General features: G+C 66.0%; 43 protein-coding genes. 24 read left to right on the top strand and 19 right to left on the bottom strand.

Annotated features, from left to right (window positions below):
* Positions 1 to 76 precede the first annotated feature (76 nt).
* Entirely contained in the window at positions 77 to 967 is an 891-nt protein-coding gene (locus ACO6D5_RS17410) for a methylglyoxal synthase (protein ID WP_006225291.1), read from the top strand.
* 6 nt (positions 968 to 973) lie between these two features.
* On the opposite strand, the gene ACO6D5_RS17405 is transcribed toward ACO6D5_RS17410, so the two are convergent.
* Positions 974 to 1,909: a LysR family transcriptional regulator gene (locus ACO6D5_RS17405; protein ID WP_485826051.1), complete on the bottom strand. Its 936-nt coding sequence runs from the start codon at positions 1,907 to 1,909 to the stop codon at positions 974 to 976.
* Positions 1,910 to 2,033: 124 nt separating this feature from the next.
* Between ACO6D5_RS17405 and ACO6D5_RS17400 the strand changes: the two genes are divergently transcribed.
* Genes ACO6D5_RS17400 through ACO6D5_RS17390 form a run of 3 tightly spaced genes read left to right on the top strand, consistent with a single transcriptional unit; the run spans position 2,034 to position 5,025 of the window.
* Positions 2,034 to 3,005 carry a Bug family tripartite tricarboxylate transporter substrate binding protein gene (locus tag ACO6D5_RS17400; RefSeq protein WP_485826050.1) on the top strand — a complete coding sequence of 324 codons (972 nt, stop codon included), beginning with the start codon at positions 2,034 to 2,036 and terminating at the stop codon, positions 3,003 to 3,005.
* On the top strand, positions 3,002 to 4,249 hold the full coding sequence (locus ACO6D5_RS17395) for a CaiB/BaiF CoA transferase family protein (protein ID WP_485826049.1): 1,248 nt from the start codon (positions 3,002 to 3,004) through the stop codon (positions 4,247 to 4,249). The genes ACO6D5_RS17400 and ACO6D5_RS17395 overlap by 4 nt, the downstream gene beginning before the upstream one ends.
* Positions 4,246 to 5,025, top strand: coding sequence for an enoyl-CoA hydratase/isomerase family protein (locus tag ACO6D5_RS17390; RefSeq protein ID WP_485826048.1), 780 nt, complete (start codon positions 4,246 to 4,248; stop codon positions 5,023 to 5,025). Before ACO6D5_RS17395 ends, ACO6D5_RS17390 begins: the two co-directional genes overlap by 4 nt.
* Before the next feature lie 4 nt (positions 5,026 to 5,029).
* On the opposite strand, the gene ACO6D5_RS17385 is transcribed toward ACO6D5_RS17390, so the two are convergent.
* Positions 5,030 to 5,833, bottom strand: a complete 804-nt coding sequence (locus ACO6D5_RS17385) for an enoyl-CoA hydratase/isomerase family protein (protein WP_485826047.1) — start codon at positions 5,831 to 5,833, stop codon at positions 5,030 to 5,032.
* A gap of 292 nt (positions 5,834 to 6,125) precedes the next feature.
* On the opposite strand from ACO6D5_RS17385, the gene ACO6D5_RS17380 reads away from it, so the two are divergent.
* The 8 genes from ACO6D5_RS17380 to ACO6D5_RS17345 are packed head-to-tail and all read left to right on the top strand — an operon-like array spanning position 6,126 to position 14,613.
* A complete protein-coding gene (locus ACO6D5_RS17380) occupies positions 6,126 to 6,950 on the top strand; it encodes an ABC transporter ATP-binding protein (RefSeq protein ID WP_006225285.1) in 825 nt (274 codons plus the stop codon).
* Positions 6,950 to 7,828: an ABC transporter permease subunit gene (locus ACO6D5_RS17375; protein WP_315847273.1), complete on the top strand. Its 879-nt coding sequence runs from the start codon at positions 6,950 to 6,952 to the stop codon at positions 7,826 to 7,828. Before ACO6D5_RS17380 ends, ACO6D5_RS17375 begins: the two co-directional genes overlap by 1 nt.
* Positions 7,829 to 7,831: 3 nt before the next feature.
* Positions 7,832 to 8,869 carry an ABC transporter permease subunit gene (locus tag ACO6D5_RS17370; protein ID WP_315847274.1) on the top strand — a complete coding sequence of 346 codons (1,038 nt, stop codon included), beginning with the start codon at positions 7,832 to 7,834 and terminating at the stop codon, positions 8,867 to 8,869.
* 48 nt (positions 8,870 to 8,917) lie between these two features.
* Entirely contained in the window at positions 8,918 to 10,096 is a 1,179-nt protein-coding gene (locus ACO6D5_RS17365) for an ABC transporter substrate-binding protein (RefSeq protein WP_485826046.1), read from the top strand.
* A gap of 58 nt (positions 10,097 to 10,154) precedes the next feature.
* Complete coding sequence (locus ACO6D5_RS17360; protein ID WP_315847277.1) at positions 10,155 to 10,949, top strand: ATP-binding cassette domain-containing protein; 795 nt, start codon at positions 10,155 to 10,157, stop codon at positions 10,947 to 10,949.
* Complete coding sequence (locus tag ACO6D5_RS17355) at positions 10,946 to 12,802, top strand: AMP-dependent synthetase/ligase (RefSeq protein ID WP_485826045.1); 1,857 nt, start codon at positions 10,946 to 10,948, stop codon at positions 12,800 to 12,802. The genes ACO6D5_RS17360 and ACO6D5_RS17355 overlap by 4 nt, the downstream gene beginning before the upstream one ends.
* Entirely contained in the window at positions 12,799 to 13,953 is a 1,155-nt protein-coding gene (locus tag ACO6D5_RS17350; protein ID WP_485826044.1) for a thiolase family protein, read from the top strand. The genes ACO6D5_RS17355 and ACO6D5_RS17350 overlap by 4 nt, the downstream gene beginning before the upstream one ends.
* A gap of 6 nt (positions 13,954 to 13,959) precedes the next feature.
* Positions 13,960 to 14,613, top strand: coding sequence for a TetR/AcrR family transcriptional regulator (locus tag ACO6D5_RS17345; protein WP_485826043.1), 654 nt, complete (start codon positions 13,960 to 13,962; stop codon positions 14,611 to 14,613).
* On the opposite strand, the gene ACO6D5_RS17340 is transcribed toward ACO6D5_RS17345, so the two are convergent.
* The 4 genes from ACO6D5_RS17340 to prfB form a co-directional block, all read right to left on the bottom strand.
* The gene (locus ACO6D5_RS17340) at positions 14,597 to 14,917 is read right to left on the bottom strand and encodes a preprotein translocase subunit TatB (RefSeq protein ID WP_485826042.1); all 321 of its coding nucleotides are present in this window, start codon (positions 14,915 to 14,917) and stop codon (positions 14,597 to 14,599) included. The genes ACO6D5_RS17345 and ACO6D5_RS17340 overlap by 17 nt on opposite strands.
* 15 nt (positions 14,918 to 14,932) lie before the next feature.
* Positions 14,933 to 16,456, bottom strand: coding sequence for a lysine--tRNA ligase (gene lysS / locus ACO6D5_RS17335; RefSeq protein ID WP_315847474.1), 1,524 nt, complete (start codon positions 16,454 to 16,456; stop codon positions 14,933 to 14,935).
* A gap of 10 nt (positions 16,457 to 16,466) precedes the next feature.
* A complete protein-coding gene (locus ACO6D5_RS17330; protein ID WP_485826041.1) occupies positions 16,467 to 17,222 on the bottom strand; it encodes an SDR family oxidoreductase in 756 nt (251 codons plus the stop codon).
* 40 nt (positions 17,223 to 17,262) lie between these two features.
* Positions 17,263 to 18,367, bottom strand: a protein-coding gene (gene prfB, locus ACO6D5_RS17325; protein WP_315846733.1) for a peptide chain release factor 2 whose coding sequence is annotated in 2 segments (ribosomal slippage) — positions 17,263 to 18,285 and positions 18,287 to 18,367 — 1,104 coding nt in all. Because the reading frame shifts where the segments join, the coding sequence is not laid out codon by codon here.
* A 254-nt stretch (positions 18,368 to 18,621) separates the two neighbouring features.
* Here prfB and ACO6D5_RS17320 point away from each other — a divergent pair.
* Complete coding sequence (locus tag ACO6D5_RS17320) at positions 18,622 to 19,932, top strand: MFS transporter (protein WP_485826040.1); 1,311 nt, start codon at positions 18,622 to 18,624, stop codon at positions 19,930 to 19,932.
* A 63-nt stretch (positions 19,933 to 19,995) separates the two neighbouring features.
* Here the strand turns inward: ACO6D5_RS17320 and recJ are convergent, their stop codons facing one another.
* Entirely contained in the window at positions 19,996 to 21,696 is a 1,701-nt protein-coding gene (gene recJ, locus ACO6D5_RS17315; RefSeq protein WP_315846731.1) for a single-stranded-DNA-specific exonuclease RecJ, read from the bottom strand.
* On the bottom strand, positions 21,678 to 22,622 hold the full coding sequence (locus ACO6D5_RS17310; RefSeq protein ID WP_315846730.1) for a hypothetical protein: 945 nt from the start codon (positions 22,620 to 22,622) through the stop codon (positions 21,678 to 21,680). The genes recJ and ACO6D5_RS17310 overlap by 19 nt, the downstream gene beginning before the upstream one ends.
* 178 nt (positions 22,623 to 22,800) lie before the next feature.
* Between ACO6D5_RS17310 and ACO6D5_RS17305 the strand changes: the two genes are divergently transcribed.
* The 4 genes from ACO6D5_RS17305 (at position 22,801) to ACO6D5_RS17290 (ending at position 28,053) form a co-directional block, all read left to right on the top strand.
* Entirely contained in the window at positions 22,801 to 24,033 is a 1,233-nt protein-coding gene (locus tag ACO6D5_RS17305; protein WP_006225270.1) for a lipoprotein-releasing ABC transporter permease subunit, read from the top strand.
* Entirely contained in the window at positions 24,026 to 24,730 is a 705-nt protein-coding gene (locus tag ACO6D5_RS17300) for an ATP-binding cassette domain-containing protein (RefSeq protein ID WP_315846729.1), read from the top strand. Before ACO6D5_RS17305 ends, ACO6D5_RS17300 begins: the two co-directional genes overlap by 8 nt.
* 40 nt (positions 24,731 to 24,770) lie before the next feature.
* On the top strand, positions 24,771 to 25,589 hold the full coding sequence (locus ACO6D5_RS17295) for a TatD family hydrolase (RefSeq protein WP_485826039.1): 819 nt from the start codon (positions 24,771 to 24,773) through the stop codon (positions 25,587 to 25,589).
* A 211-nt stretch (positions 25,590 to 25,800) separates the two neighbouring features.
* Entirely contained in the window at positions 25,801 to 28,053 is a 2,253-nt protein-coding gene (locus tag ACO6D5_RS17290) for a TonB-dependent receptor domain-containing protein (RefSeq protein ID WP_485826038.1), read from the top strand.
* A gap of 79 nt (positions 28,054 to 28,132) precedes the next feature.
* Here ACO6D5_RS17290 and ACO6D5_RS17285 read toward each other — a convergent pair whose 3' ends face one another.
* Together ACO6D5_RS17285 and ACO6D5_RS17280 are read right to left on the bottom strand one after the other, a co-directional pair.
* Entirely contained in the window at positions 28,133 to 29,524 is a 1,392-nt protein-coding gene (locus ACO6D5_RS17285; RefSeq protein ID WP_315846726.1) for an ATP-binding protein, read from the bottom strand.
* A complete protein-coding gene (locus ACO6D5_RS17280; RefSeq protein WP_315846725.1) occupies positions 29,524 to 30,237 on the bottom strand; it encodes a response regulator transcription factor in 714 nt (237 codons plus the stop codon). Before ACO6D5_RS17280 ends, ACO6D5_RS17285 begins: the two co-directional genes overlap by 1 nt.
* 212 nt (positions 30,238 to 30,449) lie before the next feature.
* On the opposite strand from ACO6D5_RS17280, the gene ACO6D5_RS17275 reads away from it, so the two are divergent.
* From ACO6D5_RS17275 to ACO6D5_RS17255, 5 genes are read left to right on the top strand one after another with little or no spacing between them, the layout of a single operon-like run.
* Positions 30,450 to 32,471: a ligand-gated channel protein gene (locus ACO6D5_RS17275; RefSeq protein WP_315846724.1), complete on the top strand. Its 2,022-nt coding sequence runs from the start codon at positions 30,450 to 30,452 to the stop codon at positions 32,469 to 32,471.
* Positions 32,472 to 32,521: 50 nt separating this feature from the next.
* On the top strand, positions 32,522 to 33,472 hold the full coding sequence (locus ACO6D5_RS17270; protein ID WP_315846723.1) for an ABC transporter substrate-binding protein: 951 nt from the start codon (positions 32,522 to 32,524) through the stop codon (positions 33,470 to 33,472).
* Positions 33,473 to 33,503: 31 nt separating this feature from the next.
* The gene (locus ACO6D5_RS17265; protein ID WP_485826037.1) at positions 33,504 to 34,496 is read left to right on the top strand and encodes an ABC transporter permease; all 993 of its coding nucleotides are present in this window, start codon (positions 33,504 to 33,506) and stop codon (positions 34,494 to 34,496) included.
* Positions 34,489 to 35,481, top strand: a complete 993-nt coding sequence (locus tag ACO6D5_RS17260; protein ID WP_485826036.1) for an iron chelate uptake ABC transporter family permease subunit — start codon at positions 34,489 to 34,491, stop codon at positions 35,479 to 35,481. The genes ACO6D5_RS17265 and ACO6D5_RS17260 overlap by 8 nt, the downstream gene beginning before the upstream one ends.
* Positions 35,478 to 36,236: an iron ABC transporter ATP-binding protein gene (locus tag ACO6D5_RS17255; protein WP_485826035.1), complete on the top strand. Its 759-nt coding sequence runs from the start codon at positions 35,478 to 35,480 to the stop codon at positions 36,234 to 36,236. The genes ACO6D5_RS17260 and ACO6D5_RS17255 overlap by 4 nt, the downstream gene beginning before the upstream one ends.
* A gap of 41 nt (positions 36,237 to 36,277) precedes the next feature.
* Here ACO6D5_RS17255 and ACO6D5_RS17250 read toward each other — a convergent pair whose 3' ends face one another.
* Positions 36,278 to 37,498 carry an MFS transporter gene (locus ACO6D5_RS17250; protein WP_485826034.1) on the bottom strand — a complete coding sequence of 407 codons (1,221 nt, stop codon included), beginning with the start codon at positions 37,496 to 37,498 and terminating at the stop codon, positions 36,278 to 36,280.
* 154 nt (positions 37,499 to 37,652) lie between these two features.
* Positions 37,653 to 39,773, bottom strand: coding sequence for a 5'-nucleotidase C-terminal domain-containing protein (locus ACO6D5_RS17245; protein WP_485826033.1), 2,121 nt, complete (start codon positions 39,771 to 39,773; stop codon positions 37,653 to 37,655).
* Positions 39,774 to 40,030: 257 nt separating this feature from the next.
* On the opposite strand from ACO6D5_RS17245, the gene ACO6D5_RS17240 reads away from it, so the two are divergent.
* Complete coding sequence (locus ACO6D5_RS17240; RefSeq protein ID WP_315846717.1) at positions 40,031 to 42,133, top strand: TonB-dependent siderophore receptor; 2,103 nt, start codon at positions 40,031 to 40,033, stop codon at positions 42,131 to 42,133.
* Positions 42,134 to 42,136: 3 nt separating this feature from the next.
* Here the strand turns inward: ACO6D5_RS17240 and thiM are convergent, their stop codons facing one another.
* The 7 genes from thiM to ACO6D5_RS17205 form a co-directional block, all read right to left on the bottom strand.
* Positions 42,137 to 42,958, bottom strand: coding sequence for a hydroxyethylthiazole kinase (thiM, locus tag ACO6D5_RS17235; protein ID WP_315846716.1), 822 nt, complete (start codon positions 42,956 to 42,958; stop codon positions 42,137 to 42,139).
* 111 nt (positions 42,959 to 43,069) lie between these two features.
* Entirely contained in the window at positions 43,070 to 44,428 is a 1,359-nt protein-coding gene (locus ACO6D5_RS17230; RefSeq protein ID WP_485826032.1) for an LLM class flavin-dependent oxidoreductase, read from the bottom strand.
* 34 nt (positions 44,429 to 44,462) lie between these two features.
* Positions 44,463 to 45,332, bottom strand: coding sequence for an ABC transporter ATP-binding protein (locus tag ACO6D5_RS17225; RefSeq protein ID WP_485826031.1), 870 nt, complete (start codon positions 45,330 to 45,332; stop codon positions 44,463 to 44,465).
* Between the two features lie 16 nt (positions 45,333 to 45,348).
* Positions 45,349 to 46,167 carry an ABC transporter permease gene (locus ACO6D5_RS17220; RefSeq protein ID WP_485826030.1) on the bottom strand — a complete coding sequence of 273 codons (819 nt, stop codon included), beginning with the start codon at positions 46,165 to 46,167 and terminating at the stop codon, positions 45,349 to 45,351.
* Complete coding sequence (locus ACO6D5_RS17215) at positions 46,164 to 47,048, bottom strand: ABC transporter permease (protein WP_485826029.1); 885 nt, start codon at positions 47,046 to 47,048, stop codon at positions 46,164 to 46,166. Before ACO6D5_RS17215 ends, ACO6D5_RS17220 begins: the two co-directional genes overlap by 4 nt.
* A gap of 9 nt (positions 47,049 to 47,057) precedes the next feature.
* A complete protein-coding gene (locus tag ACO6D5_RS17210; protein ID WP_485826028.1) occupies positions 47,058 to 48,164 on the bottom strand; it encodes an ABC transporter substrate-binding protein in 1,107 nt (368 codons plus the stop codon).
* A 113-nt stretch (positions 48,165 to 48,277) separates the two neighbouring features.
* Complete coding sequence (locus tag ACO6D5_RS17205; RefSeq protein WP_485826027.1) at positions 48,278 to 49,795, bottom strand: amidohydrolase family protein; 1,518 nt, start codon at positions 49,793 to 49,795, stop codon at positions 48,278 to 48,280.
* A gap of 271 nt (positions 49,796 to 50,066) precedes the next feature.
* On the opposite strand from ACO6D5_RS17205, the gene ACO6D5_RS17200 reads away from it, so the two are divergent.
* Positions 50,067 to 51,265, top strand: a 1,199-nt coding sequence (locus ACO6D5_RS17200) for an alpha/beta fold hydrolase (RefSeq protein WP_485826026.1), incomplete at its 3' end; no start/stop codon positions are given.

Raw genomic sequence — 51,265 nt, 5'->3', positions numbered from 1 at the left:
CCTGCCGTGCCGCGGTCATGACGGCCACGGTATCATCAAGGCTCTGCTCGTTGATCCTATTAGCCTGAGTCTACCGATGCCTGCTGCCCAATTGCGTTTTGGCTTGGCCGCCAATCGACTGCACCACGAAAGCCCCGATGCCGCCTTGTTCACCTGGCTGCGCGCGTGCTCATCCACGATCCGCGAACTGGGCGTGCAACTGCACACCGTCGGCCGCACGCATGATGCGATCGTGCGCGAAGGCATGCTGCAGGGCTACAGCGGCTTGATCCGCTACCCGTATGGACGCGAGGGCGGCTTGATGAAGCTGGTGGCCCGCGTGACCGAGGGCCGTGACGGGCAGGCGCCGTTCGATGGCGCGATCTATCTGATCGACCCGGTGGACCCGTCTTCGATCTTCCCCGAGGCGCTGGCGTTGAAGCGCCAGTGCATCACGCACGGCCGGCCGTTCATTTCGACGCTGGCCGGCGCGATCGAATGGATGGAAGTCGAACGCGTGCACGCCGGCCTGGCGCCCGACGTGTCGGCTTCGCGCCTGTTCAACTTCACGGGCCAGACCTTGGCGATGATCGCCCACGATGCGTTGAAGGACGAGATGGTGGCATTCGCCAGCGAACATTTCGACGTGCTGTCGCAGTTTGCGCGGCGGGTGGCGACGGGCACGACCGGCGGCCGCTTGAACGAACTGGCATGGTCGCGCGGCTGGCCCAAAGACACGCCGTGGGTGCACCGCTACCTGAGCGGGCCGCTGGGCGGCGACGCGCAGATCGCGGAACTGGTGCTGGAGCATCAATGCCAGCGCGTGATCTTTTTCGAAGATCCGCACGTGGCGCGCCAGCACGAGGCGGACATCCAGCTGCTGGAACGCGCCGTGCGCGTGGTGACGGAATCGGCTACCTGCGCGACGTCGCCGACCGTGGCGCGGCGTTGGGCGCAGGCGGTGGAAAAGCGCGCCGGCCTCATCTGACCGCGGTCATGCCGGCGGCCGGCCGTCGATGATGATCCGGCTGACCTGATCGGCTACGGCCGAGGCCGCCATCGACAGCGGCAAGACGTCCGAGCGGCAAAGAAAGACCGGGCGGGTCATGCGGGGCTGCTTGATGCGGTGGAGCACCACGTCCCCGCGCATGGCCTCGGCCCGCACGGCCTCATACGACAGGATCGTGTGCGCCAGGCCCGCCTGAACCAGTTCTATCAATTGCGGGATCGCGTTGGCTTCGGCGATGACGCGGAAGGCCGCGTGCTCCTGTTGCTGATATTGGTCCAGCAGCCTGCGCAGGCTGTGCGGGTTGCCGGGCAGCACGAGCGGCAGCCCGGCAAGCGCCTGCAGGCCCATCGCGGGCAGCGCGTCGAGTTCGACGGCACGCGGCTTCGCCCGGTTCCGCGGCGGAGGCGGAGACACCACCACCAGTTCCTCATCGATCAGATGCTGAAAGCGCAGGTCGACGGCGGCTTCGTCGCTGAACGTCAGGCCCAGGTCGGCATGCCCCGAACTGACGAAGCCGGGAATGTAGCCGGTGCTGGACTCGATGATCTTGAGATACACGCCAGGCCAGTGCGCAAGGCTGAAGCGCAGCAATGGCACGGCCACCAGCTTCGCCATGGACATCGACATCGCCAGCGATACCGTGCCGCGCGGGGCGGTCAAGTCTTCGCGCACATCGGCGCGGGCCGCATCGATACGGCCCAGGATCTCGCGTGCGTGCGCAACGAGGCGCGTGCCGGCGGTGGTGGGCGCGACGCCGCGCGCACTGCGGTGCAGCAGCACCACGCCCAGGTCTTCCTCCAGGTTGCGGATCAACAGGCTCAGCGCGGGCTGGGCGACATGGAGCGCGGCCGCGGCGCGGCTGATCGAGCCTGCGGAAACCACGGCGACAAAGCACTGCATAGCGCGAATCGACATCGACATGAAGGCACTCGACGAGGGTAGATATCAAGATTTTATTATGGGCCGCATATAAAAACGGTATTTCTCATATATCTGCCCGCTTCGCATAATGCAGCGCCACCATCGAAAAACACACGGAGACATCATGGCGCTCATGAAAGCACTGGCTGCCGCGCTTGCGGCAACCGTTCTGGCCTCGCCGGCCGTTGCGGATTCCTGGCCCTCGAAACCCATTACGCTGCTGGTGCCGTTCTCGGCCGGCGGCCCGACCGATTTCATCGCCCGACTGGTGGCGGAGCCGCTCTCGCGGGAACTGGGGCAGCAGGTCATCGTGCAGAACAAGCCCGGGGCAAGCGGCAACGTCGGCTATCAAAGCGTGCTGAATGGGCCGGCAGACGGCTACACGCTGATGCACAACACGGTGGGGATGCAGGCGATCAATCCGTTGATGTATCCCAGCGCGAAGATGCATCCGCTGCAGGACTACGTGCCGGTCGGCATCACCGGCGCCATGCCGAACCTGTTGGTCGTCAACCCCGAACGGACGCCGGTGAAAACGCTGGACGAACTGGTCGAGCGCGGCCGGGCGACGTCCAACGGGCTGAGCTACGCCACCTTCGGGCCGGGAAGTTCGCCGCATGTGTACGGCGCGCTGCTGCAGAAGGCCGCCAAGTTCCAGGCGGTGGGCGTCGCCTACAAGGGCAGCGCGAACGCCGTGACGGACGTCATCGGCGGGCAGATCGATTTCCTGTTCGACAGCATGTCGACCAGCATCGGGCAGGTCCAGGCCGGCAGGCTCAAGGCGCTGGCGATCACCTCGGCAGCGCGTTCGCCGATGTTGCCTGACGTGCCGACCCTCAAGGAAGCCGGCTATGGCAGCCTGGACCTGAAGTTCTGGTTTTCGCTGCAGGTGCCGGCCGGTACGCCGCCTGAGGTGGTGACGAAGTTGCGCGTCGCCGTGGCGAACGTCGTGGCGAGCGACGCCTACCGCAAGGCCATGCAAGAGCGGGGCGCGGAAGCCTTGCCGGTGGCGCCGGTTGACCTGGACGCCTTTTTCAAGCGCGAAACGGCCCAATGGACCGACGCCGCCAACGCCGTGGGGCTGAAGGCCGAATGATGAACCTGCCGACTTCTGCACGCATGGCGCCGCTCAAGGACATCACCGTCCTGGATTTGAGCAAGGTGTTGGCTGGACCGCTTTGCGGCCAGTATCTGGGCGAGCTGGGCGCCCGGGTGATCAAGGTCGAGCCCGTCGGCACGGGTGACGACACGCGCGCCTGGCTGCCGCAGGACGCCGGGCAATCGGCGACCTTTCTGGCGGTGAACCACAACAAGCGCAGCCTGGCCGTGGACTTGAAGACGGAAGCGGGCAGGGCGGTGGTGCACCGGTTGGCCGAGCAGGCGGACGTGGTGCTGCAGGGGTTCGGCGGCAAGACCGCGGCGCGCCTGGGCGTGGACTACGACACGCTCAGCCGCCTGAATCCGAAGCTGATCTATTGCGAGATCTCGGGATATGGCCGTGAAGGTCCGATGGGCGAGGAGCCGGGGTATGACGTGATGCTGCAAGCGTTCAGCGGCATGATCAGCACCATGGGCGAACCGGGCGGCAGCTACGCGCGCGCCAGCTTCTCGCCGGTTGACCTGGGCACGGGTTCTTTCGCGCTGAGCGGAATCCTGGCGGCACTGCTGGCCCGCAGCCAGACTGGCGTGGGCCAGTACCTGGACGTGTCGCTGCTGGATACGTCCCTGGGACTGATGTCGTACATGGCGCAGAACTACTGGCGTACCGGGAAGATTCCGCAACGGATGGGTACGGGGCACCCGGCGATGTGCCCGTATCAGGCGTTCCGCGCGGCGGATGGCGATCTGATGCTGGGCGTCGGCAATGATGCGCAATGGCAGCGCTTTTGTGCTGTGGCGGGTTTGCTGGATGTCGTTGACGCGCCGGAATTCGCAAGCAATGCGGCGCGGGTGCGGAACTTCGACGCGACCGTGGCGCTGGTGCAGGCGCGTATCCAGACGCGCACCGTGGCGCAATGGCTGGCGGCATTGAAGCCCGCCGGAATCGCGTGCTCGGCCATTCATACCCTGGATCAGGCGCTGGCGCACCGTCAAGTCGCGGCGCGCGAACTGATCGTGACGACCCGGCACCCTGTGCTGGGAGAGGTGCGCAACATTGGCTTGCCCGTGCGCTTTAACGGGCAGCCCAGGCAAGCCGCGCGGCCGGCGCCGCTGCTTGGCGAACACAGCCGGGAGATCCTGGCGGACCTGGGCTATACGTCTGGAGAGATCGAGGCGATGCTCGCCGCAGGCAGCGTGCAGGCGGCGACGCCGTTTACGGAATCGGGAGAACCGGCATGACCTATCTGCGTTACGAGGTCCGCGACCGGGTCGCGGAGATCCATCTATGCCACGCGCCGGTCAATGCGCTGGATGTGGACATGCTGGACGCGCTGATCGCCGCGCTCGAACGCGCCAACGCCGACGCCCATGTGCGGGCCGTGCTGCTGGCCAGCGAGCTGCCCGGCAGGTTCTGCGCGGGGCTCGACATGAAGAAGCTGCTGGCGAGTTCGCCCGTGCAGGTCCACGCGCTCTTGACCCGGTTGTACATCAAGCTCTACGACGCGCAGTTCAACATGACCAAGCCGTCGATCTCGGTGGTGTCGGGCGCGGTGCGCGGTGGCGGCATGACGGTGGCGATATCCAGCGACATGATCGTTGCGGCGGACACCGCCACCTTCGGCTACCCCGAGATCGATGTGGGGGTGCTGCCGGCGATCCACTATGCGCATCTGCCCGCCATCGTGGGCAAGCACCGGGCGTTCGACCTGCTGTTCACGGGCAGGACGTTCAGCGCGCAGGAGGCGCACGCATCGGGCCTGGTGACGCACGTGGAGCCGGAAGCGCAACTGCTGGACGCGGCGCGCACGCTGGCGCAATCCCTGGCGCGCAAACCGCCGCAGGTGCTGGCGATGGGGCGGCGCGCTTTCGTATTTGCCAACGACAACGACTACCGCCGCAAGCTGGCGACGGCGGTCGAGGTGTTCTGCAATGCGGCGGCGACGCCCGACGCCGCAGAAGGTCTGGCCGCATTCGTGGAAAAGCGCAAGCCGGTCTGGCGCGACCCGCAGGCGTGATCCGTCATTCGCCCTTGAAATCGGGCGTGCGTTTTTCGAGGAACGCCTGCACGCCTTCGGCGAAATCGGCGCGGGATGCTGAATCCAGAAAGCGCGCCGTCTCTTCCGCCAGTTGCGTCTCCAGCGACGCATGCTCGGCCGAACGCAGCAGGTCCTTCGCGCCCGCGATGCCATGTGGCGCGTGGCGGGCAAGCTCGTCGGCGTAGCCCTTCGCCGCCGTGTCCAGTTCGCCGGCGGGCGCGACGCGGGTGAGGATGCCCCAGGTCAGCGCATCGCTGGCGGTGAAGGCGTCGTGGCGCAGCAGCAGGTCCAGCGCGCGCCGGGAACCGAGTACGCGCGTCAGGCCGTGCGTCATGCCCGCGTCGGGAGTGGCCCCCAGCTTCAGGTAGGCGGTCATGTAACGGGTGCCCGCGTCGGCGATGGCGAGGTCGCAGGCCAGCACCAGCGATAGCCCGGCGCCGGCCGCCACGCCATGCGTCTGCGCCAGCCAGACCTTGTCCATGCGCCCGATGCGGGAGATGAAATCATTGAGCGGCGTGAAGAGGTCTTGCAGCGTGCTGCGTACCTGGGCAGGGTCGCCCGTGAACATGCTGATGTCGCCGCCGGCGCAAAACGCCTTGCCGGCGGCGCGCAGGCGCACCACACGGATCGCTTTGCGCGTCTCGAGCCATTGGGCGGCCTGTTGCAGGTCGCGTGCCATCGCGACGTCGATGGCGTTCAGGGCATCGGGACGGTTCAGCGTGAGGGTCGCGACGGTGCCCTCGACTTCAAGCAGCACCGTCTTGAACGTGGGAAGTCCTTGGGTCATGGCGTGTCTCCGTTATCGGGTAAGTACCAGCTGTCGATCCAAAAACCGCGATGCTATGGTCTGAACCGAGCGCTTGCTTGGTTTTTTTGGGCACGCTTAGCGTAACGCATCACAGCACGGCGCAGAAGCACTGTGTGGAGTATTACCGCATTGAACGATTTTCCGGCGCTGGTCTGGCGTAGGTAAAGACAGGTTCGTTGCATCTCCTGGCTCGCGGGTCGCCTGATTCATCGCCATAAAAAATGTCCGCCCAAGGCGGCAAGAACTTCGCGACCAAAAAGCGAGGAGACAAATGGTGGATCAGTCCGAGCAGCCTCCCTTGCTGGAGGTGGATGGGGTTACCTTGGCGTTCGGCGGCGTCAAGGCATTGACCGGCGTGGGCTTTCGCGTGGCGCCGGGCTCCATCACCACAGTCATCGGCCCGAACGGCGCGGGCAAGACCTCGCTGTTCAATACCATTTCCGGGTTCTACAAACCGGCGGCCGGACAGGTCCGCTTCGAAGGCCGCGACATCACGCGCGTGGCTGCGCCCGAGCGCGCCAAGCTGGGGCTGGCGCGCAGCTTCCAGAACATCGCGCTGTTCCGCGGCATGACGGTGCTGGACAACATCAAGCTGGGCCGCCATGCGCACCTGCGCACCAACGTGCTGGACGCCTTGTTCTACCTGGGCCGGGCGCGCCGCGAAGAGATGGCGCTGCGGGCCGACATTGAAGAACGCATCATCGACTTCCTGGAGATCGACCACATCCGACACGCGCCGGTGTCGGCCTTGTCCTATGGCCTGCAAAAGCGTGTGGAGCTGGCGCGTGCGCTGGCGATGAACCCCAAGGTGCTGATGCTGGACGAACCCGTGGCGGGCATGAACCGCGAAGAGACGGATGACATGGCGCGCTTCATCCTGGATGCGCGGTCCGAGTGGGGCGTGACCGTGCTGATGGTGGAGCACGACATGGGCATGGTCATGGATCTGTCGGACCACGTGGTGGTGCTGAACTTCGGGCAGGTGATCGCGGACGGCACGCCCGGCGAGGTGCAGGCCAATCCCGAAGTCATCAAAGCCTATCTGGGGGCGGGCGATGTGGGCGACCTGCGCCGCCGCTTGCGGGAGGCGGCCTGATGGACATGCTGTTCTTCCTGGAAGTGTCGCTGGCGGGCCTGGGCAGCGGTGGGTTGTATGCGTTGGCTGCGTTGGCCTTCGTGATCGTCTACAAGGCGACGCGGGTCGTGAACATCGCCATCGGCGAATTCCTGATGCTGGGCGCCTACGTGTTCTATGCGTTCGCGACGGGCATGGAGTGGCCGATCTGGCTGGCGATCGTAGGCGCCGTGGTGGTGTCGGGCGCCTTGGGCGCGCTGGTCGAACGGCTGACGATTCGGCCCATGCTGGGCGAGGCCCCGATATCGGTGTTCATGGTGACGGTGGGGCTGGCGTCGATCCTGGTCGGCGCGGTGGAACTGATCTGGACCGCCGACCAGCGGCGCTTGCCGGAATTCATGCCGCGCGCGCCGGTGATGGTGGGCGAGGCGTTCGTGGCGCCCAAGGTGTTCTACGGATTCTGGGTGGCCGTGGTGCTGGCGTTGTTGGTGCTGGTGGTGTTTCGCTACTGGCGTGGCGGCGTGGCCTTGCGCGCCACGGCGTCGGATCAGGGCGCCGCCTACGCGATGGGCATCAACGTGCCGCGCGTGTTCTCGCTGGCCTGGGTCGCGGCGGGCGCGCTGGCGGCGGTGTCGGGCGTGATCGTGGGCGCCATTGGCGGCATTTCCTCGTCGATGGGCGTCTTCGGCCTGTCGGTACTGGTGGTGGTGATCGTGGGCGGATTGGACAGCGTGGCCGGCGCCCTGGTCGGTGGCGTGTTCATCGGTCTGCTGGAGGCCTGGGCGGGCGCCTACCTGGGGGGCGAGTACAAGCTGCTGGCCACTTTCATCGTGCTGGTCGTGGTGCTGATGGTCAGGCCGTACGGCCTGTTCGGCACCCGTGAAATCGAGAGGCTTTGACCGATGCGCATCGCGACTGCGAAGCAGACCTACCTGGCCGACGAGTCCCTGTTCGACACGCGCACCCAGCATGTGTGGCTGGCATTGCTGGCGGCTTCGTTGGCCCTGTTCCCGTTCGTGGCCGACGCCTACTGGCTGTATCTGGCCTGCCTGGTGGCCATCAATATCGCCAGCGCGACGGGCCTGAACATCCTGACGGGCTATACCGGGCTGGTCAGCCTGGGACAAGCCGCCTTCATGGGGCTGGGCGCGTATACGGTGGCCGTCATGGAGCTGCGGCTGGGCACGCCGGTGCTGGTCAACCTGCTGGGCGGCGGCGTGGTGGCGATGCTGGGCGGCTTGCTGGTGGGCATTCCTTCATTGCGGGTGAAGGGGCTGTACCTGGCGATCGCCACGATCGCGGCGTCGTTCATCGCCCACTTCATTTTCGCGAACTGGCAGTTCACGGGCGGAACCAGCGGCCTGCAGGTGCCGCCCGCGCGCCTGCTGGGCGTGGACCTGGACACCTCGTTCAAGATCTACTGGCTGATCGTGCCCGTGACCGTGCTGATGGTGCTGGGCGCGGCCAACCTGTTCCGCACGCGCATCGGCCGCGCCTTCATCGCCATCCGCGACCGCGACATCTCGGCCGAAGTGCTGGGCATCCGGCTGTTGCGCTACAAGCTGCTGTCCTTCGGTCTGTCGTCGTTCTACGCGGGTGTGGCGGGCGGCCTGTGGGCCTACTTCTTCCGGGTCGTGACCCCCGAGAGCTTCCCGCTGATCATGTCGATCTTCTTCCTGGCCGCCATCATCGTGGGCGGCATGGGGTCGATCCTGGGTTCCATCCTGGGCGCCGTCTTCATGACGATGGTGCCCGAACTGCTCAAGCTGATCGTGGGCTGGCTGCCGGTGGGCGGCGACGCGCTGCGGCTGGTGTCGCCCGTGCGCACGATCGTCTTCGGCCTGCTGATCGTGGGCTTTCTGATCTTCGAGCCCCACGGGCTCGCGGAAATCTGGCGGCGCGTGCGCCGCTTCTTCCACCTGTGGCCATTCCGGACCTGAGCGCCGTCTGGCCGTTTGCAAGACCCATAAGACCCAAGGAGACACACCATGAAGCGCATCCGGATAGGCAGCGGTTTATCGAGGTTGTTGGCCCCGTTGGGCCTGGCGGCGGCATTGGCGGCGCCCGTCGCGCAGGCGGCCGATGACCTGGTGCTGGGCGGATCGATCCCGTTGAGCGGCGTCTTCGCCTTCGCCGGGCAGGGCATCCATGCGGGCATCACCGACTACGTGAAGATCGTCAACGACCAGGGCGGCGTCAAGGGGCGCAAGTTGCGCTATGTGCCGGAAGACACGGCGTACAAGGTGGATGCGTCGGTGGCGGCCTTCAAGAAGATCACCAGCCAGAACAAGGTGAATTTCTACTACGGCGATTCCACGGGTTTCTCCAAGACCATCAACGCCGAGCTGAATCGCACGGGCGACATCCTGATGACGGGCGCGTCGTTTGCCACCGAGCTGAACGATCCGGCCAAGTATCCCGCGCAGTTCATGCTGGGGCCCGACTACACCGAGATGTTCGGCATCCTGTTGCGCTACATCGCCAAGGAGCAGCCGGGCGCGAAAGTGGCGTTCGTGTATTCCGATACGGAGTTCGGCCGCGATCCGATCGCCAGTTCCCGGGCCGTGGCGGAAAAGCTGGGGCTGAAGGTGGCCACCGAGATCATGACGCCGCCGGGCAGCGTGGACGTGTCCACCGAGGTGATCAAGCTGCGCCGCGCCGATCCCGATTTCACGATCTTCCACGGCTACGTGCTGGCGCCCATTCCGGAATTCGTGGGCCAGGGCAAGCGCATGGGCCTGAAGACCCGCTACATGGGCACGTTCTGGACCATGGACAACTCGACCGTGATGCAGATGGGCGAGGACGCCGAGGGCTTCATGGGCGTGATGCCGTATCGCTATTACTACGATACGGAAGGCGATGCGCCCATGCTCAAGAAGATCCGCGAAATGCGCCCGCAGTACCAGAGCACCGGCTACATGCAGGGATTCTTGGCGGCGATGCTGTTCACGGAGGTGGCCAAGCGCACGTTGGACGCCGGCAAGGAACTGACCAGCGCCAACATGAAGGCCGCGCTGGACGGCATCAAGGATTTCGATACGGGCGGCCTGATCGGCGTGCCGATCTCGATCAAGGGCAATTCCATTCCGGTGGGCCGGATCTATCGCGCCGACGTGAAGCAGAAGCAGATGGTGCCCGCCTCCGATTGGATCGTGTTGAAGTGAGGCGGCCGTGAATCCGGGACTTGACGCGCAAGCCGTGACGACGGCGCCGCCTGAGGCGGTGCTGGACATCAACAATATCGAAGTCGTCTACAACAAGGCGGTGCAGGTGTTGCGTGGCCTGTCCCTGTCGGTGCCCGCCGGCAGCATCGTGGCGCTGTTGGGCAGCAACGGGGCCGGCAAGTCCACGACGCTCAAGGCCGTGTCGGGGCTGCTGGACCTGGAGGACGGCGCGCTGGTGCGCGGGCATATCGTGTTCAACGGCGGCGATACGGCGGGCGCCAAGCCGCAGAACCTGGTGCGGTCGGGGCTGGCCCACGTGATGGAAGGCCGCCGGGTGTTCGAGGACCTGACCGTGGAAGAAAACCTGGTGGCGGCGACGTATGCGTTGACCGGGCGGCCGGGCGCCAAGGTCGATTTCGATCTGGTCTACGGCTATTTTCCGCGCCTGTTCGAACGGCGTCGCGGCCTGGCCGGCTATCTGTCGGGCGGTGAACAGCAGATGCTGGCCATCGGCCGCGCGCTGATCGCACAGCCCCGGCTGATGCTGCTGGACGAGCCGTCTCTGGGCTTGTCGCCGATGCTGGTGGAGAGCATCTTTTCCATCATCGCCCGCATCAACGCCGAGCAGGGCGTATCGATGCTGCTGGTGGAGCAGAACGCATCCGTGGCGCTGGCCGTGGCGCATTACGGCTACATCATGGAGACGGGCAAGGTGGTGATCGACGGCACCGCCGACAAGCTGGCGGCGGATCCGGATGTGCGCGAGTTCTACCTGGGCGTGGGCGGCACGGGCGAGACCCGCGGGTTTCGCGACATCAAGCACTACAAGCGCCGCAAGCGCTGGCTGTCATGAAGGACAAGACCATGATCGCCTCTCTCGATACGGCCGCCTGGCCCGAGCTGACCTTGCCGCAGATGCTGCGCGAGCAGGCACGGCGCCAGCCATCGGCCATCGCCATCCGGCAAAAGGATTTCGGCATCTGGAAGCCGCTGACGTGGGCGGACTATTGGCGGCGCGCCTGCCGCGTGGGGCTGGGCTTGCGGGCCCTGGGCTTGAGCCGCGGCGGGCGGGTGGCCATCGTGTCCGAGAACCGGGTGGAGTGGCTGCTGACGCAGCTGGGTGCGGGCGCCGTCGGCGGCGTGGCGGTGGGCGTGTATCCGACCAGTCCGGCCGAAGAGATGGGCTATGTGCTGGAGCATGCGGACGTGGAACTGGTGGTGTGCGAAGACCAGGAGCAGACCGACAAGGTGCTGCAAGTGGCCAGCCGCCTTCCTTTGCTGCGACGCATCGTCATGATGGAGACCAAGGGCTTGCGCTCGTACGCGCCGGGCGAGCGGGCGCGCATCACGACGTTCGCCGACGTCGAAGCGGACGGCGCCGGGCGGGAGGCCGCAGAGCTGGCGGGGTTGAACTCGGTGCTGGACGCGCAGTCGCTGGACGATACCGGCCTGATGATCTATACGTCGGGTTCCACCGGCAAGCCCAAGGGGGCGATGCTGAGCTATCGCAACATGCGCGGCGTGGCGCCGGGCATCGCGGACCGGCTGTCGATGGACGCGCGCAGCGTGCATCTGTCGTATCTGCCGCTGTGCCATGTGGCCGAGCAGATGCTGTCGACCTTCGTGCCGCTATACCTGGGTTCGCAGGTGAACTTCGGCGAATCGATCCGCACGGTGCAGGAAGACCTGCGCGAGGTGGCGCCGACCATTTTCCTGGGCGTGCCCCGCATCTGGGAAAAGCTGCACGCGTCGATATCGATCAAGATGCAGGAGGCCGGACGCTTGCAGCGGTGGCTGTACCAGCGGGCGCTGGCGGCGTGCGCGCCGTTCCTGGAGAAGTCGCCCGCGCAGTACACCGCGCGCGAACGCTTGACGCATGCGCTTTGGTATTGGCTGGTGTTGCGCGCCTTGCAGAACTTCATCGGCCTGCGGCGCGTGCGGGTGGCGATGACGGGCGCGGCGCCGATTCCGCCTGACGTGGTGCGCTACTTCCGCAATCTTGGCGTGCCGCTGCTGGAGGTCTATGGGCTGACGGAGTCGGCCGGCATGATCTTCGGCCAGCATCCCGACCGCGTGAAAGTCGGCACGGTGGGCGAACCGATCCTGGGCGCGGACTGGAAGATGGGGGATGCCGGCGAACTGCTGGTGCGCGGCGACATGGTGTTCCAGGGTTATTACAAGCACGCCGAGGCGACCGCCGACACGGTCCGCGACGGTTGGCTGCATACGGGCGACGTGGTGGCTGAGCTGGACGGCAGCGTCCGGATCGTCGACCGCTTGAAGGACATCATGATCACGGCTGGCGGCAAGAACCTGACGCCGTCCGAGATCGAGAACGCGGTCAAGGGCAGCCCCTATGTGAAGGAGTGCATCGTGATCGCCGATGGCCGCAAGTACGTGTCGGCGCTGATCCAGCTGGAGTTCGACACGGTGGGCAAGTGGGCGGAATCGCGCCGCATCGCGTTTACGCATTTCCGGTCGCTGGCCGAATGCGCGCAGGTGCGGGAGCTGGTCCAGCAGGAGGTGTCGCGCGCCAATGCGGGCCTGGCGCCCGTGGCGCAGATCAAGCGCTTCCATCTGCTGACCAAGGAACTGGACCACGACGACGGCGAGGTGACGGCGACGATGAAGGTCAGGCGCGCCAGCATCTACCGCACCTACGCGAACGAAATCGAAACGCTCTACGTTGAGGAGACGCTGGCATGAACGAAGCCGTGATCGTGGAAGCGGTGCGCACGCCCTTTGGCCGCCGCGGCGGGTGGTGGGCCGATACGCGGCCGGATACGTTGCTGGCCCAGACGGTGGCGGGGCTGCTTGCGCGCGCCGGACTGCCGGCCGCCAAGGTCGAGGACCTGATCGCGGGCTGCGTCAGCCAGGCGGGCGAGCAGGGCGCCAACATCGGGCGCCTGGCCGCCATGTTGGCGGGCCTGCCGGAAAGCGTGCCCGGCGTGGCGCTGAACCGCATGTGCGGGTCCAGCCAGCAGGCGGTGCATTTCGGTGCGCAGGCCATTGCCGCCGGCGACATGCGGTATGTGGTGGCCGGGGGGGTCGAAAGCATGAGCCGGGTGCCCATGTTCCTGGACGTGACGTTGGGGCAGGGCGAGTTCCGCGGCTTTGAGTCGCTGAATCCCGCGTTGCTGGAACGCTATCCGTTGATCCATCAGATCGAAAGCGCGGAGCGCATTGCCGACCATTGGCAGCTGTCGCAGGCGGCGATGGACGAATGGGCGCGGGAAAGCCACGCGCGCGCCTGGGCGGCCGCGAAAGCGGGGCTGCATGCGGAATTGCTGTCGGGTCCGCAAGGGACCGGGCAACGGGATGAAGGGATACGCGAGACAACCGACCCGGCCCGCATGGCGGCCATGGCGCCTGCGATGCGTGCCCCGGGACAAGGCGGCGTGACTGCCGCCAATGCCAGTCAGCTGGCGGACGGCGCGGCGGCGGTCCTGCTGGCCGACCGCGACACCGCGCTGGCCGACGGGCTGCGGCCGCGTGCGCGTTTCCTGGCGCGGGTAGTGGTGGGATCGGATCCCGTGATGCAGCTGACGGGCGTGATTCCGGCCACCCGGCTCGCGCTGGCCCGCGCGGGCCTGACGCTCGAGGACATCGACTGGATCGAGATCAACGAGGCCTTCGCCAGCGTGGTGCTGGCCTGGCAACGTGAGCTGGACGCCAAGCTCTCGCGTGTGAATCCGTGGGGCGGCGCGATCGCGCATGGGCACCCGCTGGGCGCGACCGGCGCAGGGCTGATGGCCAAGATGCTGGCCGGGCTGGAGGCGACGGAAGGCGAGTTCGGGCTGCAACTCATGTGCATCGGCCATGGCATGGCGACGGCGACCCTCATCCAGAGGCTGTGAGCGCACATGGAAAAGACCGAAGTCACCGCGCCGCGGGAAGAAGGCGCAGATTCCGACCGCCGCCGCGAACTGGTGCTGGCAGCGGGCCGGCTGTTCTGCAAGCACGGCTACGAGCGCACGACGGTGCGCGAACTGGCGCGCGCCGTCGGCCTGCAGTCCGGCAGCCTGTTCCACCATTTCCGCAGCAAGGAAGAGATTCTGGTGGCGGTCATGAACAACGGTATCCAGGAGGTGATCGACGATGGCGAACGGGCGCTCGCGTGGTACGACGGGCCGGCCGACCGCCTGGCGGCGCTGTTCCGGGTCCATATGTGGAGCATGCTGCACGGCGCCGGCGGCGATGCGATGAATGCGCTGGTGTATGAATGGCGCAGCCTCTCGGCGCCCAGTCAGTCTGCCGTGAAGGCGCTGAGCGACCGCTACGAGGCCATGTGGCAATCCGTGGTGTCGGGCGCCGTGGACGCCGGGCTGGTCAAGGGTGATGCGCGCGTCGTGAAGCGCTGCGTGCTGGGGGCGATGAATCTGACGGTGCAGTGGTACAAGCCCGGCGGGCGGCTGGCGCCCGCCGAGTTCATTGATGCGATGTTGCTGGCGGCCTTGCCGACCCTGCCCCCGGGCGTGGGGACGTGGCCGGTGGTAGCGGTCAGCCGCGGCGCTTGAGGAAAGCGCCCACGGCGCAGGCGATGCCCAGCGCCAGCAGCGAACCCGCCACGGGAAGCAGGAAGTCCGCTTCGCCGTGATAGCCGCCGCCGGTGACGCCGCCCGCCACGCCACCCATCCACAACAGGGCGGTCAGCAGTGACGCCACGACGGCGATCGCTGCGGCGATGCACAGCGCGATGAAGATCGGGCGGCGCGGCCGCACGGGTTGGTAGGGCGCGCCCGGCTGGACGCGGCGGGGTTGCTTGATCCAGTAGACCAGCCCCGCCACGACCAGCAGCAGCATCAGGATCTTGAAGATCATGACGCCGCCTGCTGCTTAGTCTTCACGGCGCAGGTGCGGGAAGAGAATGACGTCGCGGATGCTGGGGCTGTCGGTCAGCAGCATGACCAGGCGGTCGATGCCGATGCCGCAGCCGCCCGTCGGAGGCATGCCGTATTCCAGGGCGCGGATGTAGTCCGCGTCGTAGAACATGGCTTCTTCGTCGCCAGCGTCCTTGGCTTCGACCTGCGAGCGGAAGCGTTCGGCCTGGTCTTCGGGGTCATTCAGCTCGGAGAAGCCGTTGGCGATTTCGCGGCCCGTCATGAACAGCTCGAAACGCTCGGTGATGCCTTCGCGCGTGTCGGACGCGCGCGCCAGCGGCGACACTTCGACCGGGTAGTCGATGATGTAGGTCGGGTTCCAGAGCTTGGCTTCGGCGGTCTCTTCGAACAGCGCCAACTGCAGCGCGCCCAGGCCGGCGCGCGACAGCACGGGGCCGTCGGCGTCCGCGCCCAGCTTCTTCAATTCGGCGCGCACGAAGGCGGCATCGTCCAGCTGCGCCTGGGTGTAGCCGGGGGCGTACTTGAGGATGGCTTCGCAGATCGTCAGGCGGTCGAACGGCTTGGAAAGGTCCAGTTCGCGTTCGCCATACGTCAGGACGGCGCTGCCGGTGGCCGAGATGGCGGCCTGGCGGATCAGCTCTTCCGTGAAGTCCATGAGCCAGCGGTATTCCGCAAAGGCCGCATAGAACTCCATCATCGTGAATTCAGGGTTATGACGCGGGCTGACGCCTTCATTGCGGAAGTTGCGGTTGACTTCGAACACGCGTTCGAAGCCGCCGACGATCAGGCGCTTCAGGTAGAGCTCGGGCGCAATGCGCAGGTACATTTCCATGTCCAGCGCGTTGTGGTGCGTGACGAAGGGCTTGGCCGCCGCGCCGCCCGGAATCGGGTGCAGCATGGGGGTTTCCACTTCGAGGAAGCCGGCGTTCAGCATGAACTGGCGGATGCTGCCCACGGCCTTGCTGCGCGCTTCGAACGTGCGGCGCGTGGCGTCCGTCATGATCAGGTCGACGTAGCGCTGGCGGTAGCGCAGTTCCTGGTCGGCCACGCCGTGGAACTTGTCCGGCAGCGGGCGCAGCGACTTCGACAGCAGGCGGGCAGTGGCGGCATGCACCGACAGTTCGCCCTTGTTGGTCTTGAAGACCGACCCTTCGATCGCGATGATGTCGCCGATGTCCCATTGCTTGAACGCGGCGTAGTTGTCTTCGCCCAGCGTGCCGCGGTCCAGGTAGATCTGGATGCGGCCGGTGCTGTCTTGCAGCGTGGCGAAGCTGGCCTTGCCCATGACGCGCTTGAGCATCATGCGGCCGGCGACCTTGACGGTGACGGGGGCGGCGGCCAGGGCTTCCTGCTCTTGGCCGTCGTATTTGTCATGCAGGGCCGCGGCGCGGGCGTCCGGAACGAAATCGTTGGGGTACGCGACCCCGGTTTCGCGCAGTTTGGCCAGCTTGGCGCGCCGTTCGGCGATCAAGCGGTTTTCATCCTGGGCGGGGGCCGGAGTGGTCGAGTGGTCGGTCATGGTCGGGGGATCAGTCGTAATTGCGGATGTCGTCGATTTCAGTCGTGCCGAAATCTTCGCGATCCAGGTAGGCGAGGATGCGGGTGGCCACGTTGGCGGGCGAAGCCAGCTTGCCGGTGGCGTGGAAGTCCTGGAACTTGGCCAGCGCCGGGAAACTTTCCGGGTCGCTGGAGCGGATGGCGACCTGCATGTCGGTGTCGACGATGCCGGGGGCCAGCGCGACGATGCGCGCGCCGGCATCGCCTTGTTCCTGCTTGACCACGCGCGAGTACATGTCGAGGGCGGCCTTCGTGGCGCAGTACACGCCCCAGCCGGCATTCGGGTTGCGGCCCGCGCCGGAGGAGATGTTCAGCACGCGGCGGTCGGCCGCGAGGTCTTCGACGGCAGCCAGGAAACGCGCGGTCAGCAGCATGACGGCGGTGACGTTCAGATTGAAGGCGGCGGTGATGGCCGCGCTGTCGATCAGGGCGTCGGTGCCGGTCACGGGGTGGACCGTGCCCGCATTGTTGATGAGCAGATAGCGGCGGGCGTCGCGCGGCAGCGCCGAGCAGATGCGTTCGGCGGTGGTTTCAGCGGCCTTCAGGTCCGATAGGTCCACGGACAGTTGTTCCAGCTGCACATCCTGCGAGCGCGCATAGGCGGCCAGCTCGGGGTCTTCGCGGCGCGCCAGCGTGATCAGGCGGGTGCCCGGTTTGGCCAGGCCGCGCGCCATGGCGGCGCCGATGCCGCGCGATGCGCCGGTAAGGATTGCGATGGTGTCAGACATTCGTGGACCTCTGGGTACGGTGAGGGAAAAATCGCGGAACTTAGACGCCTTGCTTCAGGCTGGCCTGGATGAAGGGATCCAGGTCGCCGTCCAGCACTTTCTGCGTGTTGGAGATTTCAACGTTCGTGCGCAAGTCCTTGATGCGGCTCTGGTCCAGCACGTAGGAACGGATCTGGTGGCCCCAGCCCACGTCGGTTTTGGAGTCTTCCAGCTTCTGCTGTTCGGCCATGCGGTTGCGCATTTCCAATTCGTAGAGCTTGGACTTCAGCATCTGCATGGCTTCGGCGCGGTTGCGGTGCTGCGAACGGTCGTTCTGGCACTGCACCACGATGCCGGTCGGGATGTGCGTCAGGCGCACGGCCGAGTCGGTCTTGTTGATGTGCTGGCCGCCCGCGCCGGAGGCACGGTAGGTGTCCACGCGCAAGTCGGCGGGGTTCACGTCGACTTCGAACGAATCGTCGACTTCGGGATAGACGAACACGCTGGCGAACGACGTGTGGCGGCCGCCCGACGAGTCGAACGGGCTCTTGCGGACCAGGCGGTGCACGCCAGTTTCCGTGCGCAGGTAGCCGAAGGCGTATTCGCCTTCGATCTTGATCGTGGCGGACTTCAGGCCCGCGACTTCGCCTTCGGATTCTTCCAGGATTTCGGCCTTGAAGCCCTTGCGCTCGGCGTACTTCAGGTATTGGCGCAACAGCATCGAGGCCCAGTCCTGCGCTTCCGTGCCGCCCGCGCCTGCCTGGATGTCCACAAAGCAGTTCAAGGGATCGGCCGGATTGGAGAACATGCGGCGGAATTCCAGGTCTTCCAGCTTTTCCTGGTAGCCGTCGGCGTCGAGTTCGATGGATTCCAGCGTGGAATCGTCGTCATCGGCCTTGGCCATTTCAAACAATTCGTTGGCGTCGGCCAGGCCCGTGCCCAGGCCCGTCAGTGTTTCCACCACGGTTTCCAGCGCTTTCTTCTCACGGCCCAGGTCCTGGGCGTGCTTGGGGTCGTTCCAGACGGCCGGGTCTTCGAGCTCGGCGTTTACGACTTGCAGGCGTTCAGCTTTGGCATCGTAGTCAAAGATACCTCCGTAGAGCCTGTTCGCGCTCCGCGTAATCGGCGAGGCGGGCTGCGAGCTGGTTCTGACGTTCGGCTTCCATGATGATCCTGTCCTGATGACTTTTGTGCGAAACCTGGCATTTTACCGTGGATGGCCCAACTGCGCGGGCGCGTGTTGCAAGAAGGGGGACGGATCTGGCTCTAGGGGTTTGCGTGAGTCAGGCCGAGTTGTTCAGTTTTTTGTCACCTTGTGCGCTCTAGGCTTGTTTCAGCGGCCGTTGCGTCCCCCTTCGGGACGCCGGACCGCCGTGCCGGCAATCCGCCGGACGATCCCGCCAGAGGACAGGAGACATAGATGGAAAACACGATGACCCCCGGGGTCACGCCGGCGATCCCGGCGAGTGAGGAAGACCGCATCTACCGCAAGGTGGGATGGCGGTTGGTGCCGCTATTGGTGGTGTGCTACGTCGTGGCCTACCTGGACCGCGTGAACGTGGGCTTCGCCAAACTGCAGATGCTGCAGGAGCTCCAATTCAGCGAGACGGTCTACGGGCTGGGCGCGGGCATTTTCTTCATCGGCTACTTCATCTTCGAGATCCCCAGCAACATCATCCTGCACAAGGTGGGGGCGCGGGTCTGGATCGCGCGGATCATGATCACCTGGGGGATCATCTCCGCCTGCATGATGTTCGTGACCAGCGTCCACATGTTCTATGCGCTGCGTTTCCTGCTGGGCGCGGCCGAAGCCGGCTTCTTCCCGGGCATCATCCTGTACCTGACCTACTGGTATCCGGCGGCGCGGCGCGGTCGCATCACGACGTTCTTCATGACCGCCGTGCCCATGTCGGGCCTGATCGGCGGCCCGATCTCCGGGTGGATCATGTCCACGTTCCACGGCGACCATGGCCTGTCGGGCTGGCAGTGGCTGTTCCTGCTGGAGGGCATCCCGTCGGTGGTGATCGGCGTGCTGGTGCTGATCTATCTGGATGACCGAATCAACAAGGCCAAGTGGCTGACGGCGTCCGAAAAGGCGGTGCTGATCCGCAACATCGCCGCCGAAGAGCAGCAGAAGGAAGATCCGCCGATCCGTGCCGCGCTGACCCGTCCGCGCGTCTGGGCCATGGCGCTGATCTACTTTTCGTTCGTGATGGGGCTCTATGGCGTGGGCTTCTGGATGCCCAGCCTGATCAAGAGCACGGGGGTGCAAAGCCCGCTGGCGATCGGTCTGTTGACCGCGATCCCCAACCTGTTCGCCGTGATCGGCATGATCCTGATCTCGCGCAATTCCGACCGTCTTCGCGAGCGCCGCTGGCACGTGGCGCTGCCGGCGCTGTTTGGCGCCGTGGGCCTGTTCTTCTCGGCGGTCTGGAGCGGCAACACGGTGTTGGCGATCCTGGCGCTGACGGTGGCCAACATCGGCATCTGCACGGTGCTGCCGTTGTTCTGGAGCCTGCCGACCGCCTTGCTGGGCGGCACGGCGGCCGCAGCCGGCATCGCGCTGATCAACTCGGTGGGCAACCTGGCCGGCTTCGTCAGCCCGTACCTGGTGGGCTGGCTAAAGGACATGACCGGCACGACCAATACCGGGCTGTACATGCTGTCGGGCTGCCTGGTGGTGGGCGCGCTGGTGGCGCTGGCGCAACCGGCCAGGCTGGTCAACAAATAACCGGATCCGCCCTGGGCGCGGTACTGACGGCGGGGTGCTTGAAAGAGCCCCCGCCGTTTTGCGTCATGCCGCGTGTTCGATGACGAGCTGCACCGACACCATCCCGTTCCAGACGTTCTGCTCCAGCCGGTAGGCGGCCTGGATGTGTTCGGGCAGCGACTGGTCGTGGCCGAACCAGATGGCGTCAAAGCGCTGATGGCCGCGTTCCAGCGACAGCTTCAGATGCTTCTCGCCCACCAGGCGCTGGTTGCGCACGGTGAATTCGTCCAGAAAGAGGGGGGCGGCAAAGCCGGCGCCCCAGACCTGCTGCTGCAGCATGCCCGCGACGTCGGCGTTGGCGTAGCCGGATTCCAGCGATCCGTCGGTTTCGATGACGGGTTCGAAGGTGTCGCGTCCGGTCAGTTCACGCACGGCGGCGTCGAACGCGGGGGCGAAGGCCGGGAAGTCTTCGCGGCCCAGGGTCAGGCCGGCCGCCATCGCATGGCCGCCGAACTTGCGGATCAGGTTGGGATGGCGCTTGGACACGAGGTCCAGCGCGTCGCGCAGGTGCACGTCGGGAATCGAACGGCCGGAGCCGCGGATCTCGTCGTCGCCGGCCGGCGCGAAGGCCAGCGTGGGGCGCCAGAACTTTTCTTTCAGGCGCGACGCCACCAGGCCCACCACGCCCTGGTGCCAGCCGGGGTCGAACACGCAGACCGTGGCGCCCGACGCGGCATTGGGTTCTTCCATGGCGGCCAGCGCCTGTTCGCGCATTTCGGCTTCGATGGTGCGGCGTTCGCGATTGATGTTGTCGAGCTCGCGCGCCATTTCCAGGGCCTGGGCTTCGTCGTCCGTGGTCAGGCAGGCAATGCCCAGGCTCATGTCGGCCAGGCGCCCCGCCGCGTTGATGCGGGGGCCGAGCGCGAAGCCCAGGTCGAAGCCGTTGGCGCTGCGCGGTTCGCGGCCGGCCACGGCGAACAACGCGCGCAGGCCGGGTTGCAACCGGCCGGTGCGCATGCGCTGCAGGCCTTGCGTGACCAGCAGGCGGTTGTTGGCGTCCAGCTTGACCACGTCGGCCACGGTGCCAAGGGCGACCAGGTCGGACAGCGTGTCCAGGCGCGGGCCGCCGTCGGCCGCGTAGACGCCGCGGCGGCGCAGTTCGGCGCGCAGCGCCAGCATCATGTAGAAGATGACGCCCACGCCGGCCAGGTTCTTGGACGGAAAGCCGCAGCCAGGCTGGTTGGGGTTCACGATAGCCAGCGCGTCGGGCAGGGTGTCGCCCGGCAGGTGGTGGTCGGTAATGACGACGCCAATGCCGGCCGCGTTGGCGGCGGCTACGCCGTCCACGCTGGCGATGCCGTTATCGACGGTGATGATGATGTCGGGTTTGCCGCTACGGTGCCGGACGGCCAGGTCGACCACGGCGGGCGACAGGCCATAGCCGGTTTCGAATCGGTTGGGTACCAGGAAGTCGACGTCGGCGCCCATGGCGGACAGGGCGCGCAGCCCGACGGCGCAAGCGGTGGCGCCGTCGCAGTCGTAGTCGGCCACGATCAGCATTTTCTTGCCGGCCTGCAGGGCGTCGGCCAGCACGCCGGCGGCATGCGCCGAGTGCGTCAGCCCGGCGGGCGGCAGCAGCGAAGGCCAGGCCAGCTTGGTCTGGTCGGGGTGGGTGACGCCACGGGCGGCCCACAAGCGGGCGAGCAGGGGGTGGATGCCCGAGGCTTCCAGGACGTGGCAGGCGTCCAGATCGGCCGGACGGATGGTTAAGCGGGGTGTGACCACCAGGCGCTCCAGTTTTTCTTGGGCGCGGGCAGCAAGCCAAGCAGGCCCCCGCGCGGTTTCAGGGTAAGGGCGACCTTGCGGTCGTCGCCCAGCAGCAGCAATTCCGTGGCCGTGTCGGGCACGCCTTTCTTGCCGGCCAGCGGCCGCAGGTGCTGGGCATCCAGTTCGGCAAGCGCGTCCAGCCACGCGGACCAGTCACCCGTGCGCTGGGGCGCATCCAACCCGGTCAGCACGCGTTCGGGTCCGGCCGGCGTGATGGGCCAGGGCGTGCCGCCGCCATACAGCCACAAGGCGTTGACGGGCGCCAGGCCGCGGGCGGCGCGCGCGTCGTTGACGGGGTGTTCGTGCCACGCCATCTGTATTTCATTGAGCAGCCGCCGCCAGGGACGCGTTTCCGTGTCCTGCCGCCACCAGTCGTTCAGGCGCTGGCCGGCCACCACTTGCGGCGAGGCCGTCTGAGGACGCAGGCCGTCGGGCAGCCGCAGGCGCCAGCGCTGGGGCGAAAGCGAATCCACTGAAAATCCGGTGCCTTCGAACAGCGGGCGGGCCGTGTCCAGCAGGGCGGCGGTTTCTTCCGGCAGCAGGTCCATCTGGCCCGGGTCCAGCAGGTTCGCCTGGTCGGCGCCCAGCGCCAGGTGGACCAGTTCGGCCAGCCAGACGGCGTCGCCCGCAGGGGCCTGGCCGGCGGCAAGCAGCGGCCCCAGGCCGGCCCCTTGCAGCAGGCCGGGTTCGGGCGAGTAGCCCGCACGGGTCAATTGCCAGGATTCGAAAGCGGTGCAACCGTGGGCGCGCACGTCGAAGGCGGCCGGCCGCGCCGTGCCGGCCAGCAGCCAACTGTGCAGCGTGGGGGCGCGTTCGGGCAGGAGCTTGGCCAGTTCGGCGGCAACGGGAAGGGCGGGCAGGGCGCCCGGAATGACGATCAGCATGGCGGGGATTGTAGTCCGCGCGGGGCCGGGGAACTAAGCGGCGCCGGCAACTGCCATAGCTTGACACGCCTGGTCGTGGAACCGCACATCCGCGGCGCGATTTCCAGGCCGTTAATGCCATAATGCGCTCGTGCTGAAAATACCCTACGAACTCTGGATAGGCGCCCGCTATGCCGGGTTGGCCCGAATCCGCCAGCGACGCGGGCGCCGCGATCGCTTCATCTCCTTCATCGCCGCCAGCTCCATGGCGGGTATCGCGCTGGGCGTCGCCGCCCTGATCGTGGTGTTGTCCGTGATGAACGGGTTTCAAAAAGAAGTGCGCGACCGCATGCTGTCGGTGCTGCCGCACATCGAACTCTATATTCCTGGCGGCTTGCCGGAGCGGGTGCTGGACCAATGGCAGCAGTTTGCCGACGCGGCCAAGCAGAACCCCGAGGTCAAGGCCGGCGCGCCCTTCGTGGCCGCGCAGGGGATGCTGGTGCGAGGCCAGGCGTTGCGCGGCGTGCAGGTGCGCGGCATCGACCCGGCCACCGAAGGCAACGTGTCGGACCTGCCGCGCCAGATGGTGTCGGGCAAGCTGACCGACCTGAAACCTGGCGGTTTTGGCGTGGTGCTGGGCAATGAACTGGCCGACGGCCTGGGCGTGAAACTGGGCGATACGCTGCTGATGATGGCGCCGCAAGGTTCGATCAGCCCCGCCGGATTCGCGCCGCGCATGCGCCAGTTCACCGTGGTGGGCGTGTTCTCGTCCGGCCACTATGAATATGATTCCTCGCTGGCGTTCGTCGACAACGAAGACGCCGCGCGCGTGTTCCGCGAAAGCGGCACGGCCGGCGTGCGCCTGCGCATCGCCGACATGCAGAAGGCGCCCGAAGTGGCCAGCGAACTGAAGAAAGTACTGCCGCCGTATGTGATGGCCAGCGACTGGTCGCGCAACAACCGCACCTGGTTCGCGGCCGTACAGACCGAAAAACGCATGATGTTCCTGATCCTGGCGCTGATCGTGGCGGTGGCGGCGTTCAACCTGCTGTCGTCGCTGGTGATGGCCGTGAAAGACAAGCAGTCCGACATCGCCATTCTGCGCACGTTGGGCGCGGGGCCGGGCGAAGTGGCCCGCATCTTCCTGGTGCAGGGCGCGCTGATCGGCGTCATCGGCACTTTGCTGGGCGTGGCGGGGGGCATCGTCATCGCCTACAACGTGGACGTGATCGTGCCCTTCATCGAACGGTTGCTGGGCGTGCATTTCCTGCCGCGCGAAGTCTATTTCATCAGCGCCTTGCCGTCCGACCCGCAAATCGGCGATATCGTCACGATCGGCATGACCTCGCTGGTGCTGTCGCTCCTGGCGACGCTGTATCCCAGCTGGCGCGCCTCGCGCCTGCAACCCGCACAGGTGCTGCGCCATGATTGATGCCCCGAATCGTGCGTCGTTGACGCCTGCCCTGCAGGCCGAGAACATCGTCAAGGTCTACGACGAAGGCCCTGCGCGCATCGAAGTGCTCAGCAATGTCAGCCTGTCTGTCGCGCGAGGCGAGATGGTCGCCATCGTGGGCGCGTCGGGATCGGGCAAGAGCACCTTGCTTCACATCCTCGGCCTCCTGGACGTGCCGACCAGCGGTTCGGTGTCGGTCGACGGGAAGCTGGCGATGGGCTTGTCCGAAGCCCGGAAGAGCGCAGTGCGCAACAGCAGCCTGGGCTTCGTGTACCAGTTCCACCATCTGCTGCCCGAGTTCTCGGCGCTGGACAATGTGGCGATGCCGCTGATCGTGCGCCGGGAGAACCGGGACAAGGCCCGTGCGGCGGCGCGCGAGGTGCTGGCGCTGGTGGGGCTTGCCGCCCGCGAAGACCACTTCCCGGGGCAGTTGTCCGGCGGCGAACGCCAGCGGGTGGCGCTGGCGCGTGCGCTGGTGACGCGGCCGGTGTGCGTGCTGGCCGACGAACCCACGGGCAACCTGGACCGCAACACGGCGCACAAGATGTTCGAACTGCTGACCCGGGTCAACCAGGAATCGGGTACGGCGTTCGCCATCGTGACGCATGACCCGGAACTGGCCGCCCGCGCCGACCGCCAGCTGCTGATGGAAAACGGCCGCCTGGTATCGGGATAAGGCCATACGGGTGGATAATCCCGTCGAGGAGGCCACGCCCATGCTGATCGACACCCACTGCCACCTGGACGCTGCCGAGTTCGACGCCGACCGCCAGCAGGTGGCCGACCATGCTTGCGAAGCCGGCGTGCAATCCATTGTGATTCCGGCCATCGAACGCGCCAATTTCCCCATCGTGCGGGACCTGGCCGGCCGGATCGCCGGAGGCGCTTACGCGCTGGGCATCCATCCCTTGTACGTGCAGCGCGCCGACGATTCCGACCTGGATGTGCTGCGCGACACCATCAAGCAGTCGCTGGGGGATCCGCGGTTCGTCGCCATCGGCGAAATCGGCCTGGATTTCTTCGTGCCCGAGATCTCGTCGGGCGAGCCGCGCGAACGCCAGGAACGCTTCTATGCCGCGCAGTTGGCGATGGCCGCGGAGTTCCGCCTGCCGGTGCTGTTGCACGTTCGGCGTTCACAAGACATCCTTCTGAAGTATCTGCGCCGGCATGGCCGCACCGGCGGGATCGCGCATGCCTTCAACGGCAGCGCGCAGCAGGCCCAGGCCTTTATCGACCAGGGCTTTGCGTTGGGGCTGGGCGGGGCCATGACGTACGAGCGGGCCTTGCAGATCCGCCGCCACGCGGTGGAGGTAGACCTGGCGCATCTGGTGCTGGAGACCGACGCGCCGGACATCCCGCCGGCCTGGCTGCACCCCCCGCAGCGCCGGAACCGGCCGGGCGAGCTGGCCCGTATCGCCGGCGTATTGGCCGACCTGCGCGGCATCTCGGCCGCCCAGGTGGCGCATGCCACCACCGCCAACGCCATGCGTGTGTTGCCGCGGCTGCCGGCCGCAATCCTGGCTGACGCCGACTGACTTCCGTCCCCCGATGTACGCAGCGCGATAACAGGTGTTGTCGTGCGGATGCGTCATTTTTCCAAGAAATTTCTCAAAACTTGCTAAAAGCTGAACAAAAACTGACAAAAAGTTGAATAGAGTATTGGGAATGCCTATCATTGCCGTTCATAAAAAATCCCAATCAGCGCAATGCGCGCCGCCCCGCCGGGGTGGTCTCATTTGATTCCCTATGTCGACTCAGAAAAGCATCAATGGCTCCGGGGGAGCTCGTCCTGCCCAATTCCCGTCTTTCCGCTTGTTGCCGCTGGCTTTGGCCATGGCGGCAGCCGGCAGCGCCCAGGCGCAATCCGGGGCCAGCGCGAAGGAAGACACGATGGGCGTCGCCCAGATGGACACCGTCGTGGTGACCGCGTCGGGCTTCGAGCAAGAGATCAAGAACGCGCCGGCGTCCATTTCGGTGATCACCCGCGAACAACTGGAAACCAAGCCGTTCCACAACCTGGCCGATGCGGTCGCCGACGTGGAAGGCGTCACGGTGGAGCGGGGCGGTAAAGCGGGCGGCATGAACATCAGCATCCGCGGGTTGCCCAGCGACTACACGCTGGTGCTGGTGGACGGCAAGCGCCTGAACCAGAACAGCTCGGGGGCGCGCCCCAACGGCTTTGGCGACGTGGACACCAATTTCATTCCGCCGATGGCGGCCATCGAGCGTATCGAAGTGGTGCGCGGCCCCATGTCGACCTTGTACGGATCGGATGCGATGGGCGGGGTGATCAACATCATCACGCGCAAGGTCAGCCAGGACTGGACGGGCCAGATCACGCTGGACGGCACGGCGCAGGGGGACAACGCCTTCGGCAACAACTACGGCGCGGCGTTCTACCTGAGCGGCCCGATCAAGACCGACAAGCTGGGTCTGACCTTGCGCGGCGGCCAATACCGCCGCCTGAGCGCGAACGGCAGCTACCCGGTCAATCAGGCCGAGTTCAACAGCGGCAACTACACCGGCGACATCGCCAGCTTTTCCGGCCTGGGCGACAGCAAGCAGCAGAACGTGGGCTTGCGCCTGGCGCTGACCCCCAACCGCAACCACGACATCCTGTTCGACGTGGACAGCAACTGGCAGACGTACGACAACGCCAACGGCGAACTCGGCACGTTGAACACGAGCATCGCGCCCAACCGCCAGGGCGGCGGCTACGATCCCGAAATGAAGTTCAACCGCCAGCGCTATGCGCTGACGCATCTGGGCCGCTACAGCGGTTCCATCAGTTCCGATACCAGCCTGGTCTACGACACGACCGAGACCATCGGCCGCACCAACCCCATGAATTCGCCGCGCCGGCCGTCCGACGGCGCCAAGCGCGACCTGGAATACGACAACTGGGTGTTCGACACCAAGTGGACGATGCCGCTGCTGAACGACCGGCACAACCTGACGATGGGCGGGCAATGGCGCGAGCAGCAGTTCAAGGACACGCTGGTATCCGCGCCGCTGGATCAGCGCCAGTACCAATGGGCGCTGTTCGCGGAAGACGAGTGGCGCATTGTGGACGACCTGGCGTTGACGGCGGGCGCGCGCTACGACCGCAACGAACAGTTCGGCGGCAAGTGGAGCCCGCGCGGTTATCTGGTGTGGAACGCCACGCCGATGTGGACCGTCAAGGGTGGCGTGAGCAAGGGCTATAAGACGCCGGACATCAACTTGATGACGGACGGGATCATCGGTTTGGGCGCGCAGGGCACCATGCCGTTGCTGGGCAACTCGCAGTTGAAGCCGGAAAGCAGCACCTCGTCCGAACTGGGCCTGCTGTTTGACGACGGCGAGGGCCTGTCGGGCAACCTGACCGCTTTCCATACCAAGTTCAAGGACAAGATCGACAGCCAGAACATCCCCAACTGCCTGGCCGTGGGCGGCCCGGCGCCGGGCTGCCTGGATCTGGGCGTGTGGGAGCGCAACGGCATCCCGGTGGCGAACTTCTCGCAGCGCGTGAATATCGATACCGCGACGATTCAAGGCTTTGAACTGGGCGGCCGCGTTCCGCTTTATGGCGGCGTGTCGTTCAACGGCAACTACACCTTGACGGCCAGTGAAGTGACGTCGGGCGCGAAGGAAGGGCAACCGCTGGGTTCGCAACCCCGCCACGCGCTGAACCTGGGCCTGAACTGGCGCATCAACGACCAGTTCAATGCGTGGGTGCGCGGCGAGTACCGGGCCAAGCAATTCAACGACATGAACTGGGAGAAGGAGCAGGTGTTCTACAACCCGTACTGGCTTGCCAGCATGGGCGGTTCCTATGTGGTCAACAAGAACGTGACCCTGTCGGCCTCGGTGTTCAACCTGTTCGACAAGAACTTCGTGGACTACGGCCCGACCAAGACCGGCACCAGCGCGCCGGCGGCCAATGCCAACTGGAGCAATTCGTACCGCCAGGTGCTGGAAGGCCGTCGCTTGTGGGTGTCGGCGAACATCACGTTCTGATCGGAAGAAAGCCCGGCTGTTCGGCCGGGCGGTTGCCCCGAGCGCCCCGCAATACGCGGGGCCTTTTGCGTTCGGGGCGCTAGGCTAGAAGCGGCAGTTCCATGCGGACGCTCAGGCCCTGCGGGGAGACATTGCGAGCCGATATCCGGCCCTTGTGCGCGGCGATGGCGGCTTGCGCGATGGACAGGCCCAGGCCGGCCCCGGAACCGGGAGCCTTCGAACCGGAGGCGGTGCGGAAGAACGGTTCGAACAGGGCTTCCAGATCCGTTGCGGGTACGCCCGGGCCGCGGTCTTCGATTTCCAGGCAGGCTTCGCGCACGCCGATCGAGAGCCGGACCCGTATCGCGCTGTGCGCAGGGGCGAAGCGCAGGGCGTTGCGCAGCACGTTTTCGATGGCGCTGGCCAGACCGTCGCGATCGCCCGTTACCAGCACCGGCGGCGGGCTGTCCCAGATGATGCGCACTTGCTGCTCGCCGGCCTCGTAGCGCGCATCGTCCACCACGGCCGACACGACGGCGGCCAGGTCCAGCGTATCGCTGGGCTCGGGCTGCGCGCCCAGGCGGGCCAGGCGCAGCGTGTTGCCCACCAGCGCGTCCAGGCGTTCGCATTCGCGTTCGATGCGGTCGAACTGCACGTCCTGGCGTTCATCCTTGCGGCGCGCCAGTTCGGCGGCCAGGCGCAGCCTTGCCAGCGGCGAGCGCAACTCGTGCGCGATGTTGTGCAGCAGTTGTTCGCGGGTGTCGACCAGCGCCTTGATCCGATCCGCCATGGCGTTGAAGTCGCGCGCCAACAGACCAAGCTCGTCCTTGCGGCCGGCCAGCTTGGGCGGGGTCTGGGCGTCCAGGCGGCCGGCGGCCAGCGCGTGCGTCGCCTGGCGAAACTGCGTCAGCGGCGCGGTGACGTGGCGGGTCAGCGCCCAGCACAAAGGGGCTGTCACCGCCAGCGCGAAGAGCAGCAGCGCCAGCGCAACGGGCGACAGCCCCAGCACTTCCCAATGCGACGAGTCAAAAGGCAGGAACAGCATCAGCAACTGGGAACCGTCTGGCAGTTGCAGCAGTTGCGGCTGCCACCAGGAAACGCGTTCGCCGACCGGGTCAGGCTGCAGATAGTCCGCTTGCGGGGACTCGCCGGTCGCCGTCCGGTAGGCGGCCAGCCAGTCGTGCATGCGGGGGGGCAGGGTTCGGCCCAGGATCTCGGCGTCGCGGGCGTCCAGCACGTAGATCTTTAACGCCGAGTAGCGCTGATCCATGGCTTGGACCCAGCGTTGCAGGCCGTCGATCCCGTGGTTGCGCGCGACTTGGCGGGCGTCGTGGGTCAGGCTGGCCGGGTTCAGGCCGTCCAGCGAATTGATGCGGTACCAGGCGACCGTGGCGGTGAACAGCATGCCGCACACCAGGATGATCGTCATGGCGCCCCAGAAGGTCAGGAACGCGCGCCAGAAGAGCGACCGGGTGGGCAGCGGCCAGGGCATCAGGCCGCACCTGCCAGCACATAGCCCAGCCCGCGCAGGTTGCGGATCGACAGGGAGTCGGCGGATGCGTCCAGGTGCAGCTTCTTGCGCAGTGCGCTGATGTGGGTGTCGATGCTGCGGTCGTAGCGTTCCGGCCGCCGGCCCAGGGCGTACATGCCGATCTGTTCGCGGGCGACGACTTGCCCCGGGGCGCGCATCAGCAATTCCAGGATGCGTTGTTCGGCGCCCGTCAGCAGGATGTCTTCACCGTCCAGGCGGACGCGCCCGCTGGCGGGGTCCAGCGTCAAGGGCCCCAACGTCAGGCTGGGCGTAGTGGTTTCCGGCACTTCCTCGAAGCGCCGCAGCACCGCGGTGATGCGGGCCTTGAGTTCGCGCGGGCTGAACGGCTTGGCCAGGTAATCGTCGGCGCCGAATTCCAGCCCCAGCACGCGGTCGGTCTCGCCGCCGTGCGCGGTGAACATGATGACCGGCCGGCGTGAGCGCCGGCGGTAGTGCTTAAGCAAGTCCAGCCCGTTGCCGTCCGGCAGCATCAGGTCAAGCAGCACCAGGTCGTAGTCGTCTTGCGCCAGCAGGGCAAGGCCTTGGGCGCCGGTATGCGCCAGCGTGAGCAGGCAGTGATTGGGTTCGAGGTATTCGCGCAGCATCTGTGCAAGCTCGACGTCGTCGTCGATCAGCAGGATGCGGTGCGCCACCGCTGAGTGAGAAAAAGGCATCCGTATCAAGTGTCCCGCACCCGGTAGTGTGGCGCATGGCCGCGCTGCCAAGTGTCAAGAAGTGCGAAGAAGGTAAAAGTTGTGGAAAGGCGTTTGCCCGGTTCCGACACCCTCAATTCTAATATGAGAATAGTTTTCATTAAGAAATGAAGGCTGGGCTTAGCGGCGCACAAGGGGTGTGCCGTGGGTCCGGTACGGGAGAAAGCGGAATCATGAGCAGCAAAGATCTGGCCTTGGGCGGCCGCATTCGGGTGTCGCGCACGCGTTTGGCGGCGGCACTTTGCGCGGCGGGACTGGGCATGGGCCCGACGGCGGTTTGGGCGCAGGCGAGCGATTCCGCCAAGACGATGGAAACCGTCGTGGTGACCGCCAGCGGGTTCGAGCAGCAGATCAAGGACGCGCCGGCGTCGATCAGCGTGATCACCCGCGAAGACCTGGACAAGAAGTTCTACCGCGACGTGAACGACGCGCTGCTGGAAGTGCCGGGCGTGATCATCACGGGCGGGGGCGACCGCCAGGACATCAGCCTGCGCGGCATGGGCCCGCAGTACACGCTGATCCTGATCGACGGCAAGCGCCAGAGCTCGCGTGAAACCCGTACCAATTCGGATTCCGCCGGCGTCGAAGGCGGCTGGACGCCGCCGTTGGCCGCCATCGAGCGCATCGAAGTCGTGCGCGGCCCGATGTCGTCGCTGTATGGCTCGGATGCGATGGGCGGGGTGATCAACATCATCACCCGCAAGGTGCCCAACGAGTGGGGCGGTGAAATCCGTCTGGACACGACCATCCAGGAAAGCAACAAGTCGGGCGATATCTACCAGGGCAATTTCTATCTGTCCGGCCCCATCAAGACCGACCTGTTGGGCCTGCAGATCTATGGCCAGGCATCGCAGCGCGATGAAGACAATATCGTCAGCGGCTTTCGCAAGCGCAATTCGGACAGCGTGACGGCCAAGCTGGCGCTGACGCCGAACCGTGACCACGACATCGTGCTGGAAGGCACGACCATGCGCCAGAAGTACGAGAACACGCTGGGCAAGACGGTCGCGCCGCTGGCGCCGGGTGTGGCATGCGGGCGCAACGGCTGCCCGGCCTCGTCGGAGACGGATTACCGCAGCAATAAGTGGGCCTTGTCGCATACCGGCCGTTGGGGCTGGGCGGTGTCGGACAGCTACGTGCAGCAGGAAGAGTTCGACAACCGTTCGCGGCAGATGAAGATCAAGAACCTGAATCTGCAGACCAGCTGGACGCTGCCCCTGGGTTCGCACATGCTGACGCTGGGCGGCACCTACCTGAGCCAGCGCCTGAACGACCAGACCGGCAACCAGTTGGCCGGCGGCCCCAGCAAGATCGACCGTTACCAATGGGCGCTGTTTGCCGAAGACGAATGGCGCTTGACCGACAGCTTTGCCGTCACCGCCGGCCTGCGCATGGACGACGACGAGAACTTCGGCACGCACTTCAGCCCGCGCTTGTACGGCGTGTGGCAGATGGCTGAACGCTGGACGCTCAAGGGCGGCGTGTCGACGGGCTTCCGCGCGCCGGACCTGCGCCAGACGGTGGCGGGCTGGGGGCAGGTCAGCCGCGGCGGCAACATGTACGGCAACCCGGACCTGACGCCCGAGAAGTCGGTGACCGAGGAAATCGGCATCCTGTATGACGACGGTGAAGGTTTCAACGCCGGCCTGACCGTGTTCAACAACGACTTCAAGGACAAGATCACCCGCGTCGGATGCCCGGCCTCGCAATGCCCTGAAGGCCCGAACCAGTTCGGCGCCGACCCCACGACCTACATGAACGTGGACAAGGCGGTGTCGCGTGGCGTGGAAGCCAACCTGAAGCTGCCGCTGGGTCGTGATTGGTCGCTGACCAGCAGCTACACGTTCACCAAGTCGGAGCAGAAGTCCGGCCAATACCAGGGCCAGCCGTTGAACCAGCTGCCCAAGCACCTGTTCACGACCACCTTGAATTGGCAGGCGTCTGACGCGCTGCAAGCGTGGGCCCGGGTGAACTACCGCGGCAAGGAAAGCCAGCCCATCACCAGCGCGTCGTCGTCCTCGTTCATCGCGCCGTCCTACACCTTCGTGGATCTGGGCGGCTCGTATGCGGTGAACAAGACCGTGTCGGTGTATGCCGGCATCTACAACCTGTTCGACAAGCAGGTGACTTATGACGACTACGAGTTCGTGGAAGACGGCCGCCGCTATTGGCTGGGCGTCGGCGTGAAGTTCTGATCTTGAGAGTAGGGGGGCGCTTGCGTCCCCCGCAACACAAAGAGGTGCGTATGACGATGCAAGGAAACACGAGCTGTGCTCGCCGCTGGTTGCTGCAGGCAGGCGTCGCGCTGGTGATGAGCGCGGCGACCGCCGTGTGTGCGGCGCAGGCCACGGTGCCCGTCAAGCATGCGCGCGGCGAGACCGCCGTGCCGGCCAATCCGGCCAAGACCATCGTGATGGACATGGCCGTGCTGGACTCGATGCACGCGCTGGGAATCGAAGCGATGGGCGTGCCCGCGGTTGCCAAGCTGCCGCCCCAGCTTGCCCAGTACGCAGACCAGCGTTACCTGAAGGTCGGGTCGTTGTTCGAACCGAATTACGAGGTCATCCATGCGGCCCAGCCGCAAGTGATTTTCGTGGCGGGACGGTCCGCGCCGAAGTACGACGAACTGGCCAGGCTGGCTCCGACCGTTGACCTGACGGTCGACCCCAAGGACCTGGTCGGCAGCGTGACGCGCAACGCCGAGACGCTGGCGGCCATCTACGGCAAGCAGCCGCAGGCCAAGGAAAAGCTGGATGCGTTGCGCGCGTCGATTTCGGCGCTGCATGGCAAGGCGGCTACGGCGGGCACGGCGCTGATCGTGCTGACGACGGGCGGCAAGATGAGCGCCTACGGCCCGGGTTCGCGGTTTGGCGTGATCCACGACGCCTTCGGCGTGAAGCCTGCCGTCGAGGGGTTGAACGTGTCCAATCACGGGCAGGCCATCTCGTTCGAATTCATCGCCCAGACCGATCCGGACTGGTTGTTCGTGATTGACCGCGATGCCGCGATCGGCCGCGAAGGCGTGTCGGCCCAGCGCATGCTGGACAACGACCTGGTGCGCCCGACCAAGGCCTGGAAGAACAAGCGCGTGGTGTATCTGAACGGCTTCAACTGGTATCTGCTGGGCAGCGCCGGACTGACCTCCATGCAGCAGAACGTGGACGAGATCGCTGCGGCGCTGGCGCAAGGAAAGTAAGCGGCATGGGTGTTGCGAGCAAGGGCCGCCGGTGAATTGGCGACGGACGATCAGCGGTTGGGGCGGCCTGGCCGCCGTGTTGGTGCTGCTGGCGGTGCTGTGCGCCGCCAGCGTCAGCCTGGGCGCGGGGCAGTTGTCGCTGGGCGCCCTATGGGGCGGAGGCGAAGAGGCCGACCGCGCCTGGCGCTTCCTGATGGTCAGCCGCGTGCCGCGCACGGTGGCCCTGCTGCTGGCCGGCATGTCGCTGGCGGTGGCGGGCCTGATCATGCAGATGCTGGTGCGCAACCGTTACGTGGAACCGACGACGGCCGGCACCGTCGAGTCCGCGACGCTGGGCATCCTGGTCATTACCCTGCTGGCGCCGGATACGCCGGTGATCGGCAAGATGCTGACCGCCACGGCGTTCGCGCTGGCGGGCACCTTGCTGTTCCTGGCGCTGTTGCGCCGGGTGCCGCTGCGCACCCCGTTCATCGTGCCGCTGATCGGCCTGATCCTGGGCGGCGTGATCCACGCGGTCACCACCTTCGTGGCCTTCCGGTTCGATCTGCTGCAATCGCTGCACGCCTGGACGACAGGGGATTTCTCGGGGGTGCTGCGCGGCCGCTATGAACTGCTGTGGATCGGCTTTGCGCTGGCGTGCGCGGCCTATGCGGCCGCCGACCGCTACACCGTGGCCGGCATGGGCCGTGAATTCGCCTCCAACCTGGGGCTGAACCACGCGCGCTTGACGCTGGTCGGCCTGTTGATCGTGTCCGCGATTTCCGCCGTGGTGGTGGTGACGGCGGGCGGCATCCCGTTTCTGGGCCTGATCGTGCCCAACGCGGTCAGCCTGGTGCTGGGAGACAACATGCGCCGCTCGATCCCGTGGGTCGCCGCGCTGGGCGGGGTCTTCGTGCTGGCTTGCGACATCATCGGCCGCCTGGTCATCCACCCGTATGAAATCCCCATCGGCACGGTCGTCGGCGTGCTGGGCAGCATCCTGTTCCTGTGGCTGCTGCGCACGCGGAGGAACCGCCTTGGCTGAGACACTGCCTGCCATCGCCCGCCCGCCGGTCCGGCGTGCTCCGCAGCGCGCGCGCCTGGTATGGCTGGGGGCGGCCGCCTTGTTGTGCGCCGTGGCGTTCATGACTTTGGGCGCCAACGGCCAGTGGTCGTTCGTGATCCCGTTTCGCGGCGGAAAGCTGGCGGCGATGCTGCTGGTGGCATATGCCGTGGCGGTGTCGTCGGTGCTCTTCCAGACCATCACGCACAACCGCATCCTGACGCCCGCGATCATGGGTTTCGATGCGCTGTACCTGCTGATCCAGGCCGTCGTGGTGTTCGGATTCGGGCAGGCGGCCACCGCCGCGAACCATCCGGTGGCGGCCTTCCTGCTGGAAGTCGGCGCCATGACCGCGTTTGCCTGCCTGTTGTTCCGCTGGCTGTTTTCGGACGCGGTGCGCAGCCTCCATCTGATGATGCTGGTGGGCATCGTCTTCGGGCTGCTGTTTCGCAGCCTGTCCAATTTCGTGGTGCGGCTGATCGACCCGAACGAGTTCCTGGTTTTGCAGGACCGCATGTTCGCCAGTTTCAATTCGGTGCGCGTGTCGCTCTTGCCGATCGCGTTTGCAGCCGTCTGCGTGGCCACGTTGGTGATCTGGCGCATGCGGCATCGCTACGACGTGCTGGCGCTGGGCCGCGAGATCGCCGTGAACCTGGGGGTGGACTACCGCCGCAGCCTGATGCTGACCCTGGCGGCGATTGCCGTGCTGGTGTCCGTATCGACCGCGCTGGTGGGGCCCGTGACCTTCTTCGGCCTGCTGGTCAGCAACCTGGCCTATCAGGCGATGGGGTCGGACAAGCACCGGTACACGGTCCCTGCCGCCACCTTCCTGAGCGTCATCTTCCTGGTGGGCGGCCAGACGCTGCTGGAGCGTGTGCTGGGCCTGAACACCACGGTCAGCGTGGTGATCGAATTCGTAGGCGGCGTGATGTTCCTCTTCCTGATCCTGCGCAGGGGGCGCCGATGATCGAAATCCAACAACTGAGCAAGCAGTACGGCGACAGCGTGGTCGTCGACGACGTCAGCCTGGAACTGCCGGCCAACGGCGTTACCGCCATCATCGGCCCCAACGGCGCGGGTAAATCGACCTTGCTGTCGATGATCAGCCGCTTGCTGCCGATGTCGGCCGGGCAGGTGAAGGTGGACGGGCTGGACGTGACTCGCGCCGATAGCCGCGAGCTGGCCCGCCGGCTGTCCATCCTGCGCCAGGATAATCACCTGCCGTTGCGCCTGACCGTGCACGACCTGGTCGCTTTCGGCCGCTATCCGCACACCGGGGGGCGGTTGACGCTGGAAGACAAGGCGCACATCGACCGCGCCATCGCCTACCTGGACCTGGAGCCCCTGGCGGGCCGCTATCTGGACGAGATGTCCGGCGGCCAGCGTCAGCGCGCGTTCGTGGCGATGGTGCTATGCCAGGATACGCGCTACGTGTTGTTGGACGAGCCGTTGAACAGCCTTGACATGAAGCATGCGGTCGCCATGATGGGCACGTTGCGCCGGGCGGCCGATGAGCTGGGCAAGACAGTGGTGCTGGTGCTGCACGACATCAATTTCGCGTCCAGCTATGCGGACCGCATCGTGGCAATGCGGCAGGGGCGCATCGCGCATCAGGGCACGCCGGCGGAATTGATCCGCCCCGAGGTGCTGAGCCCGCTGTATGAATTGCCGATCGATGTGCATGACATCGGTGGCAAGCGGATCTGCGTGTATTACCGGTAGGGCGGCCTTCGACCTGAATCGGCCGGCCCCGCCGGAAGCCCTCAGCGTGCCGATTCCGTGCTGGCGACGAGGCTGCCCCGGCGCGCCGCACGATGCCGGCGCTCCAGCATGACGGCCCAGAACCACAAAGGCATGGCGCCCAGCGCCAGCAGGCTGCCGACCCAGCCGGTAGACGTCCAGCCATAGCCCGCGGCAATCGCCAGGCCGCCCAGCAAGGGGCCCAGCGCGTTGGCGGTGTTGAAGGCCGAATGGTTCAGCGCCGCGGCCAGGCCTTGCGCATCGCCTGCGACGTCCATCAAGCGGGTCTGCAGCACGGTCCCCAATGCGCCGCCCACCCCCACCAGGAACACGTTCAGCGTGATCAGCCAGACGTTGTGCGCCATCAGCGGGAACAGCGCCAGCACCACGGCCGACCACAGCAGCAGCAGGCCGGCGGTGCGCATGACCGCGCGGTCGGCAAAGATCGGCACCACCATATTGCCGACCGTCAGGCCCACGCCGAACGCGCTGAGCACGAACGGCACGACCGATGGCGACACCTGTGTGACGGCGCCCAGCGTGTCGGCCAGATACGTGTAGACCGAGAACAAGCCGCCGAAACCGACGGCGCCGATAGCCAGCGTGATCCAGACCTGCCCGCGGCCCAACGCGCTCAGTTCGCGCAGCGGGCTGGCCTTGTGGTCGGCGGGCGTGTCGGGCGCAAAGACGGCCACGCTGATCATCGTCAGCACCGCCAGCAGCGACACCAGGGCGAAGCTCCAGCGCCAGCCAATCACCTGGCCCAGCCAGTTGGCCAGCGGCACGCCCACGATGGTGGCGACGGTCAACCCCAGGAACACGCGGCCCACGGCCATGGTGCGGCGGTTGGCCGGAACCAGCGAACTGGCCACCAGGGACGCGATGCCGAAGTACGCGCCATGGGGCAGGCCGCTCAGGAAGCGGAAGAACAGCATCCAGTGGTAGTCAGGCGCGATCGCGCTCAGGCCGTTGCCGATGGCGAACAGCCCCATCAGCGCGATAAGCAGCCGGCGGCGGGGCATTCTTGCGCCCAGCACGGCAAGGATCGGGGCGCCGACGACCACGCCCAGCGCATACGCGCTGATGACGTGGCCCGCGGTGGGCGCATCGATGCCCAGCGATTGGGAGAAATAGGGCAGCAAGCTCATCGTGGCGAACTCGGTGGTTCCGATGGCGAAGCTGCCGACAGCAAGGGCAAGCAGCACCAGCGCGGGCCGGTGCTGCGTAGAAACAGGGTGGGACATGTGATTACTAGGGGGGAGTCACTGAAATGTTGCGGCGCAACAGCGTCATTGTAAGCACCCTAAGCTGTCATTTGAATGTCTGCCGCGTAACAGGAGGCCTGTCCGCGGAACGGGGCGTCCGATTGCCGGCCGCCCCGTTTGCCACCCGACGCGCCTACTGGCTGAGATCCACCGCGTAACGCGACAACTGCGTGGTCGCGTCCGGCGTGGCGTCATACACCGACACGTTGGTCACGCCATGCGCGGCAGCCATCGCCACCGTGCCAGGCACCGACCAGAACACCACCGGCCCGGCGAGCGCGCCCAACTGCTTGAAGCGCCAGCTGCGGTCCAGGCCGTAAGTGGCGAGATCCAGTGCCGGGTTCTTCTTGATGTAGCTGATCAGCACATCGCGGCTGGCGTCGGGGGCTTGCAACACGATGTCGCCCTTGCCGCCGGCCAGGCCGGGGAAGTCGCCGCCGCCGCTGGCGCGGTAGTTGTTGGTGACGACCAGGAACTGCGCAGCCGGGTCCAACGGCACGCCCTGGTACGTCAACCCCGAGATGCGCGAGCCCTTGGGCTGGCTGACGTCGATCTCGTACGTCAGCGCATTGCCTGCCGCGTACAACACGTCGAAGTTGAAGGTGGGGAAGCTGGTGTCGACCAGGTCTTGCGGAGCGACCTGGGCCGGGTCGATCTGCTTGAACTGTTCGGCCGTCTTCTCCAGCCATTGGCGCACGATGGCGCCCGTCACCCGCACGACCTGCAACGTGTTGGGATACAGGTAGAGGTCGGCGGCGTTGTTGATAGCCACGTTGCCTTGCTTGACGAACGTGAAGTCGCCCGGGCCGTTGCGGCCCCCCTTGAACGGCGCGGCGGCGGACAGGATCGGCAGGTTGCCGTAGGCCGGGCTGTTCTTGGCGATGTAGTCCGTCAGATAGTCGATCTGCGCCATGTTCACGATCTGCAAGGCCGACACGTCGCCCGTCAGCGCGTAATAGGTGGCCATGTCGAACTGGCTCTGTCCGATCGGCGTCTTCACGTAGGCGATGGTGGCAGTGTGCTCGGCCTGCACCAATTGCTGCACGGCGGTGTCCGAGGCCACGTAGGTTGCCGGCGTGGCGCCGTTTTGCGCGGTCAGCCGCGTCGAGATGCGCTGCACGCTGGTCGCGTCCTTCTGCACCTTCCAACCCTTGTCATAGGCGAGCTTCAGCGTGATCTGGCCCAGGTTGTTGCCCCATTGGCCGGCCTGCACCGCGGGCACGCCGTTGATCAGGCCCTTCTCCAGATCGATGCCGGGTTGGCCGCGGAACTGGGACGTGGCGCTGGTGTCGGGGAACAGCAGGTGCTGGTGGCCGGTGATCAGCGCGTCGATGCCCGGCACCTGGCTCAGATAGCCCGCGCCGTTCTCCATCGACGGGCTGTAGGCCGTCTTCATGTCGATGCCGCCGTGCGCCAGCGCCACGATCAGGTCCGCGCCTGCGGCCTTCATCTCGGGTACGAAGCGCTGCGCCGTTTCCTTCCAGCCGGTGACTTCCACGTGGCCTTCCAGATTGGCCTTGTCCCATTGCAGGATGGGCGGCGGCGCAAAGCCGATGACGCCCACCTTCAGCGGCACGTCGATCGTCTTGCCGTTGGCATCCGTGGCCTTGAAAGTCTTCTCCAGCAACACCCAGGGCTTGAAGATGGGCTGCTTGCTGGCGGCTGAGACGACGTTGGCCGACACGAAGGGAAAGCCCGGCGCCGCGCAGTCCTTGGCGCCGGCGGGATTGGTCTGGGCCGTGCCCTTGCCGATGCCGGCCAGGCCGAAATCCACGTTCGTGATCTGCGACAGGAAGGGCAGGCCATAGTTGAATTCGTGGTTGCCCATCGTGCCCGCGTCGTAGGCCAGCAGCTTCATCTGCTTGTAGATGGCGATCATGTCCGAGCACTGCACGGGAGACACCAGCGCCTGGTAGTCGGACAGCGCGGTGCCCTGGATGGTGTCGCCATTGTCGAACAACAGGGTGTTGGCGTATTGCTTGCGGGCGTTGGCGATGAGCGTGGCGGTGCGATCCACGCCATAGCTCTTGTCTTCGGCCAGCTTGTAGTAGTCGTAGCCCAGCACGTTGGCGTGCAGATCGGTGGTGGCAAGAATCGCCAGATCCAATGCGGCGCCTTGCGGCACGCTGGCTTCGGGCGGGGGCGTGACCGTGCCGGCGTCATCGTCGTCGTCATCGCCGCCGCAACCGGCCAGGCCGGCTGCAAGCGTCAGGCTGGCGGACACCGCAAAGAGCTTTCGTACGTATGGCTTCACCGTCTTTCCTCCGGGTTTGAAGGAGATCGATTTTGGGGACAGTGTGTGACCTGGGAGTGACATGCCGGTTGGGAGGCGGCTTGCGGGTTCGCGCACGGGTGGCACAGGGTGGCTGACGCTGAACTGAATTGGACGCTCGTCTCATTTATCGTGGCCGGCACACAACGGAATGATAAATAAATTGCGAGTGATTCTCATTGTCAAGAAAATGGCAACTCGTTCCATTTCAAACGACTTCAGAAAGACCTGTCACGGCCATGCACGCCCCACGTTCCCTCTCCGCAGCACTGCTTGCCCTGGCGCCGTTCGCCAGCCCGGCCCCCGCACACGGCCAGTCCAACACGCCGACCTTGCCGGCCGTCAGCGTCGTCGGCACCGACGATGCGCAAAAAAGCTACAACCCGCCGGACTCCACCAGCGCGACCAAGATCGACGCGCCGCTGCGCGACATCCCGCAGACGGTGAACGTGGTGCCCGCCGAAGTCATGCGCGACCAGCACGCGAATTCGATGCAGGATGCCTTGAAGAACGTGCCGGGCGTCAGCTTTTCCACCGGCGACGGCCAGCGCGACCAGGTGTCGATCCGTGGTTTCACCGCCATTGCCGACCAGTTCGTGGACGGCTTCCGCGACGACGCGCTGTATTTCCGCGACCTGTCCAACGTAGAGCGCATCGACGTCATCAAGGGCCCGGCGGCGGTGCTGTATGGCCGGGGCTCGTCGGGCGGGCTCATCAACCGCATTACCAAAAAGCCGGGCGAAGACATCTCGCAGATGGGATTGAGCTACGGCGGCTGGAATGACCGCCGGCTGGACCTGGACCTGGGGCGCGCGAATGAAAGCGGCAGCATGGCCTGGCGGCTGACCGGCGCCGTCGAGAAGGGCGACAGCTATCGCGACAAGCAGTTCCTGGACCGCAAGGCCATTGCGCCGTCGGCACAACTGCGCCTGGGCGAAGACACGACGTTCCTGATCCAGACCGAATTCCTCGAAGACCGCCGCATTACGGACTTCGGCATTCCCGCCTATCACGGCCGGCCCGTGGATGTGGACCCATCCACGTATTACGGTGCCGAGAATGCGCGCGACGTGGACTATTCGCAGGCGCGCGTCCAGTCCTACGCCGGCACGCTGAACCATCGCTTCAACGAAAACTGGTCGCTGCGCAACGCCACGCGCTACTACCACTACACGCTGAACCGCAACAACACGCTGCCCGGCGTCGTGAACGAAGCCGCGCAAACGGTCACGCTGAACCGGTCCAACGTGCTGCGCGACGAACATGGCTGGACCAACCAGACCGAACTGATGCAGCGCGCGCAGTGGGGTTCGGTGCGCCACGACATCCTGTATGGCGTGGAAGTGGGCCAGCAGAACAAGGACCTGGTGAACTATTCCGCCAACGCCGTAGCCACCGTCAACCTGTTCAATCCGGTGCTGCCGACTTTGCCCTTGCAGATTCCCGGCAATCCGGGCACGAGCAACTTGGGCCGCTTCAATACGCTGGGCCTGTATGTGCAGGACATGGTGTCGCTGGGCGACCACTGGAAGGTGCTGGGCGGCGTGCGTCACGACCGCTTCGAGCAGAAGACGGAAGACCGCCGTAATGGCACGGACCTGGCCCGCACGGATTCCAACTGGAGCCCGCGCCTGGGCTTGGTGTTCCAACCCGATACGGTGCAGTCGTACTACGTGTCGTGGAGCCAGTCGTACCAGCCGTCGGGTGAAGCGTTCTCGCTGGCGGCCAACAATGCGGATCTGGCGCCCGAGAAGACCACCAACTATGAAGTGGGCGCCAAGTACGATTTCCTGGACGGCAAGCTGTCGACGACCGTGTCCGTCTTCCGACTGGAACGCACGGATATCAAGGTGACCAATCCGGTCACCAACACGCTCGTGCCGGTGGGCACGCAACGGACCGACGGCGCGGAATGGACGCTGTCGGGCGACCTGTCCAATGGCTGGCGCGCCATGCTGGGCTACGCCTATCTGGATGCGCGCGTCACCAAGTCGGTGGCTCGCGACGCGGGGCAGGACGTGGAAGGCAAACGCGCCACCTTGACCCCGCGCCATGCCGCCAATATCTGGGTCACCAAGGACCTGGGCGAAGGCTTTGGCGCGGGCGCCGGCCTGAACCTGGTGGGGGCGCGCTTTGCGAACCCCGGCAACACGGTCACGTTGCCGGGCTATGTGACGGCGGATGCGGCCGCGTGGTGGCGCAAGGGCCCGTACGCGGTCCAGTTGAACGTGTACAACCTGTTCGACGCCGGGTATATCGTGTCGGCGCACGGCAGCAGCCCGAACCTGAACATGCCGGGCGCGCCGCGCAACGCCATGTTGAGCTTGCAGTATCGGATGTAGCCGTCAGCGCAAGGGCGATTCCCGGGTGAGGCTGTCGGTTTCCAGTGCCGCCAGCCCGTCCAGGAAACGCCAGGCGAAGGAGCCCGGGCCGTCGGCCAAGGCCCCGGCGCGTTGGCCGGCGATGCCGAAACACGACAGCGCGGCCACGGCGGCGGTGTAGGGGTCACTCTTGGAGACGGCCGCGAAGGCGCCGACCAGCGCGGTCAGGGCGCAGCCCGTGGCAGTGACGCGCGGCATCAGCGCGGACCCGCCCGTGATGCGAACGGCGCGCAGGCCGTCGGTGACGTAATCGGTTTCGCCGGTAACGGCCACGACCGTTTGATGCGCGGCGGCGATGGCCTGCGCGGATTGTTCGGCCTGCGCCACGGCGTCGCGTGCATCCACGCCTTTGCCCGCGCTTTGGCCGCCGGCCAGCGCAATGATCTCCGAGGCATTGCCGCGGATGATGGCAGGGCGCAAGGCCAAGAGACGCTGGACGGCGTCGCGGCGGAAGGCGGTGGCGTGATGGGCTACCGGATCAAGCACCCACGGGATGCCCGCCTGGCGGGCCGCATCCGCGGTCAGCAGCATGCTTTCCAGCCAGGGCGCGGACAGCGTGCCGATGTTGATGACTACCGCGCCGGCGATCCGCGCGAATTCCGGTGCTTCGTCCGTAGCGTGAACCATCGCGGGCGACGCGCCCATCGCCAGCAGCACGTTGGCGGCGAAGTTCATGGAGACGAAATTGGTCAGGCACTGCACCAGCGGCGCGTCGCGGCGGACGGCCGCGTAGAGATCTTGCGACGCCCGGGCCAGGGCGGCGTTGTCGGAAAGGGAATCAGCCATGCGCAAAGGGGATCAGGGGGATCTGCGTATGGTCTGGCTGGCGAGCGGCCTTGTCAAGCCGGGTGCGGCGCCCGCATCGGGGCGTGCGCGGTGAGGCCGCCTGCCGCCACCCTATGCCGCCCGCGCTTGCTCGCGCGCCAGGGCGTGGCGGTTGGGCGGCCGTTGCAGGCCCAGGTGTTCACGCAGGGTGGTGCCCTGATATTCGGTGCGGAACAGGCCGCGGCGGCGCAGTTCCGGCAACACGTGTTCGATGAAATCGTCCAGGCCGCCAGGTAGCCAGGGCGACATGATGTTGAAGCCGTCGGCGCCGCCTTCCTCGAACCATTGCTGCAGCTGGTCGGCGATGCTTTGCGGCGTGCCGACGACCTGCTGGTGGCCGCGTGCGCCGGCGATGCGCAAGTAGAGGTCGCGGATGGTCAGGTGCTCGCGCTGGGCCAGGTCAATCAGCAACTGTTGGCGGCTTTTGCCGCCGTTCGTTTCGGGCAGAGACGGCAGCGGCCCATCCACGGGGTAGGCAGACAGGTCGATGCCCCCGATCATGTTCGACAGCAGCGACACGCCCACGACAGGATGGATCAGGTCCTGGAGCGTCTGGAATTTCTCTTCGGCTTCTTCCTGCGTGCGCCCGACGATGGGGAAGATGCCCGGCATGATCTTGATGCCGTCGGGGTCTCGGCCGTATTGCGCCGCGCGCTGCCTGATGTCGCCGTAGAACTCGCGCGCCTGGCCGAATGTTTGATGCGCCACGAAGATGACTTCGGCCGTGCGCGCCGCCAGGTCGCGGCCGGCCTCGGACGCGCCGGCCTGCACTACGACCGGCCAGCCTTGGGGCGAGCGTCCGACGTTCAAGGGGCCGCGGACCGAGAAGTGCCTGCCTTTGTGATGAAGCGCGTGGTGTTTGCCGGCATCGAAGAATTCGCCGGTGTCCTTGTCCCGGATGAACGCGTCGTCTTCCCAGGTGTCCCACAAGCCCGTCACGACGTCGTAGAACTCCTCGGCGCGCTGGTAGCGCAGCGGGTGCGCCACGTGGGTATCCAGATTGAAGTTCTGCGCTTCGCCTTCGCCGCTGGAGGTGACGAGGTTCCAGCCGGACCGGCCGCCGCTGATCAGGTCCAGCGACGCGAACTTGCGGGCCACATGGTAGGGCTCGTTGTAGGTCGTGGATACCGTGGCGATGAGTCCGATGCGTTCGGTGACCGCCGCGAGCGCGGACAGGAGCGTGAGCGGTTCGAAATGCTCGGCGCGAGCCGTGCGCGAGAGCGAGGCGCTGTGCGTGTTGCGCACGCCGACCGAGTCGGCGAAGAAGACCGCGTCGAATTTGGCGGCCTCGGCTTTGCGCGCCAGGTCCACATAGTGCCGGAAGTTCTGGCCGGCGTCAGCCGAGGCATCGGGGTGGCGCCACGCGGCGATGTGGTGGCCGGTCTGCATCAGAAAGGCGCCCAGCTTGATTTGACGGGAGGGAGTGCTCATCGGGTTTCCAGGTCAATGGGGGAGGGGGGCAGGGCTACCAGGCCATGCGCAGGCGGTCCAGGGCAGGCAGCGTGCCTACCGTGGCCGTCAGGGCGCCGGGCGGCGGCAGGCGCTCGTTGTCGGCGATGCGGCCATCGGGGTCGAGGAAGTCCCCGAGCACGTCGTCGCGCAGCCGGATGAAGCGCAAGTCGCTGCGGTTGCGCGGATGCGGCAGGTCGACGTCGACGATGCGGCGGATGCGCCCCGGATGCGGCTGCATCACCACGACGCGGTCACCCAGGAACACGGCCTCTTCCACGTCGTGGGTGACGAGGATCATTGTGATCTGCTCTTTTTCCCAGATGCGCTGCAACTCGTTCTGCAAGCGCGAACGCGTCAATGCGTCCAGGGCGCCCAAGGGTTCATCCAGCAGCAGCACGCGCGGCCGATTCACCAGGCCGCGCGCGATGGCCACGCGCTGGGCCATGCCGCCCGAGATCTGGTGCGGAAAGGATTTCTCGAAGCCTTGCAGCCCGACCAGCGCGATATGCTCGGCCACCAACTCCTTTTTCTCGGCCTTGGTAAGCGCCGCATTGCGCAGGCCCGCCGCGATGTTGCGTTCCACATTGAGCCAGGGGAACAAGCGATGGTCCTGGAACACGATGCCGCGGTCCAGTCCGGCGCCCCGCACGGGCTTGCCGTCCAGCAGAATCTGGCCGGCGTAGTCGTCGTCCAGGCCCAGGATCAGGCGCAGCAGGGTCGATTTGCCGCAGCCGCTGGCGCCCACGATGCTGACGAACCGGCCCGCGGGCACGTCCAGGTTGATGTCCTGCAGCACCTGCAGGGCTTGTGCGCCGTCGCCGCTGCCGGCATAGCGCTTGCCCACGCCGCGGATGCTCAATTCCTTGCCGAAGGTATCAGTCATTCGTTTCCTTCCGTTGTCATGCGGCGCCGAAACGGTGCCGCGCCAGCCGGCGCTCCAGCGCGCGGGCCAATGCGTTCATGGACCATCCCACCATGCCGATCACGAACATGCCGAAGATCACGAGATCCATCTGGAAATGCTCGCTGCCTTCGATCAATGTGTTGCCAATGCCGTGGCCGGCCACCAGCAGGTATTCGGCTCCGATCGTGGCCAGCCAGGAATAGATCAGCGCCAGGTAGACGCCGGTGAAAATCGAGGGCGCGGCCGCCGGCAGCACCACATGCAGCAGCGTCTGCCAGCGCGAATAACCGAATACGCGGGCCACTTCCAGCAGCGAGGCCGGCGTACTGCGGATGCCGTCGCAGGTGTTGACGACGACAGGCACCAGCGCCGCCAGCGACAGGAAGGTCACCTTGGCGACGTCGCCCAGGCCGAACCAGACCGAGATCAGCGGGATCCACGCAAACAGCGATATCTGCTTGAAGGTGTTGAAACTGGGCCCGACGAGCCGGTTGAACAACGGCAGCAACCCCAGCAGCGCACCCAGCGCCAGGCCCAGCGTGGTGCCGATCGCAAAACCCGTCAGTTCGCGCGCCAGGCTGGCGCTGAGCGCCCGCCACAATTGGCCCGAGGCGATCTGGCTGGCGGCAGTGTCCAGCACCTTGCCCGGAGACACCAGCAACGGCGTCGACACCCATTCCAGATGCGCCGCCGCCCACCACACCGTAATGGCCAGCGCAGGCAACACCAGGCCGCGCCAGCGGGCGCCCAGCCAGGCGCGCCAGGCGGGTGCCCGGCGCGACGCCGGGGCAAGGCCGGTCTGATCGGGGGTCATAGGCGGGCTCCGGTGTTCGATACGCCCAGGCGGGTGGCCGCCTGGTTGGCGCTGACGCGGGCTTCGGCCAGATCCAGCAGTTTGTCGATGGCGTAGCCGATGGCGCCCACGACGATGACCGCGGCCATGACCAGATCCAGCTGGAACAATTGCCGGCCATAGACGATCAGGTAGCCCAGCCCTTCGCTGGAGGCGACCAGTTCAACCACGACCAGCGACAGCCAGGCCTTGGTGAAGCCCAGGCGCAGGCCGGTGAAGAGCGTCGGCAAGGCATAGGGCAGCACGACTTCCAATACCTGTTGGCGGCGCGTGTAGCCGAAGACGCGCGCCACTTCCAACAGGCTCGCCGGCGTCTGCCGGAAACCCTGCAGGGTGTTGAGCGTGACGGGCACCAGCGCCGCCTTGGCGATCAGGATGTATTTCAGCGGTTCGCCGATGCCCACCAGCAGCAGCACGAAGGGCAGCCAGGCCAGCACGGGGATCTGCACCAGCGCGTTGAAGGTGGGCAGCAGATAGGCCTCGAGCGGACGCCACAGCCCCATCGCGGCGCCCAGCGCCAGGCCCAGGGCGCTGCCCACCGCGAAGCCGACCAGCACCCGCTGCAGGCTGGCGTGCACGTTCAGCCAAAGGTCGCCGCTGGTGTACAGGTCTTGCAACGTCAGCCAGACGAAGTGGGGCGACGGCAGCACTTGTTCGGATATCCAGCCCTGCGACGCGCCCAGTTGCCATAGAACAAGCAATGAGACGGGCAGCAGCCAGGGCAGCAGGCTGCCGCCCGCATGGCGCAGCAGCGCGTAGGGGGCGCGGCCGGCACGTCGCCTTGCGGACGCGGGCGAAACGGCTGCGGGCGATGCGGGGGCGTCCAGGGTGTTTTCTGCCATGGCGCCTCCTTATCGCGCTGGCGCGGCGGCGGCCTGGCGCTCGCCTGCCGCGGGCTTTCCTTGCGCGTTGAAGGCGGTCCAGCGGCCGGTCAGATTGGCCTTCTGCAGCGCGGCATTCAGGTAGCGCGGTTCGAACCAGCCGTCCACGCTGACCGGGCGGCGGATCAGCTTCAACTTGAGCGCGTCGTCGGCCACCGCCTGATAGCGCGCCGTCAGGAATTCATCGAGCAGCGGCGAATTGCGGACGGCCAGCGTGTCGCCGTCGAATTCCGCCTGCCAGGAGGCGTATGGCGTGCCGCTGCGCGCCCAGATATTGAACAAGGCGTCGCGGTTCTGTTCTTCCGACGACCACTGCGCGGCGCGCACGAACACGTCGACCACTCGTTGCACCGCATCGGCATTCTCCTTTTCGAAGTCCTCGCGGACCAGCAACGCCGCCTGCCGCGTGAAAGAGGGATCCTGGCCTTTGGTGGAATAGATGATGCGCGCCAGGCCCTGGTCGCGCAGCTTGAAGTACTCGTAGCCGCCGAACGCCGCGTCCACGCCGTTGGACACCAGCGCCGCCTGCGCGCTGCCGCCGTCCAGGTTCACGCCCTTGATGTCGCGTTCGGTCAGGTTCTTCGAGGCCAGCACATTGATGGCGACCAGGTGCCCGTTCGTGCCGCGGAAGATCGAGACCTTGCGGTCCTTCAAGTCCTCCAGGCCATTGAGCGTAGAGTCCTTGGGCGTGGACACATACAGGTTGTTGCGCACGCCGCTGCCCAGCAAGATGCGGGTCTTCAGGCCGTTGGACCGGCCCACCACCGCGGGCAGGTCGCCCTGGTAGGCGAAATCGATCTGCTTGTTCGACAGGGCCTCGTTCACGGCGGGGCCGGCGCCCTTGAAGAACAGCCATTGCACCTGGGTGCCGGTGCCCTTGAAGGCTTCCTCCAGCCAGTTGTTGGCGCGGGCGACGCCGCCGGGCGACCCGCCCCACGTGATCGGATCGCCGCCGCCGGCGGTCGCCACGCCGATCCGGATCACATCGGGCGCAGCCAGCGAGACGGCACTGGCGGCGCACAAGGCGACGCCCAGCAACAGGCGTGAAATCAAGCGGGCAGAGGGCAGGATGCGCATGGTTGTTCCGTATGAAGATGAAAAGCGGGGATGAACGAAGCCGGTCCGCGCCGGAAACGGCCAGACCGCCGTCCGCCTGAGGCGGACGGAAAGTGACGGCGATGAATGACGGCTCAGGCGGCGGGCGCTTGCGCCTGCAGCGTCTTCTCGATGCGGGTGCCTTTGAAGAACTGCGGATGCGCCTGGGTGTAGAAGCGGTAGGGGTTGTCGAAGACCAGGGCTTTGAAATCCGCCTCGGTGATCACGCCTTGCTCGACCAGGTCCCAGCTTTCGGCCAATGGTTCGGTCAGGTCCGGCACGTCCCAATGGCCCACATCGGACGACCAGATCGCATTGAGCTTCACGTTCAGCGGATTCACGCGTTCGTTGAAAGCGGCGCCAACCGTCCTGTCATCAGCCTCGGAACCGAAGTAGAAGCTGTCTACCCATCGTGTGCGGATGTCTTCGACGCTTTCGATGCCGGCGGCGGCGAAATCATCAAGCTCATCGCCCTGCGGATCGCGGCTGTGGGGCAGGGCAGAGACGCCAAGGCTGTCCGCCAGCAAGGTGGACTTGTCCACGGGGCGTCCTTGGAGCAGGTCTGCGCCGTAGCGTTCGAACAGGTCCGCCAGCAGGTCGATATCCGCGTTGGCGGGGTTGTAGTGCTGGACTGCGTTGCGGTTGCGCTTTTCCCAGCGGTCCACCAGATGCGCGTACACATGCGCGCCCCAGTCGGCGCCGCCTTCCAGCAGCGCCACGCGCAGGCCCGGAAAGCGGCGGGTGACGCCGCCGAAGAACAGCGCTTTGGCAAACGCCTGCGAGCCGTCGGCGAAGTGGCCGATGTGGTTGAACATGTAGTTGCTGATGGAGTGCCGCCCCGTCCAGCCCTGGCTGCCATAGTGTGTGGCCAGCGGTACGCCCAGTTCCACCGCCTTGGCCCAGAACGGGTCGTAGTCGTACTCGCTGTCCAGGCCGAAGAAATCCACGTAGGACGCATGGCGCGCGATGTCGGGGTATTGCGCAGGCGGGTATTTGTCGGCGAGGGCCTTGATCGGGCGGCGCACGCCGCCAGGTATGTTCGCGACCTTCAGGCCCAGCGTATTCACCGCGAACTCCAGTTCTTCGATGGCTTCCTGCGGGTTGACCATGGGAATGCCGGCCACGGGCGTCAGGCGGTCGCTGTACTTGCGGTACTGGTCCGCGTGGAAGTGGTTGATCGCGCGGTGCAGCGGCTGGCGGAATTCGTTGCCTGCGCCCAGCGGCGCCAGCACATCGTTGGGAAACAGGATGGAATAGTCCGAGCCTTGCTCCTCCAGCCGCTCGTACAGCAGCTCGGGCAAGGTGACGGTGGCCAGGTCCAGCGTGTTGCGCGTGACGCGCGCCCACCACGGGGCGCGCAGCGTGCGGTGGTATTGCCTTTCGTCGGGTGTCTGTTGGTACCAGTCCTTGCCCTCGGATTTCGTGGCGAAGCGCGAGCCCTGGGTCTTGCGCAAGATGTCCACCAGTTTGGCCCCGCCGTAATGCTGGATGTAGTCCTCCAGAACGGGCGCGTAGTCGTTGACGTGGACATCGGTATCGATCACCGGATAGGCAAGATTTGCCTTGACGGCGGTGGAACGGGATGCCTGGGTACGGTGCAGCCGGTCATTCATGGAGGTCTCCGAAAATGAAGCGAAGGCGGCGCCTTGCGGGTTGCGGCAACGGCAAGGTCGGCACGGACACGTCACAGTACGGGAGGGATTGGCGCGGCCAAACGACGGATTAGAAATGTCCTTCTGAGTGATGTGCTTATGGCGGGAGGCTTCATCCGGCGCGGGGGACGCTTGTCGGCCGGACGACGCCAGGGGCAGCAACGATTTAATTGACACCCGGGTAAATAAACAATAAATTAATTGCCATGGTGTTAATTAATTGGGGTTGCACATGGCAGACATCGAGAACGCCGCAGTGACGGCAGGCATGCGCGGGGCGTCTTGGGACGCCGAACTGATGCAGCGGCCGTATAAAGTGGTCCCGTACGCCTTGGGCACCGCGGATGGCCAGCGCACGCTGGGTTTCCTGTTCACGGCCACGGGTAAAGAGCGCAGCGTCGTTTCGCTGATGCATCCGCGCGAAATGTCGGTGACGCATTACATGGTCCCTGCTGTCTTGGACGCGGGTTGTGCATGCTGGGTGCAGGGCCCGCGCTCGATCGGCAATGACCTTCGCCTGGAGCATGAGATCGCCTTGTTCGACGTCGCTGCCGGCATGCAGCACCTGCGCAATCTCGGGTATGAACGCATCGTCCTTCTCGGGAACTCGGGCGGGGCGGGCCTGTATTCGCTATACAACCAGCAATCCCAGGCCGATGCGGCGCAGCGCATCGCCAAGACCCCGGCGGGCCGGCCCACCGGCTTGGCTGAACTGGACATGCCGCAAGTGGACGGGCTGGTGCTGCTGTCGCCGCACCCGGGGCAGGGCAAGCTGCTGATGTCAGGCCTGGACCCCTCGGTGCTGGATGAAAGCGATCCGATGCAGAGCGACCCGGCGCTCGACCCCTTCTCGCCGGCCAACGGGTTCGACCCGCAAGCGGGACGGGCGCACTACGAGCCCGCTTTTCTCGACCGATATCGCGCGGCGCAGGTGGAGCGCGTCAAGCGTATCGATCAACACGCGCGCACGCTGCTGGCCGACAAACAGTCGGCCCGCGCGAGGGTCAAGGCGGGATCGCAACTCGCGCCGGATCGGATGCAGGCGGCGTTCGCGCCGATCTTCCATGTCTGGCGCACCGATGCGGATCCCCGGGCTTGGGACTCCTCTTTGGATCCTTCGGATCGAAAGATCGGATCCCTGTGGGGCAAGGACCCGTTCGTGTCGAATTGGGGCAGCGTCGGTTTCGCGCGCGTCGTCACGCCGGAGTCCTGGCTTTCGACGTGGTCGGGCCTGTCGTCCAATGCATCGCTGGAGCGGACCTTGCCCGCCGCGGTCCAACCCACGCTGTTGATCGAATACACCGGCGACCAATGCACGTTTCCCGCCGATATCGCGGCCATCCATGAGCAGATCGGTTCCGCCGACAAAACCCACCTGCGGGTCCGTGGCAATCATCACGGCATGGCGCTGGGCAAGGACGAACCGGCGGG

The sequence above is a fragment of the Achromobacter sp. genome, assembly GCF_057314935.1.
The sequence above is the reverse complement of the archived record's forward strand: the minus strand, read 5'-3'. Positions and strand labels throughout refer to the sequence as shown.

Excerpts from the sequence above, each read along its gene's own strand:
- ACO6D5_RS17410 (WP_006225291.1), top strand. The coding sequence starts at position 77 with ATGCCTGCTGCCCAATTGCGTTTTGGCTTGGCCGCCAATCGACTGCAC.
- ACO6D5_RS17405 (WP_485826051.1), bottom strand. The coding sequence starts at position 1,909 with ATGTCGATGTCGATTCGCGCTATGCAGTGCTTTGTCGCCGTGGTTTCC.
- ACO6D5_RS17400 (WP_485826050.1), top strand. The coding sequence starts at position 2,034 with ATGGCGCTCATGAAAGCACTGGCTGCCGCGCTTGCGGCAACCGTTCTG.
- ACO6D5_RS17395 (WP_485826049.1), top strand. The coding sequence starts at position 3,002 with ATGATGAACCTGCCGACTTCTGCACGCATGGCGCCGCTCAAGGACATC.
- ACO6D5_RS17390 (WP_485826048.1), top strand. The coding sequence starts at position 4,246 with ATGACCTATCTGCGTTACGAGGTCCGCGACCGGGTCGCGGAGATCCAT.
- ACO6D5_RS17385 (WP_485826047.1), bottom strand. The coding sequence starts at position 5,833 with ATGACCCAAGGACTTCCCACGTTCAAGACGGTGCTGCTTGAAGTCGAG.
- ACO6D5_RS17380 (WP_006225285.1), top strand. The coding sequence starts at position 6,126 with ATGGTGGATCAGTCCGAGCAGCCTCCCTTGCTGGAGGTGGATGGGGTT.
- ACO6D5_RS17375 (WP_315847273.1), top strand. The coding sequence starts at position 6,950 with ATGGACATGCTGTTCTTCCTGGAAGTGTCGCTGGCGGGCCTGGGCAGC.
- ACO6D5_RS17370 (WP_315847274.1), top strand. The coding sequence starts at position 7,832 with ATGCGCATCGCGACTGCGAAGCAGACCTACCTGGCCGACGAGTCCCTG.
- ACO6D5_RS17365 (WP_485826046.1), top strand. The coding sequence starts at position 8,918 with ATGAAGCGCATCCGGATAGGCAGCGGTTTATCGAGGTTGTTGGCCCCG.
- ACO6D5_RS17355 (WP_485826045.1), top strand. The coding sequence starts at position 10,946 with ATGAAGGACAAGACCATGATCGCCTCTCTCGATACGGCCGCCTGGCCC.
- ACO6D5_RS17350 (WP_485826044.1), top strand. The coding sequence starts at position 12,799 with ATGAACGAAGCCGTGATCGTGGAAGCGGTGCGCACGCCCTTTGGCCGC.
- ACO6D5_RS17345 (WP_485826043.1), top strand. The coding sequence starts at position 13,960 with ATGGAAAAGACCGAAGTCACCGCGCCGCGGGAAGAAGGCGCAGATTCC.
- ACO6D5_RS17340 (WP_485826042.1), bottom strand. The coding sequence starts at position 14,917 with ATGATCTTCAAGATCCTGATGCTGCTGCTGGTCGTGGCGGGGCTGGTC.
- lysS (WP_315847474.1), bottom strand. The coding sequence starts at position 16,456 with ATGACCGACCACTCGACCACTCCGGCCCCCGCCCAGGATGAAAACCGC.
- ACO6D5_RS17330 (WP_485826041.1), bottom strand. The coding sequence starts at position 17,222 with ATGTCTGACACCATCGCAATCCTTACCGGCGCATCGCGCGGCATCGGC.
- ACO6D5_RS17320 (WP_485826040.1), top strand. The coding sequence starts at position 18,622 with ATGGAAAACACGATGACCCCCGGGGTCACGCCGGCGATCCCGGCGAGT.
- ACO6D5_RS17310 (WP_315846730.1), bottom strand. The coding sequence starts at position 22,622 with ATGCTGATCGTCATTCCGGGCGCCCTGCCCGCCCTTCCCGTTGCCGCC.
- ACO6D5_RS17300 (WP_315846729.1), top strand. The coding sequence starts at position 24,026 with ATGATTGATGCCCCGAATCGTGCGTCGTTGACGCCTGCCCTGCAGGCC.
- ACO6D5_RS17295 (WP_485826039.1), top strand. The coding sequence starts at position 24,771 with ATGCTGATCGACACCCACTGCCACCTGGACGCTGCCGAGTTCGACGCC.
- ACO6D5_RS17290 (WP_485826038.1), top strand. The coding sequence starts at position 25,801 with ATGTCGACTCAGAAAAGCATCAATGGCTCCGGGGGAGCTCGTCCTGCC.
- ACO6D5_RS17285 (WP_315846726.1), bottom strand. The coding sequence starts at position 29,524 with ATGCCCTGGCCGCTGCCCACCCGGTCGCTCTTCTGGCGCGCGTTCCTG.
- ACO6D5_RS17280 (WP_315846725.1), bottom strand. The coding sequence starts at position 30,237 with ATGCCTTTTTCTCACTCAGCGGTGGCGCACCGCATCCTGCTGATCGAC.
- ACO6D5_RS17275 (WP_315846724.1), top strand. The coding sequence starts at position 30,450 with ATGAGCAGCAAAGATCTGGCCTTGGGCGGCCGCATTCGGGTGTCGCGC.
- ACO6D5_RS17270 (WP_315846723.1), top strand. The coding sequence starts at position 32,522 with ATGACGATGCAAGGAAACACGAGCTGTGCTCGCCGCTGGTTGCTGCAG.
- ACO6D5_RS17255 (WP_485826035.1), top strand. The coding sequence starts at position 35,478 with ATGATCGAAATCCAACAACTGAGCAAGCAGTACGGCGACAGCGTGGTC.
- ACO6D5_RS17250 (WP_485826034.1), bottom strand. The coding sequence starts at position 37,498 with ATGTCCCACCCTGTTTCTACGCAGCACCGGCCCGCGCTGGTGCTGCTT.
- ACO6D5_RS17240 (WP_315846717.1), top strand. The coding sequence starts at position 40,031 with ATGCACGCCCCACGTTCCCTCTCCGCAGCACTGCTTGCCCTGGCGCCG.
- thiM (WP_315846716.1), bottom strand. The coding sequence starts at position 42,958 with ATGGCTGATTCCCTTTCCGACAACGCCGCCCTGGCCCGGGCGTCGCAA.
- ACO6D5_RS17230 (WP_485826032.1), bottom strand. The coding sequence starts at position 44,428 with ATGAGCACTCCCTCCCGTCAAATCAAGCTGGGCGCCTTTCTGATGCAG.
- ACO6D5_RS17225 (WP_485826031.1), bottom strand. The coding sequence starts at position 45,332 with ATGACTGATACCTTCGGCAAGGAATTGAGCATCCGCGGCGTGGGCAAG.
- ACO6D5_RS17220 (WP_485826030.1), bottom strand. The coding sequence starts at position 46,167 with ATGACCCCCGATCAGACCGGCCTTGCCCCGGCGTCGCGCCGGGCACCC.
- ACO6D5_RS17215 (WP_485826029.1), bottom strand. The coding sequence starts at position 47,048 with ATGGCAGAAAACACCCTGGACGCCCCCGCATCGCCCGCAGCCGTTTCG.
- ACO6D5_RS17210 (WP_485826028.1), bottom strand. The coding sequence starts at position 48,164 with ATGCGCATCCTGCCCTCTGCCCGCTTGATTTCACGCCTGTTGCTGGGC.
- ACO6D5_RS17205 (WP_485826027.1), bottom strand. The coding sequence starts at position 49,795 with ATGAATGACCGGCTGCACCGTACCCAGGCATCCCGTTCCACCGCCGTC.